44 protein-coding genes and 1 CRISPR repeat array (2 of these 45 cut by a window edge) are annotated in these 57,671 nt (G+C 32.7%); of the genes, 27 read left to right on the top strand and 17 right to left on the bottom strand.

From position 1 onward, the window contains the following. A protein-coding gene (gene recG / locus J1D01_RS11455; protein WP_421150906.1) for an ATP-dependent DNA helicase RecG crosses the window boundary here: on the bottom strand, positions 1–1,695 show its 5' portion. Its footprint begins 411 nt before the window's first position; the window shows 1,695 of its 2,106 coding nt (coding positions 1–1,695); the start codon lies at positions 1,693–1,695; its stop codon lies beyond the left edge, outside the window. Positions 1,696–1,765: 70 nt separating this feature from the next. On the opposite strand from recG, the gene J1D01_RS11450 reads away from it, so the two are divergent. Continuing rightward, a complete protein-coding gene (locus J1D01_RS11450; RefSeq protein WP_421150905.1) occupies positions 1,766–3,733 on the top strand; it encodes a M1 family metallopeptidase in 1,968 nt (655 codons plus the stop codon). On the opposite strand, the gene J1D01_RS11445 is transcribed toward J1D01_RS11450, so the two are convergent. Both J1D01_RS11445 and J1D01_RS11440 read right to left on the bottom strand, forming a co-directional pair. Then, positions 3,734–4,738: a PorP/SprF family type IX secretion system membrane protein gene (locus tag J1D01_RS11445; protein ID WP_421150904.1), complete on the bottom strand. Its 1,005-nt coding sequence runs from the start codon at positions 4,736–4,738 to the stop codon at positions 3,734–3,736. 7 nt (positions 4,739–4,745) lie between these two features. Further along, a complete protein-coding gene (locus J1D01_RS11440) occupies positions 4,746–10,556 on the bottom strand; it encodes a PKD domain-containing protein (protein ID WP_421150903.1) in 5,811 nt (1,936 codons plus the stop codon). Positions 10,557–10,736: 180 nt separating this feature from the next. On the opposite strand from J1D01_RS11440, the gene J1D01_RS11435 reads away from it, so the two are divergent. Further along, positions 10,737–11,651, top strand: a complete 915-nt coding sequence (locus J1D01_RS11435) for a patatin-like phospholipase family protein (RefSeq protein ID WP_372937714.1) — start codon at positions 10,737–10,739, stop codon at positions 11,649–11,651. Position 11,652: 1 nt separating this feature from the next. On the opposite strand, the gene J1D01_RS11430 is transcribed toward J1D01_RS11435, so the two are convergent. Together J1D01_RS11430 and J1D01_RS11425 are read right to left on the bottom strand one after the other, a co-directional pair. Continuing rightward, a complete protein-coding gene (locus J1D01_RS11430) occupies positions 11,653–12,174 on the bottom strand; it encodes a hypothetical protein (RefSeq protein ID WP_421150902.1) in 522 nt (173 codons plus the stop codon). 12 nt (positions 12,175–12,186) lie between these two features. After that, entirely contained in the window at positions 12,187–13,749 is a 1,563-nt protein-coding gene (locus J1D01_RS11425; protein WP_421150901.1) for an FMN-binding glutamate synthase family protein, read from the bottom strand. Between the two features lie 353 nt (positions 13,750–14,102). Here J1D01_RS11425 and J1D01_RS11420 point away from each other — a divergent pair, with 353 nt between their 5' ends. Then, positions 14,103–16,433 (top strand): ATP-dependent helicase, encoded by a 2,331-nt coding sequence (locus J1D01_RS11420; RefSeq protein WP_421150900.1) that lies wholly within the window; start codon positions 14,103–14,105, stop codon positions 16,431–16,433. 5 nt (positions 16,434–16,438) lie between these two features. On the opposite strand, the gene J1D01_RS11415 is transcribed toward J1D01_RS11420, so the two are convergent. Both J1D01_RS11415 and J1D01_RS11410 read right to left on the bottom strand, forming a co-directional pair. Continuing rightward, positions 16,439–17,407: a hypothetical protein gene (locus tag J1D01_RS11415; RefSeq protein WP_421150899.1), complete on the bottom strand. Its 969-nt coding sequence runs from the start codon at positions 17,405–17,407 to the stop codon at positions 16,439–16,441. Next, positions 17,404–18,363, bottom strand: a complete 960-nt coding sequence (locus tag J1D01_RS11410; protein ID WP_421150898.1) for a hypothetical protein — start codon at positions 18,361–18,363, stop codon at positions 17,404–17,406. The genes J1D01_RS11415 and J1D01_RS11410 overlap by 4 nt, the downstream gene beginning before the upstream one ends. Positions 18,364–18,509: 146 nt before the next feature. Here J1D01_RS11410 and J1D01_RS11405 point away from each other — a divergent pair, with 146 nt between their 5' ends. The 4 genes from J1D01_RS11405 (at position 18,510) to cas2 (ending at position 25,390) form a co-directional block, all read left to right on the top strand. Next, positions 18,510–19,130 (top strand): L-threonylcarbamoyladenylate synthase, encoded by a 621-nt coding sequence (locus J1D01_RS11405; RefSeq protein ID WP_421150897.1) that lies wholly within the window; start codon positions 18,510–18,512, stop codon positions 19,128–19,130. Positions 19,131–19,554: 424 nt separating this feature from the next. Continuing rightward, the gene (cas9, locus tag J1D01_RS11400; RefSeq protein WP_421150896.1) at positions 19,555–24,105 is read left to right on the top strand and encodes a type II CRISPR RNA-guided endonuclease Cas9; all 4,551 of its coding nucleotides are present in this window, start codon (positions 19,555–19,557) and stop codon (positions 24,103–24,105) included. 5 nt (positions 24,106–24,110) lie between these two features. Continuing rightward, positions 24,111–25,034 carry a type II CRISPR-associated endonuclease Cas1 gene (cas1, locus tag J1D01_RS11395; RefSeq protein WP_421150895.1) on the top strand — a complete coding sequence of 308 codons (924 nt, stop codon included), beginning with the start codon at positions 24,111–24,113 and terminating at the stop codon, positions 25,032–25,034. 11 nt (positions 25,035–25,045) lie between these two features. Continuing rightward, complete coding sequence (gene cas2, locus J1D01_RS11390) at positions 25,046–25,390, top strand: CRISPR-associated endonuclease Cas2 (protein WP_421150894.1); 345 nt, start codon at positions 25,046–25,048, stop codon at positions 25,388–25,390. A 284-nt stretch (positions 25,391–25,674) separates the two neighbouring features. Continuing rightward, a CRISPR array of direct repeats spans positions 25,675–28,758; the repeat unit is 46 nt; unit sequence CCTGTGAATCATCCATAAATTTAAAGAACTGAAAGCAATTCACAAC. Positions 28,759–29,038: 280 nt separating this feature from the next. Here the strand turns inward: cas2 and J1D01_RS11385 are convergent. From J1D01_RS11385 to J1D01_RS11370, 4 genes are all read right to left on the bottom strand, one after another. Beyond that, positions 29,039–30,199: a T9SS type A sorting domain-containing protein gene (locus J1D01_RS11385; protein WP_421150893.1), complete on the bottom strand. Its 1,161-nt coding sequence runs from the start codon at positions 30,197–30,199 to the stop codon at positions 29,039–29,041. 103 nt (positions 30,200–30,302) lie between these two features. Next, a complete protein-coding gene (locus J1D01_RS11380) occupies positions 30,303–31,142 on the bottom strand; it encodes an OmpA/MotB family protein (protein WP_372937132.1) in 840 nt (279 codons plus the stop codon). Positions 31,143–31,250: 108 nt separating this feature from the next. Next, complete coding sequence (locus J1D01_RS11375; RefSeq protein WP_421150892.1) at positions 31,251–32,240, bottom strand: glycosyltransferase family 2 protein; 990 nt, start codon at positions 32,238–32,240, stop codon at positions 31,251–31,253. Beyond that, positions 32,237–32,683: a type I restriction enzyme HsdR N-terminal domain-containing protein gene (locus tag J1D01_RS11370; RefSeq protein WP_421150891.1), complete on the bottom strand. Its 447-nt coding sequence runs from the start codon at positions 32,681–32,683 to the stop codon at positions 32,237–32,239. The genes J1D01_RS11375 and J1D01_RS11370 overlap by 4 nt, the downstream gene beginning before the upstream one ends. A gap of 26 nt (positions 32,684–32,709) precedes the next feature. On the opposite strand from J1D01_RS11370, the gene holA reads away from it, so the two are divergent. Beyond that, positions 32,710–33,714, top strand: coding sequence for a DNA polymerase III subunit delta (gene holA, locus J1D01_RS11365; protein ID WP_421150890.1), 1,005 nt, complete (start codon positions 32,710–32,712; stop codon positions 33,712–33,714). On the opposite strand, the gene J1D01_RS11360 is transcribed toward holA, so the two are convergent. Continuing rightward, the gene (locus J1D01_RS11360) at positions 33,715–35,208 is read right to left on the bottom strand and encodes a YfcC family protein (RefSeq protein ID WP_421150889.1); all 1,494 of its coding nucleotides are present in this window, start codon (positions 35,206–35,208) and stop codon (positions 33,715–33,717) included. A 64-nt stretch (positions 35,209–35,272) separates the two neighbouring features. Between J1D01_RS11360 and ung the strand changes: the two genes are divergently transcribed. From ung to J1D01_RS11320, 8 genes are all read left to right on the top strand, one after another. Then, positions 35,273–35,938 carry a uracil-DNA glycosylase gene (ung, locus tag J1D01_RS11355; protein WP_372937128.1) on the top strand — a complete coding sequence of 222 codons (666 nt, stop codon included), beginning with the start codon at positions 35,273–35,275 and terminating at the stop codon, positions 35,936–35,938. 438 nt (positions 35,939–36,376) lie between these two features. After that, a complete protein-coding gene (locus tag J1D01_RS11350; RefSeq protein ID WP_421150888.1) occupies positions 36,377–37,216 on the top strand; it encodes a 1,4-dihydroxy-2-naphthoyl-CoA synthase in 840 nt (279 codons plus the stop codon). A gap of 1 nt (position 37,217) precedes the next feature. After that, on the top strand, positions 37,218–38,120 hold the full coding sequence (gene menA, locus J1D01_RS11345; protein ID WP_372937126.1) for a 1,4-dihydroxy-2-naphthoate octaprenyltransferase: 903 nt from the start codon (positions 37,218–37,220) through the stop codon (positions 38,118–38,120). 43 nt (positions 38,121–38,163) lie between these two features. Next, on the top strand, positions 38,164–38,841 hold the full coding sequence (locus tag J1D01_RS11340) for a metal-dependent hydrolase (protein ID WP_421150887.1): 678 nt from the start codon (positions 38,164–38,166) through the stop codon (positions 38,839–38,841). Further along, entirely contained in the window at positions 38,842–39,885 is a 1,044-nt protein-coding gene (locus tag J1D01_RS11335; RefSeq protein WP_421150886.1) for an o-succinylbenzoate synthase, read from the top strand. 10 nt (positions 39,886–39,895) lie between these two features. Next, positions 39,896–40,852 carry a CPBP family intramembrane glutamic endopeptidase gene (locus tag J1D01_RS11330; RefSeq protein WP_372937123.1) on the top strand — a complete coding sequence of 319 codons (957 nt, stop codon included), beginning with the start codon at positions 39,896–39,898 and terminating at the stop codon, positions 40,850–40,852. 4 nt (positions 40,853–40,856) lie between these two features. Then, complete coding sequence (locus tag J1D01_RS11325) at positions 40,857–41,939, top strand: AMP-binding protein (protein WP_421150885.1); 1,083 nt, start codon at positions 40,857–40,859, stop codon at positions 41,937–41,939. After that, entirely contained in the window at positions 41,939–43,162 is a 1,224-nt protein-coding gene (locus tag J1D01_RS11320) for a class I SAM-dependent rRNA methyltransferase (RefSeq protein WP_421150945.1), read from the top strand. The genes J1D01_RS11325 and J1D01_RS11320 overlap by 1 nt, the downstream gene beginning before the upstream one ends. Here J1D01_RS11320 and J1D01_RS11315 read toward each other — a convergent pair. Then, a complete protein-coding gene (locus tag J1D01_RS11315; RefSeq protein ID WP_421150884.1) occupies positions 43,159–43,659 on the bottom strand; it encodes a nicotinate-nucleotide adenylyltransferase in 501 nt (166 codons plus the stop codon). The two genes, J1D01_RS11320 and J1D01_RS11315, sit on opposite strands and share 4 nt — an antisense overlap. Positions 43,660–43,838: 179 nt before the next feature. Between J1D01_RS11315 and J1D01_RS11310 the strand changes: the two genes are divergently transcribed. Then, positions 43,839–44,786: an NAD(P)H-dependent flavin oxidoreductase gene (locus J1D01_RS11310; protein ID WP_421150883.1), complete on the top strand. Its 948-nt coding sequence runs from the start codon at positions 43,839–43,841 to the stop codon at positions 44,784–44,786. Here J1D01_RS11310 and J1D01_RS11305 read toward each other — a convergent pair. After that, positions 44,775–45,131 (bottom strand): hypothetical protein, encoded by a 357-nt coding sequence (locus J1D01_RS11305; RefSeq protein WP_421150882.1) that lies wholly within the window; start codon positions 45,129–45,131, stop codon positions 44,775–44,777. The two genes, J1D01_RS11310 and J1D01_RS11305, sit on opposite strands and share 12 nt — an antisense overlap. A 179-nt stretch (positions 45,132–45,310) precedes the next feature. Here J1D01_RS11305 and J1D01_RS11300 point away from each other — a divergent pair, with 179 nt between their 5' ends. The 4 genes from J1D01_RS11300 to J1D01_RS11285 all read left to right on the top strand — a co-directional run bounded on the left by J1D01_RS11300 (position 45,311) and on the right by J1D01_RS11285 (position 48,726). Further along, a complete protein-coding gene (locus J1D01_RS11300; RefSeq protein ID WP_372937227.1) occupies positions 45,311–46,216 on the top strand; it encodes a hypothetical protein in 906 nt (301 codons plus the stop codon). Positions 46,217–46,232: 16 nt separating this feature from the next. Next, positions 46,233–46,742 carry a DUF3124 domain-containing protein gene (locus J1D01_RS11295; RefSeq protein WP_372937228.1) on the top strand — a complete coding sequence of 170 codons (510 nt, stop codon included), beginning with the start codon at positions 46,233–46,235 and terminating at the stop codon, positions 46,740–46,742. 102 nt (positions 46,743–46,844) lie between these two features. Next, the gene (locus tag J1D01_RS11290) at positions 46,845–47,729 is read left to right on the top strand and encodes a LysR substrate-binding domain-containing protein (RefSeq protein WP_421150881.1); all 885 of its coding nucleotides are present in this window, start codon (positions 46,845–46,847) and stop codon (positions 47,727–47,729) included. Positions 47,730–47,805: 76 nt separating this feature from the next. Next, a complete protein-coding gene (locus tag J1D01_RS11285) occupies positions 47,806–48,726 on the top strand; it encodes a YeiH family protein (RefSeq protein WP_421150880.1) in 921 nt (306 codons plus the stop codon). 78 nt (positions 48,727–48,804) lie between these two features. Here J1D01_RS11285 and J1D01_RS11280 read toward each other — a convergent pair whose 3' ends face one another. Then, on the bottom strand, positions 48,805–49,371 hold the full coding sequence (locus tag J1D01_RS11280; RefSeq protein ID WP_421150879.1) for a GNAT family N-acetyltransferase: 567 nt from the start codon (positions 49,369–49,371) through the stop codon (positions 48,805–48,807). Positions 49,372–49,461: 90 nt separating this feature from the next. Here J1D01_RS11280 and J1D01_RS11275 point away from each other — a divergent pair, with 90 nt between their 5' ends. From J1D01_RS11275 to mnmE, 6 genes are all read left to right on the top strand, one after another. Then, positions 49,462–49,887 (top strand): PaaI family thioesterase, encoded by a 426-nt coding sequence (locus tag J1D01_RS11275; RefSeq protein ID WP_372937232.1) that lies wholly within the window; start codon positions 49,462–49,464, stop codon positions 49,885–49,887. 5 nt (positions 49,888–49,892) lie between these two features. Further along, positions 49,893–51,008, top strand: a complete 1,116-nt coding sequence (locus J1D01_RS11270) for a chorismate-binding protein (protein WP_421150878.1) — start codon at positions 49,893–49,895, stop codon at positions 51,006–51,008. A gap of 98 nt (positions 51,009–51,106) precedes the next feature. After that, positions 51,107–52,861, top strand: coding sequence for a 2-succinyl-5-enolpyruvyl-6-hydroxy-3-cyclohexene-1-carboxylate synthase (menD, locus tag J1D01_RS11265; protein ID WP_372937234.1), 1,755 nt, complete (start codon positions 51,107–51,109; stop codon positions 52,859–52,861). Positions 52,862–52,961: 100 nt separating this feature from the next. Further along, entirely contained in the window at positions 52,962–53,300 is a 339-nt protein-coding gene (locus tag J1D01_RS11260; RefSeq protein ID WP_372937235.1) for a DUF2853 family protein, read from the top strand. Positions 53,301–53,403: 103 nt separating this feature from the next. Then, positions 53,404–54,237, top strand: coding sequence for a S1 RNA-binding domain-containing protein (locus J1D01_RS11255; protein WP_421150877.1), 834 nt, complete (start codon positions 53,404–53,406; stop codon positions 54,235–54,237). Between the two features lie 17 nt (positions 54,238–54,254). Next, entirely contained in the window at positions 54,255–55,643 is a 1,389-nt protein-coding gene (gene mnmE / locus J1D01_RS11250) for a tRNA uridine-5-carboxymethylaminomethyl(34) synthesis GTPase MnmE (RefSeq protein ID WP_421150876.1), read from the top strand. Between the two features lie 605 nt (positions 55,644–56,248). Here the strand turns inward: mnmE and J1D01_RS11245 are convergent. Both J1D01_RS11245 and J1D01_RS11240 read right to left on the bottom strand, forming a co-directional pair. Continuing rightward, the gene (locus tag J1D01_RS11245) at positions 56,249–56,524 is read right to left on the bottom strand and encodes a helix-turn-helix domain-containing protein (protein WP_421150875.1); all 276 of its coding nucleotides are present in this window, start codon (positions 56,522–56,524) and stop codon (positions 56,249–56,251) included. Positions 56,525–57,298: 774 nt separating this feature from the next. Beyond that, positions 57,299–57,671: the 3' portion of a DinB family protein gene (locus J1D01_RS11240; protein ID WP_421150874.1), read on the bottom strand. It continues 95 nt past the right edge of the window; only the last 373 of its 468 coding nucleotides appear in the window; its start codon lies beyond the right edge, outside the window; the stop codon is at positions 57,299–57,301.

Raw genomic sequence — 57,671 nt, 5'->3', positions numbered from 1 at the left:
CATCACAGTGGCGTTGGGTACATTCACACCAACTTCAATAACGGTGGTGGCTACCATAATTTGTGTTTCGCCTTTTACAAAACGTTGCATTTCGTAATCTTTATCGGCGGGTTTCATTTTTCCGTGAACAATAGAAATTTGATAATCGGGCATGGGGAAATCTCTTGAGATACTCTCATAACCGTCCATCAAATCTTTATAATCCATTTTTTCACTTTCTTTAATTAGCGGGTAAACAACATATACTTGTCGGCCTTTTTTTATTTCTTCTCTAATGAATCTAAAAACATTTAATCTGTTATTATCATATCTATGTACGGTTTTTATAGCTTGTCTTCCTGGGGGTAATTCGTCTATAATTGAAATATCTAAATCGCCATAAACAGACATGGCTAAGGTTCTGGGAATAGGGGTGGCGGTCATTACTAAAATATGTGGAGGCGAAACATTTTTACGCCATAATTTACTTCTTTGAGCAACTCCAAATCGATGTTGTTCATCAATAATAGCAAGTCCTAAATTTTTAAATTTAACCTTATCTTCTAATAAAGCATGAGTGCCAATGAGTATTTGTAAATCACCATTTTCTAAAGATTTATGAATTTTTTTTCTTTTTGAAGTTTTAGTTGAACCAGTTAATAGTTTTGTATTGATATTCAGTTTATTACACCATTCTAGTAATCCGTTATAGTGTTGAACTGACAAAATTTCAGTTGGCGCCATTAAGCAGGCTTGAAAATTGTTGTCAAGTGCCATTAACATTGACATAAACGCTACTATGGTTTTTCCTGAGCCTACATCACCTTGTAAAAGGCGGTTCATTTGCGCGTTACTACCCAAATCTGCTCTTATTTCTTTTAAAACACGTTTTTGGGCATTAGTTAATTCAAAAGGTAAATGGTTGTTAAAAAAGGTGTTGAAATAAGTACCTACTTTTTTAAAGGGATACCCTTTAATTTTTGATTTGTGAATTAAGTTTTTTAAGATGAGTTGTAGTTGTATAAAAAATAATTCTTCAAATTTTAATCTTAATTGCGCCTTAGCAAGTAACTCTTGACTTTTAGGAAAATGAATATTTAATAAAGCCTCACTTTTAGAAATAAGTTGTAACTCAGTAATTAAATTGGGAGATAGTGTTTCTGCAAACCTTCCTTTGGTTTCTAAAAATAATTGTTGAACAATTTTACTTACCACACGATTACTTATACCTTTGTTTGATAGTTTTTCGGTAGAAGGATAAATAGGTTGAATACCACTGCTAAGGCCTTTTTTGTGTTCTTCAGTGGTTTCAATATCGGGGTGGGGCATACTAAATTTACCGTTAAACCAATTGGTTTTTCCAAAAATCACATAAGATGTATTCAGTTTTAGGCTTTCTCTAATCCATTTATGGCCTCTAAACCAAACTAACTCCATAGTGCCAGTGTCATCTTGAAAAGTGCCAACCAATCGCTTACCACGTTTTTGTGCTACTTCTTTAAAGCCTGTAATAACACCAACAACTTGAATTTCGGCATTACTTTGTTGTATTTGATTTATTTTGTAATATCTGGTACGGTCTATATAACGGTTTGGAAATAGGTTTAAAAGATCTTGATAAGTGTGAATACTAAGCTCTTTTCTAAGCAAATCGGCCCTATTAGGGCCAACGCCTTTAAGGTAATCTATAGGGGTTTGTAAAAAAGCGGTATTCATGGAACTAAAATAATTCTTTTGAAACGAATTGCAAGTGGCATTTTGTACTAAAGTTTGCTATATTCACTGTATGAAAAACATATACTTATTACCTCTATTTTTTTTAACAATAGTTTGTTTTGGACAACAAACTGATAGTGTTGATTTTAAAACCTGTAAAGCCAGTATAAGTTTTAATGTAGCTGAAAATAAGGTGATAGGTAAGGTTGCTTATACGTTTAAAATATTAAAAAAAACAGATTCGGTTTATTTAGATGCCCAAAACATGCAGTTTTCTAATGTTAGCTTATTCAGAAGTAACAAACAAAATCTTTTAAAAGATGTAAACTCTAAAAGTAAACTTATACTTCGTTATAAATTTAAAAAAGGAAAACAATACACTATAACGTTTAATTATAATGCTACACCAAAAAAGGCGTTGTATTTTGTTAAAAAGGATAGCGAACCTCAAATTTGGACGCAAGGTCAAGGCAAATACACCAGTAATTGGTTGCCTAGTATAGATGATATGAATGATAAAATAGAATTCGATTTATCAATTACTTTTGATAAAGGTTTTGAAGTTATCGCCAATGGTAAATTAATAGAAAAACAAAATAACGATTCTACTATTACGTGGCATTATGATATGCAAAAACCAATGCCTAGTTATTTGGTTGCTTTCTCTGTAGGAAAATATAGTAAGAAGGTAGAAATTTCAAAAAGCAACATTCCGTTGGTAATGTATTTTTACCCCGAAGATTCCTTAAAATTTGAGCCAACTTACCGCTATACAAAACAGATATTTGATTTTTTAGAAGAAGAAATAGGGGTGCCTTATCCTTGGCAAAATTACAAACAAATACCGGTAAAAGACTTTTTGTATGCCGGAATGGAAAATACAAGCACTACCATTTTTGCAGATAGCTTTGTGATAGATTCTATAGCGTTTGTTGATAAAAATTATGTAAATGTAAACGCACATGAATTAGCGCACCAATGGTTTGGTGATTTAGTAACAGAGACTTCTGGTACACACCATTGGCTACAAGAAGGGTTTGCAACTTATTATGCGTTATTAGCCGAAAAAGAGGTGTTTGGAGAAGACTACTATTATTGGCGTTTATACGAGTATGCCCAAGAATTGCAACAACAAGATAAAGCAAATGCAGGTTCATCGGTTTTAAACCCTAAGGCAAGTAGTACTACGTTTTACAAAAGAGGCGCTTGGGTACTACATGCTTTACGAGAAAAAGTAGGGGATACAGCTTTTAAAAAAGCCGTGAAAAACTATTTACTAAAACATCAATATAAAAATGTAGAGACCAAAGATTTTATAAGTGAAGTTGAAAACACTAGTAAGCAAAATTTAAATGCATTTGTTGAAACTTGGTTGAAAAGCGAGGTTTTTAATTACGAAGAAGCTTTGCAAATATTAAAAAAATCATCATTTATTAAAGATTACTTACAAGTTGACTGTAATACTAATGATTTGAAGTGTAAAGAGTTGTTAAGCTCTAATGTTTCAGATAAAATTAAAGCAAAAATAATTCGTGAAAACCCAAAACTGATTACCCAAAATACATTTAAAAATCCTTTAAAAGTACGTCAAGCCATAGCTCAAAGCCTTACAGATATTCCTTTAGAATTAAAAAATGATTACGAATCACTTTTAAACGATAAATCGTATATAACCATTGAAACGGCACTATTTAATTTATGGCAAAATTTTCCTAAAGACCGTATAAAATACCTTAATAAAACCAAAAATATAGTAGGGTTTCAAAATAAAAATGTAAGAACACTTTGGTTAACATTAGCTTTAGTTACCGATGATTTTGAAACCGAAAATAAAAAGCAATATTTTGAAGAACTAACAGATTATACGAGTCCTAAATACGGTTTTGAAGTTAGGCAAAACGCATTTCAATATTTAAATGAAATACAAGCTTGTGGAGTTGCTTGTAAAGACCATTTACAACAAGCTACAACACATCATAATTGGCGTTTTAAAAGTTTTGCAACCAAGCTGCTTAAATCATCTTTAAGTGAAGAATAATTATTTTCTGCGTTCATTGTTTGTAGGGTTTCTACAAACCAAACACGCCGCTAAATAGGTTATAGAAAGCTCATAAATACCATCGGTTCTTCCAATATCCGAAGTGTTAAAATCATACGAAAAACCAAAACGTAAGCGTTCAAACTCTAAACCAACCAAGGCATTAATAGAAGTTAGTAAATGACTATTGCCGCTATTTTTAGCAGGGTTTGTTACAGCCATAGCACCTAAAAACAGTTTGTTTAATTTAGCAGTGGCAGCTATATCTAACCTGTTATACTCGCCTTGTTGCATATAATTTGCAGAAAGTATCATGTCATTATAATCATAGTACGGAAACTTATAATTAGCGTGTACAGTGTATAAAATATCTAATGGCACATTGCCATTGTTTAAAAATGAAATATTGGGTCTGTTTAAGTGTTTTATGGCGGCACCGAGCCATAAATCGGTAGCATTGCCTCTATTTTTTTTATCAAACACAAAACCAGCTGTAAAATCTACAAATCCTATGTTATCATTGGCATTAGCAGCAAACGGATCGCTAGAATTAGCATTTACAGTACCCGCATTTATGTTAATTTGGTCTGATAATAATAAATTTCTGAAGTTAAATGATTTCATACCGTAACCAATTTCAATGGCAGGTCTAAAAAAACAATCGTTATTTAAACCAACAATGTAAGTGAAGTTAGCATTAAATTGAAAATGATTGTAACTAGTACTACTTTCACGCTGATTTAAAACACTAGCGCCAACGCCAATACCGTTACTGGCAGTTTCTAACCATGTGTTAAAAAAAGCGTAGTTGGTATCAACTTGCAAGTCTAAATATGGCCATTGTGTACGGTGCATAACACCAAAATAGGTAGCTTGTTCAAAACCAGAAAACGCAGGATTTATAGTTTCAGGTACCATGAAATACTGACTAAAAATAGGGTCTTGTGCTTGTGTTTTAAAACATAAGCATGCTGTTATTATTATGATATATAGTTTTAGTTTCATGAGAATTTTATCTAATTAGTACAACTACGCCTTTACTAGTAATGGTTTTTCCGTAAAAGGTGTCGCCAGAAAATGTGTAGTAATAATTGCCATTTTCGGCTTCAGCATCGTTTATTTTTCCGTCCCAACCACGTATGCTTTCACCTTCTTCAGAATAAATCATACTGCCCCAAGTATCGTAAATATGGAGCTTCATGTTTGAAAGCGCAATTTGTTCGGGCAGAAAGAAATCATTTAAAGCATCTTTATTGGGTGTAAAAGCATTGGGTACAATTAAACTGTAACCTTGTTGGATGTTAATGGTAATACTTTTGGTATAAACACAATCAAAAGGATACGTTACAGTTTGTATTATGGTGTAAGTGCCAACGGTTTTGTATATGTGTGACGGATTCTCTTCACTTGAAAAATTTCCATCTCCAAAATCCCATGAAATCCCAACATAATCACCTGTAGATGTGTTTGTAAAGGTTATAGGCGATTCTATGGAATAAAAACCAAAGGTGTTAAAAGCTTCAGAATGTATTGTGAAGTCAGCATCGCCTAATTCAGGAATATCAACATTGTACGAGTATGAAGTAGAACAACCAGCAGCATCAATTACATCAATAAGTACTAGACCATTTTGTGTGGTGTGCATAATTTCATTATTACTACCACTTATGGTGCCACTAGACCATGATATTTGATAGGGAGGAACGCCTCCAAAAGGTTGAGCTATATAGTATTGGTCAACATCTTTAGTATCACAGTTATGAGCGGTTTGAGTAACAACGTCAACTTCTAATGGATCGAATCTGTTTATATTGAAGGTTTCTGAAATTTCACAATTATTAGCATCTGTAACAGTAACGGTATATTCACCAGGAGGGATGTTGGTTAAATCTTCGGTGGTTGCGCCATTAGACCAGCTGTAAGTTAATGGTAATGTACCACCTGTAACAATGACATTTATAGCACCTGAATTAGCATCATTACAATCTAAAGCATCAGTTTTAGTGCCAGAAATGTCAAGTGCATCAGGTTCTGTAATGGTAAATGTTTCGTTTATGGTACAGGGTTTACCATCTGTAATGGTAACGGTATAGGTTCCTGGACCCAAATTGTTACGTTCAACGCCTGCGCTAGGGTCATCATCCCAAACTAAATTAACTGGTGCTATGCCTCCTTCAAAATTTAAAATAATTCGTCCGTCGTTTTCTCCAAAACACGATACATTTTCTACTTGAGGGGTAATTCTAAAAAGTGGCGCTTCGTCAATAACAATAGTAGTTTGTTTTTGGCAATAGGTGGCATCGGTTACGGTAATAACATAAGTGCCAGCAGACAGGTTTGTTTGTGTGTTACCAGTACCTAAATTACTCCAAGTAATGGTATAAGGCGCATTGCCTCCTGTTATAGAATTAATGCTTATAGAGGCATTGTTATCGCCATAACACTCAATTTCTGTAGTTGAGTAGTCGATAATAATCTCATCTGATTGATTAATAACAACATCTAATGTACTTGTACAACCAGATTTATCGGTTACTGTAACAGTGTATGTTCCAGCAAATAAGCTTGTTAATTTTTGGCTAGTACTTGTAAAACCGTTAGGTCCTGTCCATGCGTAAGTATAGTCAAAGGTACCAGGACTTGTCTCAATTTGTCGTCCGCCAGTTACATCAATATAAATTTCGCCAGTAGCATCACCATAACAAATAACATCAACCTTATTATTTAAAGAGGCAATGAGTTCTGCGGGTTCAACCACTGTAAAACTTTGAGTTATAGGAGTGCAGTTGTTGGCATCTGTAACTGTAATTTCATAGGTTCCTGGAGTGAGATTTGTTAAGTCTTCATCAGTACTGTAGGGAACGCCATTTCTAGTCCAATTATAGGTGTAGGGCTGGGTACCACCACTAATATCAATTGAAATATCACCATCATTGGCTTGAAAACAACTAATAGTTTCAGGATCAAAATCTATATTACTAAATACCAATTCATCAGGCTCAGTAATAGTGAATGTTTGTGAAAAAGGGCAACCACCATCATCTAAAATAGAAATCATATAGTTGCCAGGTTCTAAGTTTGAAATATCTTCATTGTTGCTTGTAAATCCGTTAGGTCCCGTCCAAGTAATTTGATACGGGTTACCAGTTGAAAACGGCACACCACCAGAAATAGTAATGTCTAAAGCTCCTGCGTTAGCAGTAAAACAATTACTGTTTATTTGTGTTGAAGTAATGCTGATTGATGGGTTTACAGTTATTTCAACTTCAAAACTGGCCCCAATACAATTACCAAGTCTCGGAGTTACTGTATAGGTTACCGTTGAAGGGTTAGTTGTTATATTTGTTAATGTTTGGCTAATTGAAGCTTGTGCATTTGTTTCTGCTGAAGCACCAGTAATAGTGCCTGCAGGATTAATAACTGGTGTGCTCCATGTATAAGTTGTTCCTGTGGGGGCAATGTCACTGCCTAAAGTAGTTGGGCTTATTGTAAAGCTTTTACCGCTACAAATGATATCGGATTTATCGCTAATATTAGGTGTTTCATTAACCGTTTGTTCCGAAGGTATCGATGCAATTTCCGTACACCCACCTGAAGTAAAGGTTAAAACTACATAATAGTAAACAGTGCCAACAGTTGTTGCTACTGGTGTAAAGCTAGAAGCTGTTTCACCAGTAATTGGAGTACCTGTAGTATTATCGTTTATAGTGTTAGAAAACCATTGATAGCTTGGTGTGCCAACACCATTAATATAACTAACGGATAAGGTGTTAAAACTATCACCAAAGCAAATGGTTTCTGAAAGTGGCTGATTGGTAATAGTAGCTGCTTGATTGATAATCACTTCTGATGTGTTACTAGTAACAGCACAATCAATACCTGCTTGGGTAACTTCAACATAATAATAAACCGTTCCAACCGTAGTGTTTGGTGGTGTAAAAGTGGCGTTTGTGGCACCTGCTACGGCTGTACCTCCTACATTTGTACTGGTTGAATTACTGTACCACTGATAGTTATAACTACTCCCTAATCCACCTGAAACACTTACGCTTAAATCTGTAGGTGTAGTACCTTCGCAAATGGTTTGTGTTGATAGTGGTTGCGTATCAATAACAGGGTCGGTAACTACAATAACTTCAGAAACATCGCTTGTAACAGGATTACAACCGCTACCAGCAGCAGTAATAGTTACATAGTAATAGTAGTTCCCAGCAGTATTGAATGTTGGGGGATTGTAACTAGAACTTGTTGCGCCTGTTATAGGGGAGCCTCCAGTATTGCTGTTTGTGGTATTGGCATACCATTGATAACTTAAAGTACCCGTACCGCCTGTATGCGTAACCGATAAACTTGATGAAAGATTACCACCAACACATAAACTTTCTGTTGGGGTTGGTTGTGTGGTTATTTGTAAGCCTTCAACAACTTCAACACGGGCACTATTTGAGGTTATTTCATCACAGCCTGCGCCCGATAAAAACGATGCTATTGCATAGTAATACGTTATACCAGCAGGATTGTTTGGTGGTGTAAAGGTGTTGCTAGTTTCTCCTGTAATAGCAGTACCTGTTGTGGTGTTGTTTGTAGTGTTTTCATACCATTGATAAGTTGGTGTGCCTGGGCCGTTAACTGAAACTGATAGAGGGGTGGTGCTGCCGTTTAAGCAAATGGTTTCATCTTGTGGCTGACTGGTGAATTCTGGAGCAGGATCTACCGTAATTACTAAATTGACAGGAGCTCCATCACAATTACCATTATAAGGTGTTATGGTATATGTTACAGTTTCAGAAGTGGTATTAGTATTTGTAATGGTTTGAACAGGAATAGTGTTTGAAGTACCACTTGCTGTGTAACCTGTTACACCTATTGGTGCTGTGGCAGACCAACTGTACGTAGTACCTGCAATACTAGATGTTAAATTAACCAAAGTAGTTTGTGTGCCAGAGCAAATGGTTTGTGTTAAGTCTGTATTGGTTATGGTTGGGACTTCATTTATGGTAAAATCTTCAGTAGTGGTTGTGGTACCACAGCTTGAGGTTACACTAAGCGTAATTTGATAATCTCCAGGGGTATTATAGGTAATGGTTCCAGGGGTTTCGGTGGTAGCTGTTGCTGGCGTTCCTCCTGGGAAACTCCAATTATAGGTAATGGTTTCAGTTGCCGGAGCACAAGTATTTATAGTTGCTGTGGGGGTTATAGAAGCAGTTCCACAGAAATCAGTTATAGCATCAATAGTAACGGTTGGTGGTTGCTTAACGTCTATAGTTTGTGATGTTGAATTACTTCCGCAGCTATTTGTGGTTGTTAAAGTTAGTGTGTAAGTTCCATCAGTTGTAAATTCTAATCTAGGAGCTGTTGAATTTTCATCTGTTCCATTAGTAAATTGCCATTGGCCAACACCGGTGTTGCAAAACCCAGAACTGTAGCTCACTTCCCATAAATATTCAACATCACCACAACTGTCAGTTAAATTAGTGGTATTGGTAGTTTGCACGTTTAATGGAGTACAGCCATTGTTAGTATCTAAAATAAAAGTAGGTGTTAAATCGGGTTCAATACAAATAGTACTTGTTACAGTATTAGTTGTACCGCAAAAATTTTGAGCGTATAAGGATACTGTGTAAACCCCTGGTGCTGTATAAGTGTGTGAAGGATCTCTTAAATTAGAAGTGTTACCGTCTCCAAAATCCCAAAAATACCCCGCGTTGGTATCACAATTTTGGTTGTAACCTGTTTGAGATGTATTAGTAAACTGTATAGGCGTGTCAACACACCCTGTTGGTGGGTTTTCAAAAGAAACATCTGGTTTTTTTAATATAATAATAGGACCCGCAGTTAAATTGGTGGCACCACATGATGTTGTAATATCTAAAAAAACGGTATAGCTGTAGTTAGGACAATTAGATTCTGTGTACTCATGAGGGATAGGGAAGACTTGAGAATTTGCAGGATCTGCACCATTGTAATAAATGGAGCTTTCAAGTTGTTGTTGGGTGTAGGTTTCAATAGTACCATCTCCATAATCTACCCGATAATTTGTGTCTGGAGGATTGGTTCCCCAAGCGCTAATTGCAAATTCTATTGGAGCAATGGGGGTACATAAATTAACGGTGTTACCTGGATTTACAATAGCTCCTGTTGGGTTACTAGAGTTTTTCACTAAGTACGTAACCGTATTATCACAATTAGTACCATTACCTGTAATACGCATATTGTAAGACCCAAGTTGCGCATAGGTATGGGTAAGCGGGAAACTCACGTTAGTTTCAGTATTGCCGTCGCCCCAATCAATATCATAAGAGATGATACAGCTTCCGGTAGATCTATTACCTACATTAATAGTATATGAAGGGTCAGAAGTATTATTACCACAGTTATCAAATGCTGGGGTGAAATTAGCTTCGGCATCAATATCATAAAATTCTAAATTAGGTTTTTGAAGCACAGGTACAGCTTTGGTTATTGTGGTACTTTCATCGTTAGAGTCTGTAACGGTAAGTGTAACATTTATATTGCTAGTACCACAACCTAAAGCTGTAAATGTATGCGAAGGATTGTTGCTTGTGCTTGTGCTGTTGTCATCACCAAAACGCCATAAGTAAGTAAAAGGACCATTACCTGTTACTGTAGGGGTAAAGTCAACTTGTGTTCCAGAACAAGCACCACTATTGTTAAAAGTGAAGTCAACAACCGGAGGTGGTAAATAACGACTTTTTTTATAGGTCTCATTTATGTTGTTTTTTCTATTAGCGTTACTTAATCCAAATAGAGATACGCCAATTATGAAAAAAAACACAGTTGTAAGAAAAGAATTTTTCCTCATGTAAAATAATTATGTTAATAGCTGTCACTAAAATAGATATTCTTTTTTAGCGCACTAAATAAAATTAGAGGTTTGGCTATTTTATTCTATAAAATGCCTGATGTTAGGTATGTAAAAGTTTTAAAACAGTTTATAAACTGAATGTATAATGTTTATATTTAAGCATAATTTATTAACTAAATGAGAGCATTAGTAATATCTGGAGGAGGAAGTAAAGGGGCTTATGCAGGAGGTGTAGCACAATACCTTATAGAAGAAGATGGTAGGGATTACGATTTATTCCTAGGAACCTCTACTGGTAGTTTATTGGTACCGCATATAGCAGCAGGTAGAATAGATAAATTACAGGATGTTTATACCAGTGTAAGTCAAAATGATATATTTAGCGTGAATCCTTTTGTAATTAGAAAAAAAGGCGATAGAGAGTTTGTTTCTATTGATTTTATAAATACGCTTTGGCAATTTATACGTATGAAACGAACCTTTGGCGAAAGTAAAAACTTAAAAAAACTAATAAGAAAACGGTTTACCGAAGAAGAATATCATTTAATAAAGAAAACTAAAGATGATGTAGTAGTTACAGTTTCTAATCTGTCTAAAAATAGAGTAGAGTACAAGTCTATTAATGAGTTTTCTTATGAAGAATTTTGTGAATGGATATGGATTTCCTGTAATTTTATTCCATTTATGTCTTTAGCAACAAAAAATGATTATGAATATGGCGATGGCGGTTTAGGGTGTATTGTTCCTATACGCGAAGCTATTTTAAGAGGCGCTACACAAGTAGATGCCATTGTGTTAAAGTCTGAATCTATGGACCAAAACAAAGTGCTTGGAAAAAACCCGTTTTCTTTAATGGTTAGTTTGTTTGGGCATGTGTTAGATAGGTTAGAACGTAACGATGTTACCATAGGCAAACTAGCAGCAACAGCTAAAAATGTTGAGCTTAACTTATATTATACACCATCAAAACTTACAGAAAACTCATTAATATTTAATAAAAAATTAATGACTTCATGGTGGCAACAAGGCTTTGAATATGCTAAAGCAAAATGTGCAGAAGCTAAGTCTAATGAGTTACGATTAGAAGATTAGTTTACCACAAATCAGACACTTCTTCTTTTATAAAAGAAAGTGCTGCATCACTAGGTGGTTTTCGTTCCATCATTTCGGTTAAAATAACCTCTCTTAATTTATTAGCAGAATCTGTTTTTTCTGATAAATTAGCCTTTCTAATAAGCTGGATAGTAGCATTTTTGGCTGCTACAATAATGCTCCAACATTTATCACTTACATAGATTTGTTGAGATAAATTGTGTTCAAACTCTTGCTCAATATTTTGTATGAGTAAAGATTCGTAATCTTCTTTATTTGAAGAAATAGGGGTTACTCTTACTAGTAATTTTGAAGGCGATAATCTTTCTAAAAAAAGTGCCATACGTTCATAGGCTTGTAAACGAAGCGGTAGCGCATTTACTTGCAAGTCCTTTTTTAGTAAAAACCGTCTTCTGCCATCTTCGTTTTTAGTGTGTTCTCTAAAAAAATAGTAAGCAATAAGTCCTGTAATTATTGCAGGAATGGTGTATAAAAAAAGGTCGATAATTTTAGAAACTTCCATGTTTGTTTGGGGTTAAGCGTTATGTTTACCACCCAAATATACACAATCTTTTAAATCTTGCATACCTGTAAATGGTACCAAAACTTTTTCATACATATAGGTTTTATTAAGTTCTTTAGAAAGGTTGTGATCATCTACATTCATTTCAATATCATTCATTTTAAATTGGCAGGGGTGCTCATAACCTGCCGCATGCGTAATTTCTATAAGTTCTTTTCTAAATGTTTTAAAATACTGTGCTAAGCGTACCGATTTTAATGTAGTATCTATACCGCTTTGCAACCATTTACTTTGGGTGGCAACCCCACTAGGGCAGCGGTTTGTATGACAAACTTGGGCTTGTATACAACCAATGCTCATCATGGCTTCTCTGGCTACATTAATACAATCGGCTCCCATAGCAAATGCCATAGCAGCTTTGGCAGGAAAACCTAATTTTCCACTACCTATAAACACAATACGCTCTGTTAATCCTTTGTTTTTAAAAAGCCTATATAAATCACTAAAACCATATACCCAAGGTAAAGATACGTGGTCTGCAAAACTTGGAGGGGCAGCACCTGTACCGCCTTCGCCACCATCAACAGTAATAAAATCGGGGCCTTTATTGGTTTTCAACATAATATCTGCTAATTCTTCCCATTGGTCTAATTTTCCAATAGCAGCTTTTATGCCCACTGGTAAGCCAGTAGCTTCAGCAATTTCTTCAATAAAATTAACCATTTCAGAAACGTTAGAAAATGCAGAATGATTAGGAGGAGAGAGTACATCTTTACCAATTTCAACTCCGCGAATATTGGCTATTTGCTTGGTTATTTTAGCACCTGGTAAAACGCCTCCTTTACCAGGTTTAGCACCTTGAGATAGTTTTACTTCAATAGCTCTGATAAACGGATTTTTTTCAACTAAGGCTACCATTTTTTCCATTGAAAAGTTTCCGTGTTTATCTCTAACACCAAAATACCCCGTTCCAAAATGGAAAATAACATCGCCACCAAAACTGTGATAAGGAGATAAACCACCTTCTCCTGTGTTGTGGTAAGCATTGGCTAAGGCAACCCCTTTGTTTAAAGACTCTACAGCTTTAGCAGAAAGTGAGCCAAAACTCATGGCAGATACGTTTATTATTGATGCTGGTCTATAAGGTTTTTTACGTTTATGGTGTAATCCCATAACTTTGGCACAGGGCAAAAAAGTTTTGTCAATTGTATTAGGATGGTTTGCATCAACCTTAAAAGGCATCATAGCATTGTTTATAAAAATATGTTGATGCTCATATATATTTCTATCGGTACCAAAACCTTCGTAGTTGTTTTCTTTTTTTGCAGAGGCGTATATCCAACCGCGTTCTATACGGTTAAATGGGAGTTCTTCTCTGTTATTAGCCACCAAATATTGCCTAAGTTCTGGACCTATTTTTTCTAGCATATACCTTAAATGACCTATAAGCGGATAGTTATGACTTATAGTGTGTTGTTTTTGAATAAAGATATCGCGTATAGCAACAAGTAGTAATACTATTAAAACCCATCCCCACCAAGGGATACAAGAAAGTGTATTTAGAATAGAATCCATTTGAAATATAAAAATTGAAGTTTAAATATATTTAAATTAAAAGAATTATACCTGCATAATTAATACAAAAACTTAGTATAGAAAAATAACATAGTAGATAGTTGTGTTAGGGATTGTAGTGGCATCCTTTTTAAACCAGAGCAAATAAGCTGTTGTTATGAGGCGGTATAAAAACGATATTAAATTGAAAACCACCTTTTAAGGACGTTTAAAAAGATATAACGAAAAGCCCGACCACGCCTAAAGCGTGGGAACACCCAAATTATTAATATGAATTGTTTATAATTATTAATAATTAGCCCTTAATAAAAGCATAACATTAGTTATTTTCACGTTGTAAAAATGAAGATGATTTGGAAAAGTATTTAAGCCAACTTAATGATGCACAGTTAGAGCCTACAAAGCAAATTGAAGGCCCTATGATAGTTATTGCTGGTGCAGGTTCTGGGAAAACACGTGTGCTTACTTATAGAATTGCCTATATGATGAGTAAGGGTATAGATGCCTTTAATATTTTGGCATTAACTTTTACTAATAAAGCGGCGCGCGAAATGAAAGAGCGTATTGCTAGTATTGTAGGTGATAGTGAAGCCAAAAATTTATGGATGGGAACATTCCATTCGGTTTTTGCTAGAATTTTACGTAGTGAGGCCGATAAATTGGGCTACCCCAGTAATTTTACCATTTATGATACTCAAGATTCTGATAGATTAATAGCGTCTATTATTAAAGAAATGAATCTTGATAAAGATATTTATAAGTACAAACAGATTCGTTCTAGAATTTCGTCTTATAAAAACAGTTTAATAACGGTAAGGGCGTATTTTCAAAACCCAGAACTTAAAGAAGCCGATGCTATGGCACGTAGGCCAAAAATGGGAGACATCTATAAAGAATATGTAGATAGATGTTTTAAAGCAGGTGCTATGGATTTTGATGATTTATTATTGAAAACCAATGAGTTGCTTACACGTTTTCCAGAGGTGTTGGCTAAGTACCAAAACCGTTTTAAATATATTTTAGTAGATGAGTATCAAGATACTAACCATTCTCAATATTTAATTGTTAGAGCACTGTCTGATAAGTTTCAAAACATCTGTGTAGTGGGCGATGATGCGCAGAGTATTTACGCTTTTCGTGGTGCAAACATTAATAATATTCTCAATTTTCAAAAAGATTATGATGATGTAAAAGTGTTTAGGCTAGAACAAAATTACCGCTCTACTAAAAACATTGTAAATGCCGCAAACTCTGTAATTGAGAAAAACCAAACCAAGTTAGATAAAGAAGTTTGGACAGCCAATGATGAGGGTGGAAAAATAATAGTACATCGTTCTTTAACCGATGCCGATGAAGGGCGTTACGTAGCAAGTACCATTTTTGATAATAAAATGAATCACCAGTTAAAAAACAGTGATTTTGCTATTTTGTACCGTACCAATGCGCAATCGCGTTCTATTGAAGATGCTTTACGTAAGCGTGATATCCCATATAGAATATACGGTGGCTTATCATTTTACCAACGCAAAGAAATTAAAGATGTATTATCTTATTTACGTTTAATTATAAACCCTAAAGACGAAGAAGCTCTAAAGCGTGTTATAAACTTTCCAGCAAGAGGCATTGGGCAAACCACCATAGATAAACTAGTTGTAGCAGCAAATGGTTACAATAGGTCTATTTTTGAGGTTATGAAAAACATTGACAAAACCAATGTTAAAATAAATTCTGGTACCAAAGCTAAACTTCAAAATTTTGTTACACTTATAGAGAGTTACCAAGTAATGAACCAAACGGCCGATGTTTTTGAATTGGCAGAACATGTAACTAAAAGTAGTGGCTTAATAAGAGAATTTAATAAAGATGGAACTCCCGAGGGTGTTACCAGAATGGAAAATATTGAAGAGCTCTTAAACGGTATGAAAGATTTTGTTGAAGGCCAAAAAGAAATAGCCGATGCCACAGGAAGTTTAGCAGAATTTTTAGAAGATGTAGCCTTAGCAACCGATTTAGATAATGAAAAAGATGACGGTGATAAAGTAGCATTAATGACCATACACTTAGCAAAAGGATTAGAATTTCCGTATGTGTATATTGTTGGTCTAGAAGAAGATTTATTTCCAAGTGCTATGAGTATGAATACCCGTAGTGAGTTAGAGGAAGAACGCCGATTATTTTATGTTGCGCTTACCAGAGCCGAAAAACAAGCCTATTTAACCTATGCTTTATCGCGTTACCGTTGGGGGAAATTAATAGATTCTGAACCTAGTAGATTTATTGAAGAAATTGATGATCAATATTTAGAAATACAAACACCACCAGAAGAACAGCGTTTTAACCCCATGTTAGATGCCGATATCTTTGGAGATCCAGAACCTAATAAAGTTAGGTTTAAACCCGCTAAACAAGCTATTATTAAAAAGGGAAATGCTAGAAAAGAGGCTCCTAAGTTTCAGGTTACAACACCAAAAAAATTAAAACCCGTTTCAGAATCTAACGGAAACACTAATTTGTTTGATAGTAAATTAGCTGTAGGTAATGTGGTAAAACATTTGCGCTTTGGCACTGGAGAAGTGTTAAAAATTGAAGGTGCAGGTGCCGATATGAAAGCAGAAATTAAGTTTGATGCCGGAGATGTTAAAAAGTTGTTGTTGCGGTTTGCTAAGTTAGAAGTCGTGGGGTAAAACAACTATTTTACCATACAAACCGAGTTTATATTGCCATCACCGTCATATTCTTTAACTTCGTTATTGGGGTCTGTAATCCATGTACCATCTACTATAAATTTATAATGATGTTTGCCACCAGATAATGGTACTACATACTTCCATCCGTAGTCCATTTTGCGCATTTCAAACTCATGTTCATTCCAATTGTTAAAAGACCCAGCTAAAATTACCTTTTTAGCATTGGTGTATCCGCGTAGTTTAAAAGCGGTGTATTCTTTTATGTTTATTACAGAGTTATACTCACCAAACTCATTTTTTGTTTTGTTGGGGTTGTGTGGGTCTTCCATCCACTGTCCATCAACAATAAACCTATATTGGTACACATCTGGTTTCATTTGTAAGGTAAGCTCCCAACCCGTAGAAGTTTTATTCATTTTAAAAAGAGATTCATTCCATTTGTTAAAAGAGCCTGCTAAAATTACATGTTTAGCATCTTTAAATCCTAACAATTTAAAATGAGCGTTTCCATCTTCACTAGGGTAGGCTGTGTACATGTTTAAGTTATAAACACCTCTTAATTTTATACCGTTTTTAGTGGCTTTGGTAATATTTGGGTCTTTTTTAGAGGGTTCTGCCCAATACGAATTGTTTATTACAAATTTAAATTCATATGAAAACGCATCGGTAAAATCAGAAATACTCTTTTTTAGTTGATAAATATGCTCATTAACCTGTTTCATTTTCCAATGGTCTCTAGACCACAAGTTAAACTCGCCTGCAACCACCACATTTTCAATATTAAAATCTTGAAATTCTAAAACCTGACCGGTAAATTCTTGAGTGTACTTTGAGTAGTCTCTAACATCAAATGTAAAAATTACAGAATCGCCTTCAATTTTATAGCCTTTAAAATCATCCTTTTGACTATATGAAGTGAAACTTACTAGAACAATTATAACATATGTAATATGTAGAATTAACTTTTTCAATGGTAGTTTAATGGATAATTTATAAAGTATAACTTTTCTTTTTGATAATTAATAATAACTCTTTTTTGAGCAAAAAACTCATAGCCTAAAATGCCATCTAAGTGTGTGCCAAAAGCTTCGTTCATTTTACTTAAATTAGTTAAAACGGTTAGCATAGGCCCAAAATAAATAGATTTACTTAATTGTACACGGTGCAATTTTCCTGCCAAAACCTCAATACTTTTGTTACTAGCTCCGGTTAAAGTTAATCTCTTTTTAGCAATAAAATACTTTAGTACTTTTTTGTTAACACTTTTATTTATTTGATTAAATTCTGCAGCCGTATCTATACCAAATCTTAAATCTTGATTATTAACGGTACCCTTTACAACAATAGTATGGTTTTTTAAATTGAAATCTAAACTATCTACAATTCTTTCTAAATAAACATTTTTAATTAGCTTGTTACCTAAATCATCTACTTTTGTTAGTGTAATTTGATTTAAATACATGTCTATAAAAATCTCATAATCTTTTAAAATATTGTAACCAATAATACCTAGTATTTTAATTTTTTTGGTTTTTTCAATATGTGCTAAGTTAATAACATCAGATGTTTTATTTTCTAATGTAAAGTTGTGTAATATGAATTCTTTTATTTGTTTTTCATATCGGTCTTCTACAGAATTTAAAATACCTGTTGTTTGTCTTTTTCTTTGGTTTTCATACAAATTTGAAAAATGTACTTTGTTAAGAATCATACTTTCAGCTCCTGTATCAATAATAAAATTACCCTTTTGGTTTAGTAATTCAGCTTCAACTATCATTAAATGATCTACTAATTTAAAAGGAATTCTAGTAGTGTGTTTGTTAATAGTTTCAGCTTTATAAAATTTAATAGGATTAATAATGCCATTATTAGCTAAACTAACATTGATGTTGAATAGTAGAAATAATATGATGTATAACTTTGGCATATATAACTAAGACTCATTTATTAATGAATTGTTACAAAACACACTTTTTAAATTGTTAATTAAGAATTAAAGTATAACCTAACAAACCTCATTAATTACTTAAAAAATAATAGTTACTTTGTAAAACATTAAAACACTATGTTACTATGGCAGAGTTTTTAAGAATATATGAAGAAAACCCTAACCCAAAAGAAATTGATAAAGTAGTTGCTATTCTTAAAAGGGGCGGACTTATAATTTACCCTACCGATACGGTTTATGGTTTAGGTTGCGATATTACTAATATTAAAGCTTTAGAACGTGTAGCTAGAATAAAGGGAGTAAAACTAGAAAAATCTAATTTCTCTTTTATTTGTCATGACTTAAGTAATTTAAGTGATTATGTTAAACAAATTGATACTTCGGTATTTAAATTATTAAAACGAAATTTACCAGGCCCTTACACCTTTATTTTACCGGGTTCTAAAAACTTACCCAACCCATTTAAAAAGAAAAAAACGGTGGGTATTCGTGTGCCTGATAATAATATTGCCTTAGAAATTGTAAAAGCTTTGGGAAATCCTATAATTTCAACCTCTATACATGATGATGACGAAATTATAGAGTACACTACAGACCCCGAACTTATTCTTGAAAAATGGGGCAATAAAGTAGATGCTGTTATAGACGGTGGTTACGGAGATAATATCCCTTCTACAGTGGTAGATGTATCTACAGATGAACCTGTTATTGTAAGAGAAGGTAAAGGAGATTTGGATATATTTTAAAATGTAAAACAAAACCTACTTTTATCTATTCTTTTTCTTATATTTAGAGTGCCTTAGTGTTATTTTTAAATAACAAAGTGATTTCTTTTATCGCTTTTTAGAGGCAATTTAAAAAGTACATATAAACCTTTTTAAATTAAAAACAGCTAAAACATGTATAAAATTTACGCCTTGAATAAAAGTTGAGGTGGTTTAAATGTTTATTAAATAAATGATTTGTGTTAGAGGGGGCTTTAAAAGTAAAAAGAAAGCGACATGAGTATAAACCAATGCCGCTTTAAATGTTTTCACAACGGAATAATCCTTATTGTGAATTGCTTTCAGTGGTGTAAAGATAAATAAAAATTTAAGGATTTCAAATGCGGGTTTCCGTAACAAGATTTAAAAAATATTAGATAAATTTTACCAACAAAACATATAACAAATGAAAACAGTTTTAGGACTAGATTTAGGTACCAACTCTATTGGTTGGGCTTTGGTGAAGCAAGATTTTGATAAAAAAGAAGGCGAAATTGAAGATTTAGGGGTGCGTATTATTCCTATGAGTGCTGATATATTAGGGAAGTTTGACGCTGGGCAATCACATTCTCAAACAGCAGAACGTACTACTTATAGAGGTGTTAGACGCTTATATCAACGAGACAATCTTAGAAGAGAACGTTTGCACCGTGTACTAAATATTTTAGGTTTTTTACCAAAACATTATGCTGATGCCATTGATTTTGAGAAAAAATTAGGACAATTTAAACCTGGTAAAGAAGTAAAACTTAATTATGCCTTAAACGATAAAGGAAAGCACGAATTTATTTTTAAAGCTTCTTTTAATGAGATGCTTAGCGAGTTTAAAACAGTTCAGCCTCGATTGTTTTATGAAAAAGAAAATGGTGAAGAAACTAAAATACCATACGATTGGACCTTGTATTATCTACGTAAAAAAGCCCTGTCTAAACCTTTGACTAAAGAGGAATTAGCTTGGGTTATTCTGAATTTTAATCAAAAACGAGGATATTACCAATTACGGGGAGAAGAGATTGAAACAGACGATACCAAGAAAGAAGAATACTATAATTTAAAAGTTGTAGACGTACAAGAAACTGAAGATAAAAACGCTAGAGGAACTTGGTATAATGTTATTCTTGAAAATAATTGGGTGTATAGACGTCAAAGCAAAGAGCCTTTAAATTCTTGGATTGGAAAAAACAAAGAGTTTATTGTTACTACACAATTAGAAAAAGATGGTTCTTTAAAACTTGATAAAGAAGGTAATGTAAAACGAAGTTTTAGAGCGGTAGATTCTGAAAAAGATTGGATTGCCATTAAAGCAAAAACAGAACAAGATATTGAGCAATCTAATAAAACAGTAGGAGAATACATTTATGAAAACTTGTTGAACAACCCTACCCAAAAGATTAGAGGAAAATTGGTGAAAACCATTGAACGTAAATTTTACAAGGATGAGTTCACCAAAATCATTACCAAGCAAATTGAACTTCAACCAGAACTTTTTACCGATGAATTGTATCAAAAATGCATTGAAGAACTTTATCCGAGAAATGAAGCACATAGAACAACGATTAAAGATAGAGGATTCAAATACTTATTCACCGATGATATTATTTTCTATCAGCGACCATTAAAAAGTCAAAAATCTACTATTGCAGAATGTCCTTTGGAATTCAGAGTTCACAAACAAAAAAATGAAGAAACGGGGGAAATCGAAGAAGTGAAAAAAGGCATAAAAGCTATATCAAAATCACATCCTGTATTCCAAGAATTCAGAATTTGGCAATGGTTACAAAATTTAAAAATCTACAATAAAGAGCAAATTAAAAACGGTGCATTAGCAGATGTTACCGATCAATTACTGCCAGATGAAGAGGCTTGGGTGGCGTTGTTCGACTTTTTAAATACTAAAAAAGAATTAGAACAAAAACAATTCATCGACTATTTTGTAAAAAAGAAGTTAATTGATAAAAAAGAAAAAGATCACTATCGATGGAATTACGTAGAAGATAAAAAATATCCTTTTGCTGAAACCAGAGCGCAATTCATCAGCCGTTTAAGTAAAGTGGAAGGAATACGTGATGTAGAGGCTTTTCTTGACGGAAAAACCAAAATGGGAAAAAAAGAGAAGAGTCCATATATGAGCCGAATGGAGCAATTATGGCACATTATTTATTCGGTAACGGATGTTAACGAGTTCAAATCTGCACTTGAAAAATTTGCTCAAAAACATGATTTAGATACAGAAAGTTTTGTTAAGAATTTTGAGAAGTTTCCACCATTTAAAAGTGATTACGGGAGTTATTCCCAAAAAGCCATTAACAAACTTTTACCTCTTATGCGTAGAGGAAAATATTGGGATGAAACGCTTATTTCTGATGATATAAAAAACCGTGCAGAAGCTATAATGGAGCGTGTCCATGCTTTGCCTTTAAAATCCGATTATTCCGATAAGGATTTAAAACAGGCTTTAGAAAATGTAAGTGATGATGATATTCCAAAACAACTGATAAAAAGCTTTGTTCCTTTTAAGGATAAAAACCCTACACAAGGATTAAACACCTATCAAGCCACATATTTGGTTTATGGAAGACATGCTGAACTTGGTGAAATTCAACAATGGAAACATTCTTTTGAAATAACAAAATACCTTAGAAAGTTTAAACAGCATTCTCTTCGAAACCCTATCGTGGAACAAGTAGTTACAGAAACCTTACGTGTTGTTAAAGATATTTGGGAGTATTATGCTGAGAAAAACAATATAGCATATACAGAGGTTTATGATGAACATCTCAAAAAAAATGTAAAAAGCTATCATTCCTTTTTTGATGAAATACACGTAGAGTTAGGTAGAGAAATGAAAAACCCAGCCGATAAACGTAAAAAAATATCGGAACGTAACAATGAAAATGAAAACACCAACTATCGTATAAGAGAGATTTTAAAAGATTTGATGAACGACTCTTCAATAGAAGGCGACATTAGAGATTACTCTCCAAGTCATCAAGAAATTTTAAAAATTTACGAAGAAGGTATTTATCAAAACCCTAACGCTAATTATTCAAAAGTAAGTGAAGATGAGATTTCTAAAATTAGAAAAAGTAATAATCCAACACTAAAGCAAATTCAACGGTATAAACTATGGTTGGAACAAGGTTATATTTCTCCTTATACAGGAAAACCCATCTCGCTTTCTAAATTATTTACTCACGAATATCAGATAGAGCATATTATTCCGCAATCAAGGTATTTTGATAATTCGATGAATAATAAAATTATTTGTGAAAGTGAGGTAAACGAAGATAAAGACAATAAAACGGCTTATGAATATTTAAGTCATAAGGGAGGAAATGTGGTTAACGGTCATAAATTGTTAACCCTTGAAGAATACGAATCTCATGTCAATCAATATTTTAAAAACAACAAAACAAAGCTTAAAAATTTATTAAGTGAAGATGTTCCGGAAGGTTTTATAAACAGACAATTAAACGATAGCCGTTACATCAGTAAGTTGGTAAAAGGCTTGTTGAGTAATATTGTACGTCAAGATGGCGAACAAGAAGCTACTTCCAAAAACTTAATTCCGGTAACAGGGGCAGTAACCTCTAAATTGAAAAACGATTGGGGCTTAAACGATAAGTGGAACGAAATCATTTTACCACGATTTGAACGCTTAAATAAGTTAACCCAATCAGATGATTTTACAACACTTAATACGAATGGTAAAACCATTCCAACTGTTCCAGATAAGCTTAGTAAAGGTTTTAATAAAAAGAGAATAGACCACCGTCATCATGCCTTAGATGCGCTTGTGGTAGCTTGTACTACCCGAGACCATACGCATTATTTAAGTGCTTTAAATGCAGAAAACAAAAATTATGGTTTAAGAGAAAAACTTTTAATTAAAAGCAATCAAGGCGATTATACCAAAACATTCCTGATGCCATGGGAAGGCTTTGCCACGGAAGTTAAAAACCAATTAGAAAAAGCCATAGTAAGTTTTAAACAAAACCTGCGTGTTATAAATAAGACCACAAATAAATTTTGGTCATACAAAGATAAAAACGGCAATTTAAATCTTGATAAAAACGGCAAGCCTGTAAAAAAACTTAGAAAACAAACTAAAGGCGATAGTTGGGCTATTAGAAAATCATTGCACAAAGAAACTGTATCAGGTCTTTATAATATTAAAACACCCAAAGGTAAAATAGCCACTGCTGTAAGAACGGCTTTGTTTGAAATCAAAAATGAAAAGCATTTGGCTAAAATAACAGATGAACGTATTAGGGATGTGATTTTGCCTAATCATTTAAACAATTATTTAGATGAAAAAGGACAACCTAAATACGACTTAGCTTTTAGTGAAGAAGGTATTGAAGATTTAAACAAAAACATCATTGCTTTAAATAATGGAAAAAAACATCAACCTATTTATAAGGTAAAGATGTATGAGGTTGGAAGTAAATTTCCAATTTCAGAAAACGACAAATCGGCCAAAAGCAAAAAATATGTAGAAGCGGCTAAAGGTACCAACCTCTTTTTTGCCGTTTATTGGGATGACAAAAAACAAAAAAGAAATTTTGAAACCATCCCTTTAAATGAAGTGATTGCCCATCAAAAACAAGTGGCGCATTTACCTAAAACAGAGCGGTTGCCCATTCAGCCTAATCCGCAAAAAGGCACGTTTTTATTTACACTTTCTCCCAATGATTTGGTCTATGTGCCTACAGAAGAAGAACAAAACAATCCTAATTTAGTAGATTTTAATAAGCTTTCAGTAGAGCAAGCCAATAGAATTTATAAAATAGTAAGTTTTAGTAAAACTAGATTGTATGCAGTACCAATGTTTGTTGCAAAAACAATTTATAATAAGTTTGAATACACTCAACTAAATAAAATTGAATTGATAGGAGAGAAAAACATACTTATAAAACTCAAAGTCGACCGATTAGGAAACATTTCAAAAGCCTAAGGATTATGATCAAACGCACCCTATTTTTTAGCAATCCAGCCTATTTAAGTACCCAGAACGAGCAGATGGTGGTGAGTTTCCCAGAGGACGATAAGCCCGAAGCTACCATCCCCATAGAAGATTTGGGCTATGTGGTGCTGGAGCATCCGCAAATTACAGTGACCAATGGTTTGCTCATGAAACTGCTACACAATAAAACGGCTGTGATTACCTGCGACAGGCAACATTTGCCCAACGGCTTCTTGCAGCCATTGGTAGGGCATAGTGAGCAGACCGAGCGGATGCGGTATCAATTAAACGCCAGTGTGCCTTTAAAAAAACAATTGTGGCAACAAACCGTTATTGCCAAAATTCATAACCAAGCCAACCACTTTTTAGCCAGGGGCAAAAATACCCTTAGGCTAAAACGTTATGCCAATGCGGTAAACAGTGGCGATTTGGGTAACCAAGAAGCCTTGGCGGCGGCCTTTTATTTTCAAAATCTGTTTGATATTGAGGGGTTTAGTAGAAACCAAAAGGGTATAGCGCCCAACAACCTACTTAATTATGGTTACGCTATATTAAGGGCGGTAACAGCCAGAGCGTTGGTAAGTAGTGGTTTGCTACCCAGTGTGGGTATTTTTCATAGCAATAAGTATAACGCTTTTTGTTTAGCTGATGATGTTATGGAACCTTACCGCCCTTTTGTAGATGCGGTAGTGTATAATATTGTAGATAGTGGCTGCCAGATTGAAGAACTGAACAAAAACATTAAATCAGACCTCTTAATGATGCCAGCTATAGATGTAATAATTGATGGCAAGCAAAGTCCACTTATGAATGCTATGAGTCGTACCACAGCAAGTTTGTATGAATGCTTTGTAGGTAGTCGCAGAAAAATACTGTATCCGGAGTTTACAAGCAGTTTGCAGGCAAGGGATGTATCATAAGCAAATGGCATATGGAATCCTATCTTACTCGATTAAACCAATATAGAAGCATGTGGGTATTAGTATTTTTTGATTTACCAACAGAAACGCTTACGGAGCGCAAGGTCGCATCGCGCTTTAGGAAAAATTTGTTGGACGACGGATTCAATATGTTTCAGTTTAGCATTTATATGCGGTTTTGCCCCAGCAGAGAAAATGCCGCAGTACATATTAAGCGCACTAAAAACGCCTTACCAAAAAAAGGCAAGGTCTGTATTATGCAGATTACCGATAAACAATTTGGTATGATGGAACTATTTCATGGTAAAAAAGAAGTAGAACCCGAGACACCCAACCAACAATTAGAGCTTTTCTAAGAGTTCTATTAAGCCTGTCAAAATCTTCTGGAGCCTTATCAATTGTCATACTAAGCCTGCCCAGATTGAACCTATCACACTGAGCCAGTCAGACTGAGCCTGTCGAAGTCCTGTCGAAATACTGTCAGACTGAGCTTGTCGAAGTCCTATAGAAGCCTACAAAAAACCCAATTAGAAATAAAAAACAAGATATTAAAGCTTAAATAACGTTTTACTTGGCGTTAAAAAAGTAAAATCTAATGATGTGGTTAAAAAACAGGATACCAGCCTATTACAGCAAGTATCCTGTGAATCATCCATAAATTTAAAGAACTGAAAGCAATTCACAACAAACTAGCTATGGAGGGTAAATACGAATTGCCTGTGAATCATCCATAAATTTAAAGAACTGAAAGCAATTCACAACTAGGCGCGTTTGGCTATGTTGGCTTCGTCTCCTGTGAATCATCCATAAATTTAAAGAACTGAAAGCAATTCACAACCAGGGGTATTTAAACCGAAAATGGGATGCTCCTGTGAATCATCCATAAATTTAAAGAACTGAAAGCAATTCACAACCAACGTGGCCACAATTTGAACACGCTCCCACCTGTGAATCATCCATAAATTTAAAGAACTGAAAGCAATTCACAACCATAACACTGCATCCCTTCATAACGTCTGCCTGTGAATCATCCATAAATTTAAAGAACTGAAAGCAATTCACAACATAAAAGTAAGTACCAAAGCCGAAAAACCTCCTGTGAATCATCCATAAATTTAAAGAACTGAAAGCAATTCACAACAATACAACTTTTGATGATATTACAGAGTGGCCTGTGAATCATCCATAAATTTAAAGAACTGAAAGCAATTCACAACATAGCCCTGTGATGCATAGTAAAATTCCAACCTGTGAATCATCCATAAATTTAAAGAACTGAAAGCAATTCACAACTACTGTGCTTGCCACCGTGTACATGGTGTGCCTGTGAATCATCCATAAATTTAAAGAACTGAAAGCAATTCACAACCTTGTTTTTATTACTTCCTCTTTTAATTCTCCTGTGAATCATCCATAAATTTAAAGAACTGAAAGCAATTCACAACCTTATCCAACCTCTAACGTTATAAATTACTCCTGTGAATCATCCATAAATTTAAAGAACTGAAAGCAATTCACAACCTTCTTCCAGGACTTCTATTTGTTGCGAACCTGTGAATCATCCATAAATTTAAAGAACTGAAAGCAATTCACAACCTAAGTCTTCCTGCATTTCCATAAAGATAGCCTGTGAATCATCCATAAATTTAAAGAACTGAAAGCAATTCACAACATTAGTTGGTTACATTAAGCCTCTCTCTCCCTGTGAATCATCCATAAATTTAAAGAACTGAAAGCAATTCACAACGGACTTGCCTAACAGCCTCAGACTCAGCCTCCTGTGAATCATCCATAAATTTAAAGAACTGAAAGCAATTCACAACCTATCAACTACTACTATATTTGGGTTACTTCCTGTGAATCATCCATAAATTTAAAGAACTGAAAGCAATTCACAACTGAATTTTGCAGCTTCGTTATATTCTTCCACCTGTGAATCATCCATAAATTTAAAGAACTGAAAGCAATTCACAACTTCTTCTAAATTCATAATTAAAAATTAATTCCTGTGAATCATCCATAAATTTAAAGAACTGAAAGCAATTCACAACAAATCATCTTGTAGCTCATGGAATACTGAACCTGTGAATCATCCATAAATTTAAAGAACTGAAAGCAATTCACAACACAACACTGGCTATAATTAATAGCTTTTAACCTGTGAATCATCCATAAATTTAAAGAACTGAAAGCAATTCACAACTTAAACCTCTTAATCGTTTACCGCCAGATTCCTGTGAATCATCCATAAATTTAAAGAACTGAAAGCAATTCACAACAACAGAAGGACTAAGTATTGCAGGAGATTTCCTGTGAATCATCCATAAATTTAAAGAACTGAAAGCAATTCACAACTGGTTATGACAGTAAAATACACTTAATTTTCCTGTGAATCATCCATAAATTTAAAGAACTGAAAGCAATTCACAACACGCAGGAATTACATACTTAGATAATTCCACCTGTGAATCATCCATAAATTTAAAGAACTGAAAGCAATTCACAACCAACTAAATCTTGAACAATAGAACAAAATTCCTGTGAATCATCCATAAATTTAAAGAACTGAAAGCAATTCACAACGAAGATGATTCACTAGATAATACATTATTTCCTGTGAATCATCCATAAATTTAAAGAACTGAAAGCAATTCACAACCGAGGTACAATTAAAAATTCATCAAGTTTTCCTGTGAATCATCCATAAATTTAAAGAACTGAAAGCAATTCACAACGCTAAATCACATTGTAAACTAATAATGAACCTGTGAATCATCCATAAATTTAAAGAACTGAAAGCAATTCACAACGGTTTCTGTGTTTGGGTTTTGACTAAATTCCCTGTGAATCATCCATAAATTTAAAGAACTGAAAGCAATTCACAACACTAGTGTAAATGGACTGTTTGGCATGTCTCCTGTGAATCATCCATAAATTTAAAGAACTGAAAGCAATTCACAACCAACGAACGGCAGGCACACTTAAACCACCTCCTGTGAATCATCCATAAATTTAAAGAACTGAAAGCAATTCACAACTGGTAAGCCCAGTAAAACAAATATGGAAAGCCTGTGAATCATCCATAAATTTAAAGAACTGAAAGCAATTCACAACAATACGTCTAAATAAATAAATACTATACTCCTGTGAATCATCCATAAATTTAAAGAACTGAAAGCAATTCACAACTGGTATTTATATCATTGGAACGAATTTAGTCCTGTGAATCATCCATAAATTTAAAGAACTGAAAGCAATTCACAACAATACGTCTAAATAAATAAATAAATACTATACTTCCTGTGAATCATCCATAAATTTAAAGAACTGAAAGCAATTCACAACGCGAAGATTTATAATCTTTGTGAAAATGGACCTGTGAATCATCCATAAATTTAAAGAACTGAAAGCAATTCACAACTAATCTTATTACCTTCTTTATCTGTATCCCCCTGTGAATCATCCATAAATTTAAAGAACTGAAAGCAATTCACAACTCATTTTCATTTTATAATTCAATTAATATTCCTGTGAATCATCCATAAATTTAAAGAACTGAAAGCAATTCACAACTGATATACAAATGCATCTTGAGAGTAACGACCTGTGAATCATCCATAAATTTAAAGAACTGAAAGCAATTCACAACGGTCAACGTACTGCGTATAATTCCAGCTTCCTGTGAATCATCCATAAATTTAAAGAACTGAAAGCAATTCACAACGCATTATATTTATAATAGACAGCTATATTACCTGTGAATCATCCATAAATTTAAAGAACTGACCGAGCGCAGCGACCGATGAACACATTAGTTTAAAATAGGATTGGTGAATAAAGCAATTCGCAACTGTATTCTATTGCTTTAGATTTTTAAAATACCTTTAAATTTATTAAAGGTAAAGGGAGTTTGGATATTTTTTAACATAAAAAAATAAAATTAAGCTATCAATAAAGGAGCTATTAAAGCTCCTTTATTTATTATAAACTATTGAATATTAAAATCATTTAATTATCAATTTTCTTGCTGCTGTTTTATTATTTTCGGTAACTCTTAAAACATAAACTCCAGTAGTTAAATTGCTTACATTAATACTTTGTTTGTTATTAATAGTTTTGTTTAAAACTAATGCCCCGAGGATATTGTATAATTTTACTTCTTTAGATGCGTTGCTATTAGCAGAAGAAATGGTGAATTTATTATTTCTAACAGGGTTAGGGTAAATGCTAAATCCTTCTATTTCGTTGTTTTTAACAGAAAGAGGATCTCCTACTTGTAAATACCTAGAAGCAGATTCAACTACATAACCATCAACTAAAACATAAATAGTATAGTCATATCCCATATTGTCTGAAACGGGTAAGCTAAAAGAACCATTTCCTGTAAGTGTAGTTAAGTCTGCTATTTTTAAATCATTAGCCCAAATTTCTGCAGCGTCTGCTGTATTATCTATATGGTAATTAATAGTTACACTACCAGTTCCGTTAGGGTATTGAGCATCGTTACTAGGAGAAGTAATGCTTGGGTTTGGAAACAAGTCTGGTTCAGCAATTATATTAAAGTAACTTAAAGCAAAATCTTCATCTTCTTCGGTTAAACCTTCAAAAACAATTTGAAAGTATAATTTTTCTCCAGCACCTCCAGAGTTATATATTACTGCATCAAAATCTTGCATTTCATCTGTTAATATAGTTCCGTCTCCAACACCATCAAAATTGGTATCAAGTTGCGGAGCCGTATCTGTACCAGAACCTGTAAAAACAAAAATATTTTGCCATACACCATTATCAATTTTGTATTGAAAAGTAACTTTATCGTCGTTGGCATCCCAATCTTCTCCAACATTTGCATCGTCTTCTGCTGCAGCAAAAGCTACAGTAAGTTCATTTACACCACTAATATCTATAGGATTATAGGATAATATATGCGGTGCAGCATTAAGTTGTTGAGCACCAAAAAAGTGAACGCCGGCTCTATCAACATCAACATCGGCTTCATTTTGTGAGGTGACACCAAAATATGATTTAGAATTGTTAAAATAATCACCTGTTGTTATATAATTAGGTGTAGGGTCAAATTCAAAATTATCAATAACAAAAGCGTGTTGCGCAAAAGTTAAAGACGTGATAAATAAGGCCGTAGCCGTTAAGTAGGTTTTTTTCATGTTTAATATTATTTGTTATAGTTTTGGGACTATAAAAATAAAAAAAAACAAAAAAAAAGCCCAACCTTTACGGTTGGGCTTTTATTATTATTTAAGGTATAGATTATTCGTTACCAGCAGAAAGATTTTTCATTTCTTTTTCAATCATATCATAGAACTGATCGATTTTTGGTAATACAACTACACGTGTACGTCTGTTTTTTGCTCTGTTTTCAGCAGTATCATTATCAACTAAAGGTACATATTCTGCACGTCCTGCTGCAATAAGTTGTTTTGGGTTTACACCTAAATCTTGTAACACTCTAATAATAGATGTAGAACGTTTAACACTTAAATCCCAGTTATCTAATAAAGGCTCTTTTCTGTAAGGTACGTTATCTGTATGACCTTCAATCATAGCTTCAAATTCTGGTTTGCTGTTTATTACTTTTGCAACTTTAGCTAAAACATCTTTTGCTTTTGAAGTTACAATATAGCTACCGCTTTTAAATAATAATTTATCTGCAATAGAAATAAATACAACACCTTTTTCAACATTTACTTCAATATCTGGGTCATTGATTCCAACTTCACGTTTTAAGCTAGTTACTAAAGCTAAAGTAACACTATCTTTTTTAGTTAAAGCATCTTGAAGACGATTAATTTTAAGTTCCTTTTCTTTTATGCTTTCAAGCGTTTTTTCAATACTACTAGCACTTTTACTCGATAACATTTGTAAGTTTTCATTATTCTTACGTAAGTCTGCAATTTGCTCTTCTAAAGCTTCTGCTCTTGCTGATGACGATGCTTTTTCCTCTAAACAAGAGTTTAGTTTAACGGTAGCAGAGTTTAATAAATCTTGAGTTTCTTTTTGTTTTTCTTGTAGTGCAGTGTATTCTTTTTTAGAAACACATGAGCTTAATACTAATAGAGATGATAAGCTTAATAATAAAAGTTTTTTCATAATAGGTTGTAAGAAAATTACACGGATTAATTTTATCTAAATTTCTAATACAAAAATATGTAAAAAACCACGTAAATTACTAATGTTAACAAAACTTTTGCGTTCTAATTATAAACTGTTGAATTTTGTCTTTTTATTTACGAAATAATCAACAACTATAGAGGTTCTTTGATAATGTTTTATAGTGTTTTTTAAGGTTTTTCGTTTTTGTAGTAGTTGTTTTAAGTTTAAGTAAAAATTTACGTGCGCTTTTATAATAGCAAATGTGTGTTGTGGTTTTATTTCTAATAAAAATTTAAGTCCTGCAACACCATCTAAAATAAGGCGTACTAAAATAATGTAAAATAAATTTTTGCTAGCATTTTTAGTGAGCATAAATAAACTATTTCTAAAATTAAGAAATGTTTTTTGTGGGTTGGAGTTTTTTAAAGTAGCGCCGCCAACATGATATACTTTAGAGTTTCCAACATAAAGCACTTTATAGCCTAGGTTTTTTGCCCGCCAACAAAGATCTATTTCTTCCATATGCGCAAAAAAGGTGGCATCAAATCCATTAAGCTTATTAAAAACTTGGTTTCTTATAAATAAACAAGCCCCAGAAGCCCAAAATATTTCAGTAGTGTCGTTGTATTGGTTGTTATCTTTTTCAATGGTATTAAAAATTCTACCACGACAATACGGATAGCCGTATTTATCAATAAAACCGCCTGCAGCTCCAGCATATTCAAAATAGTTTTTTTGCTTGTAATCTAGTATTTTAGGCTGAATAATTGCAGTGTTGGGGGCTTCTTTAAAGGTTTTTAAAATTGGGGTTAACCAATTTTTAGTAACTTCAATATCACTATTTAGCAGGCAGAAAATATCTTCATTCAAATGTTTTAAAGCATCATTGTAGCCCTTAGCGTAACCACCATTTTCTTTATTTTGAATGATTTTAATTGCTGGATAATTGACTTTTAAAAAGGCAACAGAATCATCAGTTGATGCATTATCTGCTACATAAATGGTTGCTTCTTTAGAATGTGTAATAACCGAAGGTAAAAATTGTTCTAACAACGTTTTTCCATTCCAATTTAATATAACTACGGCTATTTTCATTTTGAGTAACTAGGTATATCTCTTAAAAAATTATAACACTCTTTTTCAAAATCCATTTGACAATAATAATGATTTAATCCGTTGGTTACCATTAAATAGCTAGCATTTAAAACCAAGTTATATCTCGCAATTTGGTCAAAAGTACCTTGCTTAATTTCAATATTAGGCGCTTTACATTCTACTATTAAATGAATGCTTCCATCGGTATTAAAAACTACAATATCATAGCGTTTTTTTAAGTTATTTATTATCAATTCTTTTTCAACATTAATTAACGATTTTGGGTAGCTTTTTTCATTAATTAAAAATTGAACACAGTGTTGACGCACCCATTCTTCGGGTTGTAAAATCACAAACTTTTTACGAATGCAATCGAAAATAGAAATTTTATTTTCGTTACTTTTGAAACGAAACGAATATGTAGAAAAATTAAGTTTTTGCACTACGCAAATTTGGTGAAATTTTTTTAATGGACGAAGTCAAACAATTAGTATCCGATATAAAAAACAAAAAGTTAAAACCCATTTATTTTTTAATGGGAGAAGAACCTTATTATATAGATAAGATTTCTGATTTTATTGAAAATAATGTTTTAGCTGAAGAAGAACGAGGATTTAACCAAATGGTTTTGTATGGTCGTGATGTTACTGTTGAAGATATTGTAGGTAACGCCAAGAGATTTCCTATGATGGCAGAACACCAAGTGGTTATAGTTAAAGAAGCTCAAGACCTTTCTAGAACCATTGAAAAATTAGCCACTTATGCCGATAATCCGCAACCTACTACGGTTTTAGTTATTAATTATAAATATAAAAAAATAGATAAACGTAAAGCACTTTATAAGGCCTTAAAAAAGAAAGGCGTTGTTTTTGAAAGTAAAAAGCTTTATGAAAATCAAGTAGCCGATTGGATTAGGCGTGTTTTATCACCCAAAGGATACGCTATTACTCCTAAAGCAGCTCAAATGTTGGTGGAGTTTTTGGGTACAGACTTAAGTAAAATAAACAATGAATTAGAAAAACTACAAATTATTTTACCAAAAGAAACGCAAATATCTCCAGAACATATAGAAGAAAACATAGGTATAAGTAAAGATTTTAATAATTTTGAATTACGCAAAGCTATAGGGGAGAAGAACGCTGTAAAAGCGTATAGAATAGTTAATTATTTTGCAGAAAACCCCAAAGATAACCCCATGGTTGTCACAGTATCGTTATTATTTAATTTCTTTTCACAACTACTACAATTTCATGGGTTGAAAGATAAATCGCCTAGAAATGTAGCTTCTGCTCTAAAAATAAATCCATATTTTGTAAACGAATATATAACAGCAGCAAGAAACTACCCCATGCGAAAAGTAAGTGCAGTAGTGGCAACTTTAAGAAAATTTGATGTAAAAAGTAAAGGTGTTAGCGCTAATGCTGTTCCGCAAGGCGATTTACTAAAAGAACTACTTTCTATTATTTTAAACTAGTTATAAATAAGCCGAAACAGTTAATACAATCATGGTAAAAATTATTAGAATAATTACCAATGGCATTACAAATTTCAGCCACCTATCATAACCAACTTTAACAATTGCTAATGATGCTAAAATTAATCCGGTAGGATTTATAAAGGCAAATAAACCCATACCGTATTGGTAAGCATTAACTATTAGCTCTCTACCAATGCCTACACCATCGGCAAGCGGAGACATTATAGGCATGGTTAAAACGGCCATTCCAGATGATGATGGAATAAAAAAGGATAGTCCGCCATATATGTATAACATGGTGTTTATAAAAATACCCTTATTCATACCATTTGTAGCAGTACTAGCATAATACAGCATGGTGTCGCTAATTTGACCATCATCCATAAGTACCGAAACACCTCTGGCAATACCAATAATAATAGCAACCCCCAATAAATCACCAGCACCCTTAACAAAAATGTCAACGAAAGTATACTCTTTTATTTGCCCAATAATTCCAATTAAAATAGCCCCAACAAAAAAGACAGCAATCATTTCTTCAAACCACCAACCTAAAAGAGATACACCCGCTACCATGACAATAAAGCACAAAGCAAATACCGTTAAAATAATGGTTAATTTAGGGGTTAGCTTTATTGAAGTACTCATGTTTTTTTTAAATAAGGCTTCTATCTCTTCTTTCTTATCATATATTACAGATTTTGTAGGATCATTTTTTACACGTTTAGCATATCTTAAAATATAAATAATACAAATTGTTAAGCCAATAACCCACATAACAATTCTTGCAGTTAAACCTGTAGTCCAGTTAATTCCAGCAGCATCAGAGGCTATAATAGCACTAAAAGGATTTACAGTAGAGCACATAGTACCTATTGAAGAACCTATATATATACAACCTAAAGCTACCATCGCATCATATTTGGCAGCTAAAAAAATAGGGATTAAAATAGGGTAGAAGGCAATTGTTTCTTCGGCAAGCCCAAAGGTTGTTCCTCCTAAAGCAATAAGCGTGGTAACTAAAATAATTAAAACATATTCATGTCCCTTTAAAGTAATGGCAAGCCATGATATACCAGCATCAAAGGCTCCTGTGTGATTCATGATTCCTATTAAACCACCAATAAAAAGTACAAGAAAAATAATATTAGACGCTTCAATAATACCTTTTATAGGAGATTTTATAAAAGCTACAATTCCTTGTGGGGTAGCTTCTACTTTTTTATAAGTGTTGGGTATACTAATAGGCTTCCAAATATCACCATTTGTAAATTTTTCAAGGGGAATTTTAATTTCTAATTGTTTTAAGGTTTCTGAAGAAGCCTCTAATATTTCTGTTTTACCTAAACTTGTTCTAATAAATTGATTTTTAGATTTATTATAGGTTAAAGTGTCAAATTTACCAGAAGGAACTATCCATGTAAGAAGAGCTGTTAATGCAGCAATAATTAATAAAATTGTTTGTGCTGTAGGAAACTTTAATTTTTTCAATCTAAAATATTTTTATTTCCCCCGAAGATAATATTATTTTAGTTTCGTTTTTCAAATAAATGATATGAATGTAGATATACACCAAAGTTGGAAACCCTATTTAGAACCTGAGTTTAAAAAACCTTACTTTAAAGCCTTAGTTGATTTTGTAAAGTTTGAATATAAAAATTATACTTGTTACCCTCCTGGTAAAAAGATTTTTAATGCGTTTAATTATTGTCATTTTAATGATGTAAAAGTGGTAATTATTGGACAAGACCCATATCATGGTCCAGGGCAAGCTAACGGATTGTGTTTCTCAGTACATGATGGTATTGCACACCCACCATCACTAATTAATATTTTTAAAGAAATTGAAAGTGATTTAGGGGTTCCTTATCCAAAAAGTGGTGATTTACAACGGTGGTCTAAACAAGGTGTTTTGTTATTAAATGCTACATTAACTGTGAGAGCAAATAATGCCGGGAGCCATCAAAAACAAGGTTGGGAAACGTTTACAGATGCAGTGATAAAAATAATTAGTGAGCATAAAAGCGATGTTGTTTTTATGCTTTGGGGAGGATTTGCTAAACAGAAAGCGAAATTAATTGATGCTTCAAAACATCATGTGTTAACTTCAGGTCACCCATCCCCATTAAGTGCAAATAGAGGGTATTGGTTTGGGAATAGGCACTTTACTAAAGCTAATACTTTTATTAAAAGTATTGGAAAAATACCAATAAAATGGTGATTAACTTCCTGTTGGAGCTAATTCTTCAGAATTTCTTAACGAAATTTGAGGGTTCAATACAACAATAGGCTTTTTGTTAGATTTGGATGTTTTCTTTGTCTTGTTTATACTAAATTTTAGTAATAAAAAATTTATACCAACAAGTAAAGAAATAATTAGAGTAATTGTTAATAACATAGGCATTGGGGTTTTTGCTGGTAAAAATACATTATTTATCGTTTAAATGCGATTTAAACCTGTCTTAGTTAATTTTAAAACAAAATTATTAAAAAAAATACTACAAAACAATGCGTACTTCTACTTATTCTTGTTTTTTAATAAATGCTTAATATTTACTTAATATTTAATGCAAACTGATAATTTTTTAAGAGCAAAATTATTTAATTAATATGTATGTATTTGTTGAAATAAATTTATTTTTGACGAAAACCAAAATAAATGGAAACAGTTAATTGGGTTACAGCAAAAGAGTATGAAGATATAACTTATAAAAAGTGTAATGGTGTTGCTAGAATAGCATTTAATAGACCTAATGTACGTAACGCTTTTAGGCCTAAAACAACTAGTGAACTTTATGACGCCTTTTATGATGCCAATGAAGATGTAAATATAGGTGTTGTATTATTATCTGCCGAAGGGCCATCTACTAAAGATGGCGTTTATTCATTTTGTAGTGGTGGCGATCAAAAGGCTAGAGGTCATCAAGGTTATGTAGGTGAAGATGGGTATCATCGTTTAAACATTTTAGAAGTACAACGTTTAATTCGTTTTATGCCTAAAGTAGTAATAGCAGTTGTTCCGGGTTGGGCAGTTGGTGGCGGACATAGTTTACATGTAGTTTGCGATTTAACGCTTGCCAGTAAAGAGCATGCTATTTTTAAACAAACCGATGCTGATGTTACTAGTTTTGACGGAGGTTATGGGTCGGCGTATTTGGCTAAAATGGTAGGGCAAAAAAAAGCTAGAGAGATTTTCTTTTTAGGTAGAAATTATTCTGCTCAAGAAGCGTTTGAAATGGGTATGGTAAACGCTGTTATACCCCATGATAAGCTTGAAAATACAGCTTATGAATGGGCACAAGAAATATTAGCAAAATCTCCAACATCTATCAAAATGCTTAAATTTGCAATGAATTTAACTGATGATGGTATGGTAGGACAGCAAGTTTTTGCTGGTGAAGCCACCAGATTAGCTTATATGACAGATGAAGCCAAAGAAGGGCGCAATGCATTTTTAGAAAAAAGAGCGCCTAACTTTGAAAAAAAATGGATTCCATAATATGAAGCGTTTTTCTGTTTGGATTTCAGCAATGCGTCTTCGTACGCTTCCTTTATCAATTTCTGGAATCATAATAGCGTCTTGTTTAGCGGCTTACAATGGTTATTTTAGTTGGTTAATATTTATTTTGGCAATAGCTACAACATTGAGTTTACAAATTCTGTCAAATTTAGCTAATGATTATGGAGACGGCGTAAAAGGTACCGATAATGACGAAAGAATTGGTCCCGATAGAGCTATTCAATCTGGTGAAATTTCTCCTAAAGAAATGTTTAACGCAATTAAAATAAATGTTTTAATAACCATTGCGTTGGCGGTGTCTTTAATATTTGCATCCTTTGGAGTTGAGTATTTTTTATTAACAATGCTATTTTTTGCTTTAGGAGTTTTATGTGTTATGGCTGCTATACGCTATACAGTTGGAAGTAACGCATACGGCTATAGGGGCTTAGGAGATTTATTTGTGTTTTTGTTTTTTGGCTTGGTAAGTGTTTGCGGTTGTTATGTGTTGTATGCAAAAACCATACATCATGTTACATTATTACCAGCTTGTGTTATAGGTTTGTTAAGTGCAGCTGTATTAAACTTAAATAATATGCGTGATATTGTTTCAGATGAAAAATCTAACAAAATTACTTTGGCCGTTAAGTTAGGTCAAAAACGTGTAAAGTATTATCATTTTTTCCTAATAATCTCAGCTATTGTTTTATCTAGCTTTTTTGGAATATTATATTATACTTCTCCTTTTAATTTAATTTTTATACCAGCCTATATTCCGCTAATACTTCATTTAAAAAAAGTTAATAAAAACACCAATCCTAAACTATTAGATCCTGAATTAAAAAAAATAGCTTTAACAACTTTTTTTATGGCAATTCTAATGGGAATAGGACATTTAATGTAAAATTATTTTGTACTTTTCTGTGTAAAAATTAAACTTTTAAAAAATGAAAATTACATTTTTAGGTCATGCTAGTTTTAGTATTAAAATACAAGATGTTAATATTCTTGTAGATCCGTTTATTACAGGAAATCCATTAGCTTCTAAAATAAATATAAATACTCTAAAAGCAGACTATATTCTTGTAACGCATGCACATCAAGACCATATGTTAAATGTAGAAGCTATAGCCAAACGTACTGGGGCTAAAGTTATTTCAAATTATGAAATTGTAACCCATTTTGGTAATTTAGGTATTGAAGGACACCCAATGAATCATGGTGGTAAATGGGATTTTGAGTTTGGAACCGTAAAATATGTTAATGCTATACATACCTCTTCTTTTCCAGATGGAAGTTATGGTGGGCAACCCGGTGGTTTTGTAATAGAAGGAGAGCACAAAAATATTTATATAGCTGGCGATACGGCATTAACTTTTGATATGAAATTAATACCCATGCAAACTAAATTAGATTTGGCCATTTTGCCAATAGGAGACAATTTTACTATGGGTATTGATGATGCTATTGTAGCAAGTGATTTTGTTGAATGTGATAAAGTTTTAGGCTGTCATTTTGATACCTTTGGTTATATTGAAATAGACCATGATACAGCTAAAAGAAAATTTTTTGAAAAAGGAAAAGACCTCATGCTTCTTAACATAGGAGAGTTTATAGAATTGTAAATGATTAAAGCTTCATATAAAAAGTACATTTTAAATTTTAAACAAGCTAGTGGCACCTCTCGTGGTATTTTAAAAACTAAAGAAACTTGGTTTCTTATTTTAAAATTAAACGAAACACAAGGTATAGGTGAGTGCGGACTTTTTAGAGGACTCTCTGCAGATGACAGACCAGATTACGAAGAAAAACTCAAATGGGTTTGTAAAAATATAAATCTACCATTAAAGCACTTATTATCTGAATTAATTGAATTTCCTAGCATTCAATTTGGGTTAGAAATGGCTTTTAAATCTTTAATGGCTCAAGATCAATTTGAGTTATTTCCGTCCAAATTTACGCAAAGCGAAGACAGTATTCCTATAAATGGTTTAATTTGGATGGGCTCTGAGACATTCATGAAACAGCAAATTGAAGAAAAAATTAATGCGGGTTTTACTTGTATTAAAATGAAAATTGGAGCCATAGATTTTCAAACCGAGTGTAATTTATTAAAATCTATTCGTCAATCATTCACTTCAAACGAAATTGAACTTAGAGTTGATGCTAACGGTGCTTTTACACCTTCCAAAGCTTTAGATAAATTAAAAATACTATCAGAATTCAATTTACATTCCATAGAGCAACCAATAAAACAAGGGCAAATAGAAGATATGGCAAAACTTTGTGAGCAAACCCCTTTGCCAATAGCTTTAGATGAAGAATTAATAGGCATTTTTTCTGTAACAGAAAAGCGTAAATTAATACAAACTATAAATCCGCAATTCATAATATTAAAACCTAGTTTAGTAGGTGGTTTTGCTGGAAGTGATGAATGGATTAATATTGCAGAACAAAATAAAATAGGTTGGTGGATTACCAGCGCATTAGAGAGTAATATTGGGTTAAATGCTATAGCGCAATATACTTATATAAAGCAGAGCAAGTTACCACAAGGTTTGGGCACCGGAAGTTTATTTACAAACAATTTTGATAGCCCATTACAAGTAAAAAATGGTAACTTGCGCTATAATAAAAAGCAAACTTGGAATTTTGATCTTTTAACTTAAAATTATTAGAATGTATATAGCTCAGGCGTTTAATATTTTACATGATTGGTGGCGGTATATAGTAGGTATTATAATTATTGCTATTGCTGTAGTTGTGGGACAAATACCTTTTACAGTAGCGGTTTTTGCTAAGGCCTATAGCAATGGAGAGGGAATGACCAATTTAGATGAGTCTAAATTACTATCACTTTTAGAACCCAATTTAAGTTTGTTTTTAATGCTTTTATCATTTGCAGTTGGTTTAGTAGCTGTATTATTGGTTGCAAAGTATTTGCATAAACAAAACTTAACACACTTAACCACAAGCAGAAAAAAGATTGATTGGAAACGCTTTTGGTTTGTTTTTATTTTATGGGGGGTAATTTCTAGTAGTTTTATAGTAGGTGAATATTTTGTGTCGCCTGAAGATTATCAACTTAACTTTAAGTTAGTGCCATTTTTAATTCTTTGTGTTATAGCCATAGTCATGGTGCCTTTACAAACAAGTTTTGAAGAGTATTTGTTCCGAGGTTATTTAATGCAAGGTATAGGGGTTATTGTTAAAAATAAATGGGTGCCCCTAATTATAACATCAACCGTTTTTGGCTTACTTCATATAGCTAACCCTGAGGTAGAAAAATTAGGCTATGTAATTATGGTGTATTACATTGGTACAGGTTTGTTTTTAGGGATAATAACTCTTATGGATGAAGGTATGGAATTAGCACTTGGCTTTCATGCAGCCAACAATTTATTTACAGCCCTTTTAGTAACTGCCGATTGGACAGCATTTCAAACACATTCAGTATTAAAAGACATGTCAGACCCTGGGAAAATAGGTTTTATGGAAATTTTCTTCCCTGTTTTTGTGGTGTTTCCTATATTGCTTTTTATTCTTTCTAAAAAATATAAATGGACCAATTGGAAAGATAAATTATTTGGAAGCGTAACGCCTCCACCAAGTGAAGATTACAAAATTTTAGAATAAATATATGATACCAGATTATACCAAAGTTCATAATAGATTTAAGTTAGAGCGTCATCATTACTCTTATGATGACCTAATGGAAGTAGCCTACAGTTATGTAAAAGAAGGTGAACCTTATCAAGAAGAATTAGGTAATTTTTTGTTAGATTGGTTAGATAATAAAGATTATGTTGTTGTAAATACTTCAGGATCTACCGGAAAACCTAAAAAACTAAAAATTAAAAAACAAGCTATGGTAAATTCTGCTATAGCAACAGGAGATTTCTTTAATTTATCTCCAGGTAAAAAGGTTTTAAACTGTTTGCCTTCTAACTTTATAGCTGGTAAAATGATGATTGTTAGAGCCATTATTTTAGGCTTAGAGTTAGATATGGTTAGACCTTCTGTAAGCCCAAGAATAGATTTACATAAAGACTATGATTTTTGTGCTTTTACACCCATGCAACTTAAAAATTTTGCTAAGCATTTAAAATCTTTAAAAACGGCTATTGTTGGCGGTGGACGTGTTTCAGACCATATTAAAGCATTAGTTCAAGATAAGAAAACGCAGGTTTATGAAACTTTTGGAATGACAGAAACGGTTTCTCATATTGCCGTTAGAAAGTTGAATAATTTTACAGGTGAACCCACAGAGAAGTATTTTAAAACGCTTCCAGGTGTTACCGTTTCAAAAGATGATCGTAATTGCTTAGTAATAGAAGCTCCTAACTTAACTAGCGAAAAGGTAGTTACAAATGATATTGTTGAAATTTATTCTGATACAACATTTAACTGGTTAGGTAGATATGATAATGTGATTATTTCTGGAGGAATTAATTTATACCCAGAGCAGATAGAAATGAAGTTAAGAGGAAAAATTAAGGAAGAATTTTTTATTGGTTCTTTACATGATGATACTCTGGGAGATAAGTTAATTATGGTAATTGAAGGTGAAGAAAAAACCATAGATAAATCAATAGATAAATCAATTTTCAATGTGTTAGATAAATATGAAGTGCCTAAAGAAGTATATTATTTACCAGAGTTTGCTAAAACCTTGTCAGGTAAAATTCATCGTAAAAAAACTTTAGAATTATTGAAAAAATAATTGTGTTTTCAGATAAAATTAAAAACACAAATACATCAAAACGTTTAGCAGTAAAACTAAACGCTAAAGGAGAGCAGTTTGTAACCAAAAATCATCCATGGGTATTTTCTAACAGTATTGTTAAAATTAATGATGAAGCAACTACTGGAGATTTAGCCATTATTTTTAGTAAACGGAAAAACAAAGTTATTGGCTTGGGTTTATATGATGCAAACTCACCAATAAGAATAAAAATGATGCATTTTGAAGCAGCTGAAATCAATGCATCTTTCTTTTTAAATAAAATTGAACAAGCTTTTCAAAAACGATTACCGCTGTTAGAAACTAATACTAATAGTTATAGATTGATTTTTGGCGAAAATGATGGTTTCCCTGGGCTTATTGCCGATGTTTATAATTACGTTTTAGTTGTAAAATTATACTCTGAAATTTGGTTGCCTTATTTAGAAACAGTTTTAAATTCTTTACAAAAAGTATCAAAGGCAGAAACTATAGTAATGCGCTTAAGCAGAACCTTACAACAGTCTAAAAATCATCAATTAAAAGATGGTGATGTTGTGTTCGGAACTCTAGAAAATGACGTAGTAGCCTTTGTAGAACACGGTGTTAAATTTTCAGCAAACGTCATTAAAGGTCATAAAACAGGGTATTTTTTAGATCATAGATACAACAGAAAAAAGGTTGGAGAATTCAGTAAAAATAAAACCGTTTTAGATGTGTTCTCTTATGCTGGCGGATTTTCAGTACATGCATTATACAACGGTGCTAAAGAAGTTACCAGTTTAGATATAAGCAAACAAGCCTTAGAAATTGCTTATGAAAATGGAAAGTTAAATAATTATAGTGGTAAACATTTTACAATTGCGGGTGATGCTTTTGTTGAATTAAAAAAGCTAATAAATAATAATAAAACGTTTGATGTAGTTGTTATAGACCCACCAAGTTTTGCAAAACAACAAACAGAAATAGAGTTAGCAAAAAAGAAATACGCTCAATTAGCCCAATTAGGTGCCCAATTAACGGCTAAAAACGGACTGTTGGTTTTAGCTTCTTGTTCATCAAGGGTATTGGCTCAATCTTTTTTTGATATTAATCTTCAAACTTTACAAACACAAAAAAGGGCATTTAAAAATATTTTAAATACCCTTCATGATGTAGACCATCCCGTTTCTTTTCCAGAAGGCGCTTATTTAAAATGTGCGTATTATCGCTTTAAAAATTAAATAAAGTCTCCTTTTTCGTTGGTTTTAACGGTTAATATTTCGTCTTTACTTTTAATTTTTACTTTATATTCTTTTCTTACGGTATTGCTATTGCTTTGATATTTAACTACATACACATCTTCAATAATTCCGAAATCTGGGTATTGTTTAGCAATGGCTTGCATAACAGATAGTGGTAATCTTACGTTGTCATACTTTTCAATAGTTTTAATTATTTTTCCATTTTTATCATAAGAAGCTATGATGTTACAATTATCAACATAAAAAGAAACATTAACAACATCTTTATCAGTATCGCATAAATCAGAAATTGCTTTGTTGTTATAATTTAGAACAGTTTCTTCTAATTTTTTAACACGTAGAGGCTCATTTTCTATTTCTAAAGCTTCTAGATATTCATAATTTAAAGAAATAAAAGTGTCTGGTAATTCAATAGTTTGTGAATTCATTTGAAAGCTTATTACTAACAAAAACAAACCAATAATAGAGTTTTTCATGGCAGAGTAGTTTATAATAAATTGATGTATCAAAATTAACTATGCATGCATAATATAAAAATGATAAATGTCATGTTTTCAGTTATTTATAAAGTAATCATATAATAATAGATTAACTAACTGATTATTAGTTGTTATGCATGCATAATATTTTTATATTTGTATAAATCCTTAATATAATGTCTAAAACGTTAACCGAATTACTTAAAATTAAGTATCCTATAATTCAGGCTCCCATGTTTTTAGTATCTAATGTAGATATGGTAAAAGAAGCCATGAAAAGTGGTATTGCAGGTTGTATTCCTGCTTTAAATTATAGAACATTAGAAGAGTTACGTTTAGCCATTAAAACACTTAAAAATGAAAAAGTTGAAGGAGGGTCTTTTGGATTTAATTTAATAGTTAATAAATCAAACATTAAATACAAAGCACAGTTAGAAGTTATTTGTGAAGAAGGCTGCGATTTTATTATAACCTCTTTAGGTAGCCCAGAAGAAACCATTAAACAAGCTCATAAAGCAGGTATTAAAGTATTTTGTGATGTTGTAGATTTAAAATTTGCAAAAAAAGTTGAAGCATTAGGTGCAGATGCTATAATAGCAGTTAATAATGAAGCTGGCGGGCATAGAGGCAATATATCACCTAAAGCATTAATTACTCAATTAGTTGCTAATTGCCATATCCCTATAATTTCAGCAGGTGGTGTTGGGTGTAAAGCCGATATTGATAAAATGCTTAGTTATGGTGCTGCAGGTGTATCGGTTGGTAGTCCGTTTATAGCATCGGTTGAAGCCCAAGTTACAGATGAATACAAACAAGCTTGTGTTGATTATGGTGCAGAAGATATTGTAATGACAGAGCGTATTTCAGGCACACCTTGTACCGTAATCAATACGCCTTATGTGAAAAAAATAGGTACTAAAGCCACATGGATTGAAAACCTACTTAATAAAAACAGAACATTAAAAAAGTGGGTTAAAATGATTCGTTTTTCAATAGGCATGAATGCCACTAAAAACGCAGCTACCAAAGTTACCTATAAAACAGTTTGGGTTGCTGGCCCCAGTATAGAGCATACCAAGGCCATTTTGCCAACTAAAGAGATTGTTAAAAAGCTAGTAATTTAGCAGTGCTTGTTTACGCTTTTTAGCTTTATTTTTACCAACAAAAAGACTTAGAGTTACAGTAGCTGTTAATCCACCAAGAGATGTTGCAGCCATATCACCAGCATCAAACCTGTTGTATTCTTCGGTACTATCAATAACTTCTTTAGCTACACCTGCCAAAGTAGAGGCTCCTAAACTATACCAAAAAGCTTTCTTTTTATCTTTTGTAGAAGTATATACAATGGTATAAGTGCCAGCAGATATTACCGCTCCTGCAGCAAAATGGTACTCGCCATCATTTGAAATAAATTGCGCTTCACATAAGCCTGTGAATGATAAAATTATAACAGTTACTAAAATTTTCATAAAAGGTTGGTTTGGTTAATCAGCAGTAATTTTATTAAAAAATGTAATACAACCCTTATGAAATTGTTAAACTACAATTTTCTTAGGTTAAAAAGGTTTAATACCTTAGTATTTTTATATTTTGTTTCTGAAAAACAAAGGAGTAACATCTAAATTATATAAGTATAAATTCCATTAAAATGAGCTTAAAACATTTATTTCTACTAACCTGTGTTGCCTTTTCAATTATTGCGTGCAACCAAAAAAAGGATACTAAAAAATTAGTTAGCGAACCAGAAGAAATCACTAAACCTAGTTTAGAATTAATTTGGGAAACAGACACTTTACTAACAACTTGTGAGTCTGTGTTATATGATAAAAGTTCTAAAACAATTTATGTTGCAAATATCAATAATGGACCATGGGAAAAAGATGGCAATGGTTTTATTTCAACTATAAACACAAAGGGAGAAATAACAGAATTAAAATGGGTTGAAGGACTAAGCGCACCAAAAGGAATGGGCGTTTATAACGGTAAGTTATATGTAAATGATATTGATGATTTAGCAGAAATAGATATTGAAAATCGTAAAATTCTAAATAAATATACAGTTGAAGACAACCCACAATTGAATGATTTAACCATAAGTCCGCAAGGAGTAGTATATTTCTCGGGATCTAATTCAAATAAAATTCATAAGCTAGAAAACGAAGCTTTATCTGTTGAAGCATCAAACCCTAACGGGCAAAGGCTAAACGGTTTATTATGGCAAAAAGAAGGAATATATTATGCAGATTTTAAAGCATCTATTTTTGGTTTAGTAAGTAATGAAGACCACTCATTTAATAAGTTAACGGAAGGTATAAACACTGGAGATGGTATTGTGCGTTTAGAAAATGGCGATTTTATTGTTTCAGGGTGGGAAGGTCAACTGTTCTATATAAATGCAAAAGATTGGAGCAAAACCTTACTTTTAGATACCTCAGAGCAATCTATTTATGCGGCAGATATAGATTATATTCCAGAAACACAAACCTTACTGGTTCCTACATTTTTTCATAATACCGTTATGGCATACAAGTTAAATATAGGTAAGAGTAATTAATACAAAATACACCAAAATGAAGCTAAATTATATATCATTAATAGCAATATTACTGGTTCTAAGTTGTAACTCGCCAAAGAAATCAGGCTCCATTAGCACTGAAAATTGGTCTAAAAGAGCTGCCAATTTAAGTCAGAAAGACTCTTTAGAGTTTGGTAAATCGTACCTATCAATTTACTCTCAAATATATAGTAAATCAGATCTTAAAACCCATAACTTAACAGCCATGGTCAGTTTAAGAAACACTAGCGATACAGATACTATTTACGTTTTAAAAGCAGAATATTTTGATACCCACGGAAAATCAATAAGAAACTATTTTGAAAACCCTATTTATTTGGCACCCATGGAAACGGCCGAAATAATTATTCATGAAATTGATGTTTCGGGAGGCACTGGTTCTAATTTTATGTTTGATTGGAAAATACCCAAAAACTGTCCAGAACCATTATTTGAAGGTATTATGAATTCTACCATGGGGCAACAAGGACTTTCTTTTATAACACAAGGAGTTAGGGTGAAATAAAGGCTGCTTATAGCAATAAGAAGTACTACTTAATGATTTATTTTTGACAGATAAAGGTTATTTATAAATAAGATTTACACCCTTAAATCTTGACACACACTCATGAGAACCAAGTTACAAATATTTAAAATTGTTGCTAAACATTTAAGTTTTACAAAAGCTTCAGAACAATTGTTTCTTTCTCAACCAGCTATATCTAAGTCAATAAAAAATTTAGAGCGTGATTTTAAAACTACTTTATTTATAAGAAAAAGAAACTCTATAAAATTAACAGCAGAAGGAAAGTCTTTTCTTGTTTATGCTAATAAAATATTAGCAATTTATGACGAAATGGAGGAGAAGTTTCTTCATAAAAAAGATGATTTACCAAGTTTTATAAACTTTGGAGTTAGCACTACTTTAACTCACTATATTATTCCAAAAGTAGTAGCTAAGTTTAGAACACAATTTCCACAAACAAAATTTAATATTATCAGTAATAATTCTGAAAATATTGAAAATCTAATTTTAAATGAAGAAATAAATTTTGGAATTACAGAAGGTACTAGTAAAAACCCAAAATTACAATTTGAGAAATTTATTAAAGATGAAATTGTTCTTGCAACTAATGCTAACAACCATATTTTTCAAAAAGGGATTATTAATACAGCAACCTTGCAAACAATCCCTATGATAGGACGCGAGAAAGGTTCTGGAACAAAAGCCATTATTAGTAACGTTTTAACTAGCCATAACATTAAATCACTCAATTATGTAGTGTCCTTTAATAGTACAGAAGCTATTAAAAATTATTTATATAATTCAGATCATTTCGCATTTCTTTCAATTCATTCTATTTCTAATGATTTAATAAATAACAAACTCAAAATAATAGATATTAAAGATTTTAGTATTGGAAGATGGTTCTATTTTGTTAATAGAACAGGTTACCTATCTAATACATTTGAATATTTCAAAAAATACATCCGCAACAACTATAACTTTTAGTTATCTATGATAGCTAAATAAGTTGCTTAAAAGTTATTATTGAGTTCTACTTTTGTATCAAATAATACTTATTGATATGAAAGAAACACTCTCTAAAACAATTTATTTTCTTCTAATAATAGTAGCTCTTTTAGGGTTTATTAATAGCCTTACAGCATTATTATTAGGTTTCATTTTTACACTTATTTTTAATAATCCGTTTAAAAGATATAGTCATAAAATAATCCATTTTTTATTAAAAACTTCTGTAATTGGTTTGGGGTTTGGAATGTTTATCAAAGAGACTTTAAGAACAGGAAAAGAGGGTTTTAGTTTGACTGTTTATTCTATATTACTGACTGTAGTTTTAGGTTTATTACTAGCTAAAGTTTTAAAGTTGAATTTAAAATTAGGACACCTTATCACATCTGGAACTGCTATTTGTGGAGGAAGCGCAATTGCGGCAATTTCGCCTGTCATTAAAGCTAATGGTAAAACTATTAGTATTGCTTTGGGAATTGTATTTTTATTAAACTCAATTGCTTTGTTTGTTTTTCCTGCTGTTGGTAATTTTTTAAATTTAACACAAGAGCAATTTGGTTTATGGTGTGCTGTTGCTATTCATGATACTAGCTCTGTAGTTGGTGCTGCTTTAGTTTATGGAGACGAAGCATTAAGAATTGCTACTACTGTAAAACTATCAAGGACTTTGTGGATTATTCCTTTATCTCTTTTTTCTATATTTTTATTTAAAACAAAAGGAGAACAAATAAAAATACCCTATTTTATCGTTTTATTTATTACAGCTATTATTATTAATAGCTATCATATTTTACCTGTACTGGCAACTAATTTTATAGTAACAGTCTCAAAGCGTTTATTGATAATCACATTATTTCTTGTGGGGTCAACTATTTCTATAAAAGACTTGAAATCTACTGGAATGAAACCTATGGTTTTAGCCTTTGCACTTTGGATATTTATTTCTATATTTTCATTAGTTTATATTTTGAACTAAAGCTATGTAAACTATAAAATTAACTTTTTTGTTTAATGCATAAATTAAGTGTTTAAACAAGAAAAAACATATTCAAACTCACTCAAAAACACGTTTCTTAATAGCACCCCATTCTTCTTTTAAAATACCGTAGCAGTAGGTACTGCGTTTAAAGCCATCCAGCATAAGCGTATCTTTACGTAAAATACCTTCAAGAGTACCACCTATGTTTTCAATAGCTTTTCTAGAGCGTATATTGCGTTCATCTGCCCTAAATTCTACTTTATCAAATTTTAAGGTTTCAAAAGCATATTTTAGCATTAAATATTTTACCTGTTTGTTTAGTCCGGTACCTTGAAATTGGTGCCCAATCCACGTCCAACCAATATGTAGCACTTTGTTGTGCCAATTAATATGTCCAAAACGCGTACATCCCGCATAGGTATTAGCTTGTTTATCAAAAATTATAAACGGTATAGCTGTTTTGTTATAAAAATTATCAACAGCAGTTTGCACATAGTCTTTTAAATCTTCTGGTGTATCAATTTTGCTAGGAGAGTATTGCACTAAATTTGGTTCTTTAGCAAAATCAATTAAATGCTTGTAATTGCTCATACCTAATAAGGTGAGTTTTACACGGTTATTTTCAAGAGTAGGTATGGTCATAATTCAGTACTAAGAATCTTTTAAATTGAAATTAAAATTATATATGCATTTTGTACTTTTACACACTAAAGTTTAAAAGTAATTATTTCTATGCAATTATCTAAAGAAGCCATATTAGAACGTGCTAACGCTGTTACCAAAAACACTTTAATGGAAACTTTAAAAATAGAATTAATTGATTTTGGAGACAATTTTGTAGTAGGTAAAATGCCAGTAAATGAACGTGTTTATCAACCAGATGGTGTGCTTCATGGTGGCGCTACTGCGGCATTAGCAGAAACGGTAGGTAGTTTTGCTGCAGAGTTATTACTAGATACTAAAAATCACTTTGTACGCGGAATAGAAATTTCGGCTAATCATGTAAAAAGTGTTAAAAAAGGGAATGTGTACGCCAAAGCAACGTTTATTCATAAAGGGCGTACCACACAATTATTTGAAATAAAGGTAACTGATGATGATGATAATTTAGTTTCACTTTGTAAATTAACAACCATTTCACTTCCAAGAACTAAATAATACGCATGACTTCGGAAGATTTTTTTAAATGTATTGAAACACAATACAACCAACAACTACCATTTGTAATATACAGAAAACCCAATAAACAAGAGGTTTATGCCTTATTACAAAAATCTGATAAATTGTTTTACACTTCAGAATTTACAGAACAAGGGTTTGTGTTTTCTCCGTTTGATGATACTGCAAAAACGGTTTTAATGCCTTTAGAAAATTCTGAGTATATAAGTACGCCTACTGTTAATTTAAAGAAGGTAGAAGTCAACACAAGTAAATATATAGTTGATAAGCAAGCAAAAGACTATCACATCAATTTAGTTAATAATGGGGTAGAAGCTATTGAAAACAAGCAGTTTAAAAAGGTCGTATTATCTAGAAAAGAAAAGGTAAATCTTTCTGAAGGAAATCCTTTTACTATTTTTAAAAAACTATTAAATAAGTACCCGTCTGCTTTTGTGTATTGTTGGTATCATCCAAAAGTAGGGTTGTGGTTAGGGGCTACTCCAGAAACACTTGTTAAAATTGAAGGTAACAGATTTTCAATAATGGCGTTGGCTGGTACGCAAGTTTATAAAGATACGTTAGATGTAGTTTGGAAAGACAAAGAAATTCAGGAACAAAAGTTTGTAACAGATTTTATTGTAGATAGCTTAAAACCTTCGGCAGAAAGTATTAAAATATCAGATACAACAACTGTAAAAGCAGGTAGTTTACTGCATTTAAAAACCATGATTTCGGCACAATTAAAGTCTAATTCTAACTTAAAAGATGTTATTTTAGCTATTCACCCAACACCTGCTGTTTGTGGCTTGCCAAAACAAGCGGCTAAAACCTTCATTTTAAACAATGAAAACTATAACCGTGAATTTTATACAGGCTTTCTAGGAGAACTTAATTTAGAGCATATTACTTCGCCACGTGCAGGTAGCAGAAATATAGAAAACAGAGCCTATACCTTTAAGAAAAAAAGCACGCAATTATATGTTAATTTACGTTGTATGCAATTAAAAGCATTACAAGCTATGGTTTACGTTGGGGGTGGAGTAACTATAAGTTCTAACGCAGAGAAAGAGTGGGAAGAAACTGTTTCTAAGTCGTTGGTAATTAAAAGTGTATTGTAATTAGCAGTCATTATCAGTTTTAGTATGCCTATTTTATCTTAATGATTAAAGAACTTTAGCCTTGTATTTCTTACTTTAGCGGTTACATTTTACAGTATATGATTTATCCAGAAATTCCCTTAGCACAAACCGTTATTCAACTTTGTAAAGCAAAAGGTATTAAGCACATAATTATATCTCCTGGTAGTAGAAATGCTCCTTTAACTATTGGATTTTCAAACAACCCTTATTTTAAATGTTATAGTGTTGTAGATGAGCGTAGTGCCGCGTTTTTTGCTTTAGGTATAGCACAACAATTACAAGAACCTACAGCGGTAGTTTGCACATCGGGTAGTGCGCTTTTAAATTATTATCCGGCAGTAGCCGAGGCTTTTTACAGTCATATTCCATTAGTTGTGATTTCTGCCGATAGACCCAAGCATTTAATTGGAGTGGGAGACGGACAAACCATAAACCAAGCCAATATTTATGACAACCATATTTTATATTCAGCAAATTTAAAACTCGATTTAAAAGATGATGAAAATGAAGCAGCAGAGGCGTTGCCTATTTTTAAAAATTTAGAAAATAAGGTAGAAACGCTATTGGGCTTAAAACAATCTATTCAAGAGTTTAATGAAACCGAAATTAATAAAGCCATTAATGTAGCTAAACAAAAAAGTGGTCCTGTACATATTAATGTGCCTTTTAATGAGCCTTTGTATAACATGGTTGAAGAATTATCGGTTAATCCAAAGGTCATTTCAGTTAAAGAAAAACATAGCCAAATAGATGATGCTGTTTTAAATAACTGTATAAACGATTGGAATAAAGCCAAACGTAAAATGATACTGGTAGGTGTTAAGCAACCCAACCAAATAGAACAACAATGGTTAGAGGTTTTGGCTAAAGATGATGCTGTAGTGGTATTTACAGAAACAACATCTAACATTCATCATGAGGCGTTTTTCCCGAGTATTGACAAAATTATTGCTCCTCTGCATGAAAGCGAATTTAAAGAACTACAACCAGATATTCTATTAACCTTTGGGGGACTAATAGTTTCTAAAAAAATAAAAGCATTTTTAAGAACTTATAAACCAAAACAGCATTGGCATATAGGTACCAAAACAGCTAATAACACATTTTTTAGCTTAAATAGGGTTATAGAAACCCATCCTAATTATTTTTTATCTAAACTATTATCACAAACAAAATGTGTTTCTAGTAAGTACAAGCCTTTTTGGGAATCTGTAAAAAAACATAGAGATGCAAAACATTTAGAGTACCTTGAAACTATAGCGTTTTCAGACTTTAAAGCCTTTGAGAGTATTTTAAAATCAATTCCAGATAATACTATTCTACAACTTAGTAATAGCTCTACAATACGTTATGTGCAACTATTCAACATTAATAAAACCCTTGAGGTGTATTGTAACAGAGGCACTAGTGGTATAGATGGTAGTACATCTACAGCCATTGGTTGTGCCGTTGCTACAAATAAACAAACAACCTTAATTTCTGGAGATTTAAGCTTTTTATATGATAGCAATGCGCTTTGGAATAATTACATTCCTAATAATTTTAGAATAATTGTTATAAATAATCAGGGCGGAGGTATTTTTAGAATTTTACCAGGACACAAAAACACTGAGAATTTTAATACCTACTTTGAAACCAATCATAATTTAACAGCAGAACATTTATGCAACATGTATGGTTTTGAATATATTGCAGCTTCTACAGAAGATGAATTATCAAAAAACTTAAATGCTTTTTATAACAAAGGAAACCAACCTAAATTATTAGAAATTTTTACACCAAAAAATTTAAATGACCAAATACTTTTAAATTATTTTAAGTTTATTCAATAAAAAAGTGACTTTCTAAATAAAGCTGTGTCTAAAATTCAGTATCTTTAAAACAGTTATCAATTTAACTAATTTACAAACAAACAATTTAACAATTTTTATCATGAGTAAACGCGATGAACTTATTGCAAAATACGCTGCAGATTTAAAAGAAAAGTGTGGTATAACACCAGACATGGATTTATTAACCAAAGTAACTATTGGTTGCGGACCATCAATATATAATGCAGATGCTTCTACAGTATCTGGATCTGATGAGTCAGAGTTAGAAACAGTAAAAAACAATTTCTTAATAAAAAAATTAGGATTAAGTACTAGTGATGATTTAGACGGAGCTATTGCTGCTGTTATGGAGCAATATGGCAAATCTAATAGAAATAAATACCGCGCCGTAGTTTATTATTTACTAACAAAACACTTTGGTAAAGAATCTATCTACTAAAATCTACCATTCAATATATATTCAAAGCGTTGCAATAATTGTAGCGCTTTTTCTTTATGCATAATTTATCAATACTGAATTTAATATTAATTACCTTTGCAGCATGATAGAATTAGGGCAAATAAATACATTAGAAATACTTCGTGAAACCGATCACGGTATATATTTAGTAGACGAAGAAAACAACGAAGTGCTGCTTCCTAATAGGTATGTACCAGCTACATTTAAAATTTGGGATAAAATAGATGTATTTATTTATTTAGATAACGAAGAACGCTTAGTAGCCACTACCGATGAGCCTTATATTAAATTAGGTGATTTTGCATTGTTGCGTTGTAGTCAGGTTACAGATTACGGGGCTTTTCTAGATTGGGGTTTAGTAAAAGAATTGTTTTGCCCGTTTAAAGAACAGGCTTTTAAAATGAAACCCGGTGGTTGGTATTTAGTACACTGCTATTTAGATGAAAAAACCGAAAGATTAGTAGCCTCTAGTAAAACAAACCGTTTTTTAAGTAATAAAGAACTCACTGTTAATCAGTTTGATGAGGTAGATTTAATAGTTTCTCACCCTTCAGATATTGGGTGGAATGTTATTGTAAATAAAACCCACACAGGGCTTATTTATAAGGATAATATATTTACAGATATTAGTGTAGGCGATAAACTAAAAGGCATAGTAAAAAAAATACGTCCTGGAAATAAATTAGACATTGCCTTAGGGCAAATAGGGTATAGAAATATAGAACCCAATGCTAAACGTATTTTAGAAGCATTACAAGATGATGGTGGCTTTTTAAGTCTTACAGATAAGTCAGACCCAGAACTTATTAAAGACACCCTTCAAATGAGTAAAAAGAGCTTTAAAAAAGCTGTGGGGACATTATACAAACAAAAACGCATTCAAATAAAACCAGATGGTATTTATTTAGTTAATTAATTACGCTCTAATTTTTTATGATTAATCAAGATACCATAGTGGCCTTAGCAACACCCTCAGGAGCGGGGGCTATTGCCGTAATACGTTTGTCTGGTAAAGAAGCCATAAATATTGCAGAAAAACAATTTAAATCCGTATCAGGTAAGCAATTATCTAAACAACCTACGCATACCATTCATTTAGGACATATTATTGATGAAGAAAGAACTATAGATGAGGTTTTAGTATCTGTTTTTAAAAACCCTAATTCATATACAGGCGAAAATGTAGTTGAAATCTCTTGCCATGGCTCTAACTATATTCAGCAAGAAATTATTCAGTTATTCCTTAGAAAAGGATGCCGAATGGCAACTGCCGGCGAGTTTACCTTACGAGCCTTTTTAAATGGGAAGTTAGATTTAAGTCAAGCCGAAGCCGTAGCCGATTTAATTGCTAGTGATAATGAAGCTTCTCATCAAATTGCTATGCAGCAAATGCGTGGGGGCTTTTCTTCTGAAATTGCCAAACTTCGTGAAGAACTCTTAAACTTTGCTTCGTTAATAGAATTGGAACTCGACTTTGCCGAAGAGGATGTTGAGTTTGCCAATAGAACCCAATTTAAAGAGTTGATTGATAGAATCACCCTGGTTTTAAAACGATTAATAGATTCCTTTGCTGTTGGTAATGTGATTAAAAACGGCATTCCTGTAGCTATTGTAGGAGAGCCTAACGTAGGTAAATCAACACTTTTAAATGCTTTGTTAAACGAAGATAGAGCTATAGTGTCTGATATTGCAGGAACAACCCGAGATACCATTGAAGATGAAATTTCAATAGGAGGCATAGGGTTTAGGTTTATAGATACTGCAGGTATAAGAGAAACCCAAGATGAGGTTGAAAGCATAGGCATTAAAAAAACATTTGAAAAAATAGAACAATCTCAAGTTACCGTATATTTATTTGATAGTTACAATAGTATTTCAAACTTAAATCAAGTAAAATTAGAGATTGAAAAAATTAAAAATAAACACCCTCAAAAGCCGTTACTTGTTATTGCTAACAAAATTGATAGGCTAAATGAATCTCAAAAATTAGAACTTCAAAATAATATTGAAGGCATACATTTAATATCGGCCAAAACAGGATTAGGGGTTGAGAGTTTAACCAACAGTCTGTTAAATTTAATTAACCAAGGCGCTCTAAGAAACAATGAAACCATAGTAACAAACACCAGGCATTATGATTCTTTGCTAAAAGCTTTAGAAGAAGTTTCTAAAGTAAAAGAAGGCTTAGAAACCGGTCTTTCGGGCGATTTGTTGGCTATAGATATTCGTCAAGCACTTTACCATTTTGGTGAGATTACTGGTGAAATAACTTCTGATGATTTACTAGGAAATATATTTGCTAATTTCTGTATCGGGAAGTAATCTACTCTTTCTATCATTACAAGGAGGCTCCCCTTCCCGTCATTACGAGGAACGGAGTGACGAAGTAATCTTTCTATTGATTAGCCGAGACATTGCTTCAGCCTACCGGCTTCGCAATGACGCCATCCGTCACTGCGAGGAGGTAACGACGAAGCAGTCTCATTAATACATAGCCTAAATGATTTAGAGATTGCTTCACTACAGCTTGTCTTGAGCGATAGACGAAAGATTCGCAATAACTAGGGAGTAGTTTTCTCCCACCTTTCTCCCACAAAAATCCATTTTAGAAAAATAAACCCTTAGCTGAGACGAACAATCCTCGAACAAAACTCGAACAAAACCCCTAAAATTTGCTAAAAATAGGTCAATAGTAGTCAATAGATGTCAATAGTGGTCAATAGGTGTCAATTGATGTCAATTGATGTCAATAGATGTCAAAACATGTCAATAGTAGTCAATAGGTGTCAAAAGCAGTCAATACGTGTCATAATTTGGATAATACTTTTAAGGCGTTATATCTTGGGGGCATTATTAACCCCAAAAACCATGGTATAATGATTGGCATTTTTTATGTATAATACTAGTTTTAGGGAGAATTATAAGGGCTAACCGTTAGAATTAAGGTTTATTAAAGCCTTGTTAAGTAGCATTTTGTTAATTAAGCTCTTAGGATAAACAATAGTGCCGCCCAATTTATAGGCAGGAATGAGCTTTTTTACCTTTAAGCGGTACACACTACTCTTGCTTAACTTAAGGTGTTTCATAACATCTTCTGTAGTTAGCCATTCTTCATTTTTAGCAATGTTACCATCAATAAGTGTGGTTTTAGATTCATTAAAAAATGGTTTGGGTTCATTTTTTTTGAAGTGTTCATGTTTCATAAAGTTTAAAATTACATTCTTGTAGGGATATTTTCAAGTCTTTAGGTGTGAAAATGTAATAGAATTTGTTGATAATTAGCTATCTGGGTAGGAGGGTGCTTTGGTTAAACTTTTCTGTTTTGATGTTTAACCTTTGTGCTATGACGAGAATTTAACCCATTCAACATTATAAGGAGCATAGCGACGAAGCAGTCTCATTAACGTATAGCCTAATGATTTAGAGATTGCCACAGCCTATCGGCTTCTCAATGACGTTTATTCCCTGCGTCATTACGAGGAGGTACGACGAAGTAATCTCTTTATTAGTTACCGAGAGATTGCTTCACTGCGTTCGCAATGACGTGATGGGATTGCTTCAGCCTATTGGCTTCTCAATGACGTTTATTCCCTGCGTCATTACGAGGAACGGAGTGACGAAGTAATCTTTCTATTGATTAGCCGAGAGATTGCTTCAGCCTACCGGCTTCGCAATGACGCCATCCGTCACTGCGAGGAGGTAACGACGAAGCAGTCTCATTAATGTATAGCCTAAACAACTTAGAGATTGCTTCACTTCAGCTTGTCTTGAGCCTCGTCGAAAGGTTCGCAATGATGGGGAAGAGGTTGTTTTAGTGTGTTCGGAATGAGCTGCATTGCATTGAATGTTCTAATGCAACAAACGTTGCTTTTTTTATAGATACCAAGCTATATTTTTTAGTTCAGAATCTATAATTTCTAGAGGAGTTTTATATCCAATAATTTTTAGAGGTCTATTGTTAAGTTTATCTTGAATTTTCAATCCCATATTTTTGGTCTATCAATTTTCATTGCTCTTAAATACGACAAAAATTGTCCTGCGTGAACTGATTCGTGATATCCAATCCGCAATAAATATTTTCCAAGTATTTTCTTTTCTCCGTTCCCCGGATGAATGATTTTGGTTTCGTTTAATTCTGTATCCGAAAATTGCCGTACACTTTCTATAAATGTTTTTCTATAAGGTTTGGCAAATTCAAGTTCATCAGTAAGGTTAATGAATGGTCGGTTTTCCCAAGGTGTTTTATAATTTGTCATATCTCCTTGATTAATAATAAGGTTCCATCCATAATCAGCCTCTAAGACGTGTCTTATCATTTCTGACGCACTCATAGCTTTTTCGTCAGGTTTC

The sequence above is a fragment of the Seonamhaeicola sp. NFXS20 genome (assembly GCF_049132085.1).
Lineage (GTDB): Bacteria > Bacteroidota > Bacteroidia > Flavobacteriales > Flavobacteriaceae > Seonamhaeicola.
The sequence above is the reverse complement of the archived record's forward strand: the minus strand, read 5'-3'. Positions and strand labels throughout refer to the sequence as shown.

Coding starts and splice junctions, on each gene's coding strand:
- J1D01_RS11450 (WP_421150905.1), top strand. CDS start 1,766: ATGAAAAACATATACTTATTACCTCTATTTTTTTTAACAATAGTTTGT.
- J1D01_RS11445 (WP_421150904.1), bottom strand. CDS start 4,738: ATGAAACTAAAACTATATATCATAATAATAACAGCATGCTTATGTTTT.
- J1D01_RS11440 (WP_421150903.1), bottom strand. CDS start 10,556: ATGAGGAAAAATTCTTTTCTTACAACTGTGTTTTTTTTCATAATTGGC.
- J1D01_RS11435 (WP_372937714.1), top strand. CDS start 10,737: ATGAGAGCATTAGTAATATCTGGAGGAGGAAGTAAAGGGGCTTATGCA.
- J1D01_RS11430 (WP_421150902.1), bottom strand. CDS start 12,174: ATGGAAGTTTCTAAAATTATCGACCTTTTTTTATACACCATTCCTGCA.
- J1D01_RS11425 (WP_421150901.1), bottom strand. CDS start 13,749: ATGGATTCTATTCTAAATACACTTTCTTGTATCCCTTGGTGGGGATGG.
- J1D01_RS11410 (WP_421150898.1), bottom strand. CDS start 18,363: ATGCCAAAGTTATACATCATATTATTTCTACTATTCAACATCAATGTT.
- J1D01_RS11405 (WP_421150897.1), top strand. CDS start 18,510: ATGGCAGAGTTTTTAAGAATATATGAAGAAAACCCTAACCCAAAAGAA.
- cas9 (WP_421150896.1), top strand. CDS start 19,555: ATGAAAACAGTTTTAGGACTAGATTTAGGTACCAACTCTATTGGTTGG.
- cas1 (WP_421150895.1), top strand. CDS start 24,111: ATGATCAAACGCACCCTATTTTTTAGCAATCCAGCCTATTTAAGTACC.
- cas2 (WP_421150894.1), top strand. CDS start 25,046: ATGGAATCCTATCTTACTCGATTAAACCAATATAGAAGCATGTGGGTA.
- J1D01_RS11385 (WP_421150893.1), bottom strand. CDS start 30,199: ATGAAAAAAACCTACTTAACGGCTACGGCCTTATTTATCACGTCTTTA.
- J1D01_RS11380 (WP_372937132.1), bottom strand. CDS start 31,142: ATGAAAAAACTTTTATTATTAAGCTTATCATCTCTATTAGTATTAAGC.
- J1D01_RS11375 (WP_421150892.1), bottom strand. CDS start 32,240: ATGAAAATAGCCGTAGTTATATTAAATTGGAATGGAAAAACGTTGTTA.
- holA (WP_421150890.1), top strand. CDS start 32,710: ATGGACGAAGTCAAACAATTAGTATCCGATATAAAAAACAAAAAGTTA.
- ung (WP_372937128.1), top strand. CDS start 35,273: ATGAATGTAGATATACACCAAAGTTGGAAACCCTATTTAGAACCTGAG.
- J1D01_RS11350 (WP_421150888.1), top strand. CDS start 36,377: ATGGAAACAGTTAATTGGGTTACAGCAAAAGAGTATGAAGATATAACT.
- menA (WP_372937126.1), top strand. CDS start 37,218: ATGAAGCGTTTTTCTGTTTGGATTTCAGCAATGCGTCTTCGTACGCTT.
- J1D01_RS11340 (WP_421150887.1), top strand. CDS start 38,164: ATGAAAATTACATTTTTAGGTCATGCTAGTTTTAGTATTAAAATACAA.
- J1D01_RS11335 (WP_421150886.1), top strand. CDS start 38,842: ATGATTAAAGCTTCATATAAAAAGTACATTTTAAATTTTAAACAAGCT.
- J1D01_RS11330 (WP_372937123.1), top strand. CDS start 39,896: ATGTATATAGCTCAGGCGTTTAATATTTTACATGATTGGTGGCGGTAT.
- J1D01_RS11325 (WP_421150885.1), top strand. CDS start 40,857: ATGATACCAGATTATACCAAAGTTCATAATAGATTTAAGTTAGAGCGT.
- J1D01_RS11315 (WP_421150884.1), bottom strand. CDS start 43,659: ATGAAAAACTCTATTATTGGTTTGTTTTTGTTAGTAATAAGCTTTCAA.
- J1D01_RS11310 (WP_421150883.1), top strand. CDS start 43,839: ATGTCTAAAACGTTAACCGAATTACTTAAAATTAAGTATCCTATAATT.
- J1D01_RS11305 (WP_421150882.1), bottom strand. CDS start 45,131: ATGAAAATTTTAGTAACTGTTATAATTTTATCATTCACAGGCTTATGT.
- J1D01_RS11300 (WP_372937227.1), top strand. CDS start 45,311: ATGAGCTTAAAACATTTATTTCTACTAACCTGTGTTGCCTTTTCAATT.
- J1D01_RS11295 (WP_372937228.1), top strand. CDS start 46,233: ATGAAGCTAAATTATATATCATTAATAGCAATATTACTGGTTCTAAGT.
- J1D01_RS11290 (WP_421150881.1), top strand. CDS start 46,845: ATGAGAACCAAGTTACAAATATTTAAAATTGTTGCTAAACATTTAAGT.
- J1D01_RS11285 (WP_421150880.1), top strand. CDS start 47,806: ATGAAAGAAACACTCTCTAAAACAATTTATTTTCTTCTAATAATAGTA.
- J1D01_RS11280 (WP_421150879.1), bottom strand. CDS start 49,371: ATGACCATACCTACTCTTGAAAATAACCGTGTAAAACTCACCTTATTA.
- J1D01_RS11275 (WP_372937232.1), top strand. CDS start 49,462: ATGCAATTATCTAAAGAAGCCATATTAGAACGTGCTAACGCTGTTACC.
- J1D01_RS11270 (WP_421150878.1), top strand. CDS start 49,893: ATGACTTCGGAAGATTTTTTTAAATGTATTGAAACACAATACAACCAA.
- menD (WP_372937234.1), top strand. CDS start 51,107: ATGATTTATCCAGAAATTCCCTTAGCACAAACCGTTATTCAACTTTGT.
- J1D01_RS11260 (WP_372937235.1), top strand. CDS start 52,962: ATGAGTAAACGCGATGAACTTATTGCAAAATACGCTGCAGATTTAAAA.
- J1D01_RS11255 (WP_421150877.1), top strand. CDS start 53,404: ATGATAGAATTAGGGCAAATAAATACATTAGAAATACTTCGTGAAACC.
- mnmE (WP_421150876.1), top strand. CDS start 54,255: ATGATTAATCAAGATACCATAGTGGCCTTAGCAACACCCTCAGGAGCG.
- J1D01_RS11245 (WP_421150875.1), bottom strand. CDS start 56,524: ATGAAACATGAACACTTCAAAAAAAATGAACCCAAACCATTTTTTAAT.